This window comes from Arthrobacter sp. ov118 (genome assembly GCF_900116495.1).
Taxonomy (GTDB): Bacteria; Actinomycetota; Actinomycetes; order Actinomycetales; family Micrococcaceae; genus Arthrobacter.
The window spans coordinates 1-42,054 of record NZ_FPAY01000016.1; the positions used below are offsets into that span (position 1 = coordinate 1).

Annotated in this window: 39 protein-coding genes, 1 rRNA gene and 2 pseudogenes; 18 read left to right on the top strand and 24 right to left on the bottom strand. The window is 66.9% G+C overall.

Annotated features, from left to right (window positions below; translation table 11 throughout):
- The 4 genes from BM372_RS19785 to rpmB all read right to left on the bottom strand — a co-directional run.
- Positions 1-82, bottom strand: a 16S ribosomal RNA gene (locus BM372_RS19785); the annotation flags it as partial.
- 673 nt (positions 83-755) lie between these two features.
- Positions 756-1,061, bottom strand: a complete 306-nt coding sequence (gene rpsN / locus BM372_RS19790) for a 30S ribosomal protein S14 (protein WP_090957160.1) — start codon at positions 1,059-1,061, stop codon at positions 756-758.
- Positions 1,062-1,064: 3 nt separating this feature from the next.
- Complete coding sequence (gene rpmG / locus BM372_RS19795; protein ID WP_003798558.1) at positions 1,065-1,232, bottom strand: 50S ribosomal protein L33; 168 nt, start codon at positions 1,230-1,232, stop codon at positions 1,065-1,067.
- Positions 1,232-1,468 (bottom strand): 50S ribosomal protein L28, encoded by a 237-nt coding sequence (gene rpmB, locus BM372_RS19800; RefSeq protein ID WP_015938871.1) that lies wholly within the window; start codon positions 1,466-1,468, stop codon positions 1,232-1,234. The genes rpmG and rpmB overlap by 1 nt, the downstream gene beginning before the upstream one ends.
- Before the next feature lie 489 nt (positions 1,469-1,957).
- Here rpmB and BM372_RS19805 point away from each other — a divergent pair, with 489 nt between their 5' ends.
- From BM372_RS19805 to BM372_RS19815, 3 genes are read left to right on the top strand one after another with little or no spacing between them, the layout of a single operon-like run.
- Entirely contained in the window at positions 1,958-3,403 is a 1,446-nt protein-coding gene (locus BM372_RS19805; protein ID WP_090957161.1) for a ferredoxin reductase family protein, read from the top strand.
- Positions 3,400-3,942 (top strand): FMN-binding protein, encoded by a 543-nt coding sequence (locus tag BM372_RS19810; protein ID WP_090957162.1) that lies wholly within the window; start codon positions 3,400-3,402, stop codon positions 3,940-3,942. Before BM372_RS19805 ends, BM372_RS19810 begins: the two co-directional genes overlap by 4 nt.
- A 40-nt stretch (positions 3,943-3,982) precedes the next feature.
- Positions 3,983-4,753, top strand: coding sequence for an FAD:protein FMN transferase (locus BM372_RS19815; protein ID WP_090957163.1), 771 nt, complete (start codon positions 3,983-3,985; stop codon positions 4,751-4,753).
- A 7-nt stretch (positions 4,754-4,760) separates the two neighbouring features.
- Here BM372_RS19815 and BM372_RS19820 read toward each other — a convergent pair whose 3' ends face one another.
- Positions 4,761-5,531: an SGNH/GDSL hydrolase family protein gene (locus BM372_RS19820; protein ID WP_090957164.1), complete on the bottom strand. Its 771-nt coding sequence runs from the start codon at positions 5,529-5,531 to the stop codon at positions 4,761-4,763.
- A gap of 81 nt (positions 5,532-5,612) precedes the next feature.
- On the bottom strand, positions 5,613-6,092 hold the full coding sequence (locus BM372_RS19825; RefSeq protein ID WP_090957165.1) for a MarR family winged helix-turn-helix transcriptional regulator: 480 nt from the start codon (positions 6,090-6,092) through the stop codon (positions 5,613-5,615).
- A 103-nt stretch (positions 6,093-6,195) separates the two neighbouring features.
- On the opposite strand from BM372_RS19825, the gene BM372_RS19830 reads away from it, so the two are divergent.
- The gene (locus BM372_RS19830; RefSeq protein WP_090957166.1) at positions 6,196-6,483 is read left to right on the top strand and encodes a YciI family protein; all 288 of its coding nucleotides are present in this window, start codon (positions 6,196-6,198) and stop codon (positions 6,481-6,483) included.
- Between the two features lie 202 nt (positions 6,484-6,685).
- Here BM372_RS19830 and BM372_RS19835 read toward each other — a convergent pair whose 3' ends face one another.
- The 9 genes from BM372_RS19835 to BM372_RS19875 all read right to left on the bottom strand — a co-directional run bounded on the left by BM372_RS19835 (position 6,686) and on the right by BM372_RS19875 (position 18,766).
- Positions 6,686-7,774: a siderophore-interacting protein gene (locus tag BM372_RS19835; protein WP_090957167.1), complete on the bottom strand. Its 1,089-nt coding sequence runs from the start codon at positions 7,772-7,774 to the stop codon at positions 6,686-6,688.
- The gene (locus tag BM372_RS19840; RefSeq protein ID WP_090957168.1) at positions 7,771-8,598 is read right to left on the bottom strand and encodes an ABC transporter ATP-binding protein; all 828 of its coding nucleotides are present in this window, start codon (positions 8,596-8,598) and stop codon (positions 7,771-7,773) included. Before BM372_RS19840 ends, BM372_RS19835 begins: the two co-directional genes overlap by 4 nt.
- A gap of 1 nt (position 8,599) precedes the next feature.
- Complete coding sequence (locus BM372_RS19845) at positions 8,600-9,631, bottom strand: FecCD family ABC transporter permease (protein ID WP_256214468.1); 1,032 nt, start codon at positions 9,629-9,631, stop codon at positions 8,600-8,602.
- Positions 9,632-9,753: 122 nt separating this feature from the next.
- A complete protein-coding gene (locus BM372_RS19850) occupies positions 9,754-10,833 on the bottom strand; it encodes a FecCD family ABC transporter permease (RefSeq protein WP_090957169.1) in 1,080 nt (359 codons plus the stop codon).
- A gap of 9 nt (positions 10,834-10,842) precedes the next feature.
- Positions 10,843-11,904, bottom strand: coding sequence for an iron-siderophore ABC transporter substrate-binding protein (locus BM372_RS19855; RefSeq protein ID WP_090957170.1), 1,062 nt, complete (start codon positions 11,902-11,904; stop codon positions 10,843-10,845).
- Between the two features lie 108 nt (positions 11,905-12,012).
- A complete protein-coding gene (locus BM372_RS19860; RefSeq protein WP_090957171.1) occupies positions 12,013-12,723 on the bottom strand; it encodes a hypothetical protein in 711 nt (236 codons plus the stop codon).
- A gap of 236 nt (positions 12,724-12,959) precedes the next feature.
- Positions 12,960-16,439, bottom strand: a complete 3,480-nt coding sequence (locus BM372_RS19865) for an ATP-binding protein (RefSeq protein ID WP_090957172.1) — start codon at positions 16,437-16,439, stop codon at positions 12,960-12,962.
- A complete protein-coding gene (locus tag BM372_RS19870) occupies positions 16,436-17,290 on the bottom strand; it encodes a DUF4194 domain-containing protein (protein ID WP_090957173.1) in 855 nt (284 codons plus the stop codon). Before BM372_RS19870 ends, BM372_RS19865 begins: the two co-directional genes overlap by 4 nt.
- Positions 17,291-17,293: 3 nt before the next feature.
- Positions 17,294-18,766: a DUF3375 family protein gene (locus BM372_RS19875; protein ID WP_090957174.1), complete on the bottom strand. Its 1,473-nt coding sequence runs from the start codon at positions 18,764-18,766 to the stop codon at positions 17,294-17,296.
- A gap of 157 nt (positions 18,767-18,923) precedes the next feature.
- On the opposite strand from BM372_RS19875, the gene BM372_RS19880 reads away from it, so the two are divergent.
- The 4 genes from BM372_RS19880 (at position 18,924) to BM372_RS19895 (ending at position 22,909) form a co-directional block, all read left to right on the top strand.
- Positions 18,924-19,313, top strand: coding sequence for a PepSY domain-containing protein (locus BM372_RS19880; RefSeq protein ID WP_090957175.1), 390 nt, complete (start codon positions 18,924-18,926; stop codon positions 19,311-19,313).
- A gap of 195 nt (positions 19,314-19,508) precedes the next feature.
- The gene (locus BM372_RS20800; RefSeq protein ID WP_090957176.1) at positions 19,509-19,838 is read left to right on the top strand and encodes a hypothetical protein; all 330 of its coding nucleotides are present in this window, start codon (positions 19,509-19,511) and stop codon (positions 19,836-19,838) included.
- Between the two features lie 183 nt (positions 19,839-20,021).
- Positions 20,022-21,968 (top strand): acyl-CoA dehydrogenase family protein, encoded by a 1,947-nt coding sequence (locus BM372_RS19890; protein WP_256214469.1) that lies wholly within the window; start codon positions 20,022-20,024, stop codon positions 21,966-21,968.
- A 158-nt stretch (positions 21,969-22,126) separates the two neighbouring features.
- Positions 22,127-22,909, top strand: coding sequence for a hypothetical protein (locus BM372_RS19895; RefSeq protein ID WP_090957177.1), 783 nt, complete (start codon positions 22,127-22,129; stop codon positions 22,907-22,909).
- Positions 22,910-22,952: 43 nt separating this feature from the next.
- Here BM372_RS19895 and BM372_RS19900 read toward each other — a convergent pair whose 3' ends face one another.
- A complete protein-coding gene (locus BM372_RS19900) occupies positions 22,953-23,345 on the bottom strand; it encodes a YchJ family protein (protein ID WP_177236088.1) in 393 nt (130 codons plus the stop codon).
- A 231-nt stretch (positions 23,346-23,576) separates the two neighbouring features.
- Here BM372_RS19900 and BM372_RS19905 point away from each other — a divergent pair, with 231 nt between their 5' ends.
- The 4 genes from BM372_RS19905 to BM372_RS19920 all read left to right on the top strand — a co-directional run bounded on the left by BM372_RS19905 (position 23,577) and on the right by BM372_RS19920 (position 27,387).
- Positions 23,577-24,212: a hypothetical protein gene (locus tag BM372_RS19905; protein WP_090957179.1), complete on the top strand. Its 636-nt coding sequence runs from the start codon at positions 23,577-23,579 to the stop codon at positions 24,210-24,212.
- Positions 24,213-24,252: 40 nt separating this feature from the next.
- On the top strand, positions 24,253-25,257 hold the full coding sequence (locus tag BM372_RS19910) for an aldo/keto reductase family protein (protein ID WP_090957180.1): 1,005 nt from the start codon (positions 24,253-24,255) through the stop codon (positions 25,255-25,257).
- Positions 25,258-25,260: 3 nt separating this feature from the next.
- Positions 25,261-26,115, top strand: coding sequence for an SDR family oxidoreductase (locus BM372_RS19915; RefSeq protein WP_090957181.1), 855 nt, complete (start codon positions 25,261-25,263; stop codon positions 26,113-26,115).
- Positions 26,116-26,265: 150 nt separating this feature from the next.
- Positions 26,266-27,387 (top strand): sulfite oxidase, encoded by a 1,122-nt coding sequence (locus BM372_RS19920; protein WP_177236089.1) that lies wholly within the window; start codon positions 26,266-26,268, stop codon positions 27,385-27,387.
- Positions 27,388-27,460: 73 nt separating this feature from the next.
- On the opposite strand, the gene BM372_RS19925 is transcribed toward BM372_RS19920, so the two are convergent.
- Together BM372_RS19925 and BM372_RS19930 are read right to left on the bottom strand one after the other, a co-directional pair.
- Positions 27,461-28,234, bottom strand: coding sequence for an SDR family NAD(P)-dependent oxidoreductase (locus BM372_RS19925; protein ID WP_090957182.1), 774 nt, complete (start codon positions 28,232-28,234; stop codon positions 27,461-27,463).
- Between the two features lie 41 nt (positions 28,235-28,275).
- The gene (locus tag BM372_RS19930; protein WP_090957183.1) at positions 28,276-29,100 is read right to left on the bottom strand and encodes a sugar phosphate isomerase/epimerase family protein; all 825 of its coding nucleotides are present in this window, start codon (positions 29,098-29,100) and stop codon (positions 28,276-28,278) included.
- 190 nt (positions 29,101-29,290) lie between these two features.
- Here BM372_RS19930 and BM372_RS19935 point away from each other — a divergent pair, with 190 nt between their 5' ends.
- The 4 genes from BM372_RS19935 to BM372_RS19950 all read left to right on the top strand — a co-directional run bounded on the left by BM372_RS19935 (position 29,291) and on the right by BM372_RS19950 (position 33,376).
- The gene (locus tag BM372_RS19935) at positions 29,291-30,628 is read left to right on the top strand and encodes an MFS transporter (protein ID WP_090957184.1); all 1,338 of its coding nucleotides are present in this window, start codon (positions 29,291-29,293) and stop codon (positions 30,626-30,628) included.
- Between the two features lie 35 nt (positions 30,629-30,663).
- The gene (locus BM372_RS19940) at positions 30,664-31,560 is read left to right on the top strand and encodes a transketolase (protein ID WP_090957195.1); all 897 of its coding nucleotides are present in this window, start codon (positions 30,664-30,666) and stop codon (positions 31,558-31,560) included.
- Positions 31,557-32,576, top strand: a complete 1,020-nt coding sequence (locus BM372_RS19945; protein WP_090957185.1) for a transketolase family protein — start codon at positions 31,557-31,559, stop codon at positions 32,574-32,576. Before BM372_RS19940 ends, BM372_RS19945 begins: the two co-directional genes overlap by 4 nt.
- Before the next feature lie 143 nt (positions 32,577-32,719).
- Positions 32,720-33,376, top strand: a complete 657-nt coding sequence (locus tag BM372_RS19950) for a GntR family transcriptional regulator (protein ID WP_090957186.1) — start codon at positions 32,720-32,722, stop codon at positions 33,374-33,376.
- 6 nt (positions 33,377-33,382) lie between these two features.
- Here BM372_RS19950 and BM372_RS19955 read toward each other — a convergent pair whose 3' ends face one another.
- The 4 genes from BM372_RS19955 to BM372_RS19970 form a co-directional block, all read right to left on the bottom strand.
- Positions 33,383-34,162 (bottom strand): SDR family NAD(P)-dependent oxidoreductase, encoded by a 780-nt coding sequence (locus BM372_RS19955; RefSeq protein ID WP_090957187.1) that lies wholly within the window; start codon positions 34,160-34,162, stop codon positions 33,383-33,385.
- Between the two features lie 111 nt (positions 34,163-34,273).
- The gene (locus BM372_RS19960) at positions 34,274-35,800 is read right to left on the bottom strand and encodes a DUF4389 domain-containing protein (protein ID WP_090957188.1); all 1,527 of its coding nucleotides are present in this window, start codon (positions 35,798-35,800) and stop codon (positions 34,274-34,276) included.
- 21 nt (positions 35,801-35,821) lie between these two features.
- Positions 35,822-36,877 (bottom strand): zinc-dependent alcohol dehydrogenase family protein, encoded by a 1,056-nt coding sequence (locus tag BM372_RS19965; protein ID WP_090957189.1) that lies wholly within the window; start codon positions 36,875-36,877, stop codon positions 35,822-35,824.
- Positions 36,874-37,113 carry a hypothetical protein gene (locus tag BM372_RS19970; RefSeq protein WP_090957190.1) on the bottom strand — a complete coding sequence of 80 codons (240 nt, stop codon included), beginning with the start codon at positions 37,111-37,113 and terminating at the stop codon, positions 36,874-36,876. Before BM372_RS19970 ends, BM372_RS19965 begins: the two co-directional genes overlap by 4 nt.
- Positions 37,114-37,545: 432 nt before the next feature.
- On the opposite strand from BM372_RS19970, the gene BM372_RS19975 reads away from it, so the two are divergent.
- Positions 37,546-39,117, top strand: coding sequence for an amidohydrolase (locus BM372_RS19975; RefSeq protein WP_090957191.1), 1,572 nt, complete (start codon positions 37,546-37,548; stop codon positions 39,115-39,117).
- 92 nt (positions 39,118-39,209) lie between these two features.
- Here BM372_RS19975 and BM372_RS19980 read toward each other — a convergent pair.
- Together BM372_RS19980 and BM372_RS19985 are read right to left on the bottom strand one after the other, a co-directional pair.
- Positions 39,210-39,710, bottom strand: a pseudogene (locus BM372_RS19980) (hypothetical protein); the annotation flags it as partial.
- Between the two features lie 81 nt (positions 39,711-39,791).
- Positions 39,792-41,498 carry a serine hydrolase gene (locus BM372_RS19985; RefSeq protein WP_090957196.1) on the bottom strand — a complete coding sequence of 569 codons (1,707 nt, stop codon included), beginning with the start codon at positions 41,496-41,498 and terminating at the stop codon, positions 39,792-39,794.
- A gap of 172 nt (positions 41,499-41,670) precedes the next feature.
- Here BM372_RS19985 and BM372_RS19990 point away from each other — a divergent pair.
- Positions 41,671-42,054 (top strand): annotated as a pseudogene (locus BM372_RS19990) (HNH endonuclease); the annotation flags it as partial.

The window sequence follows — 42,054 nt, forward strand, 5'->3', positions numbered from 1 at the left end:
AAGCACCGGATCATCGTTCGACTTGCATGTGTTAAGCACGCCGCCAGCGTTCATCCTGAGCCAGGATCAAACTCTCCGTTGAAGAAAAACAGACACAGCACGCACCCCCGGGAAAACGGGAACAACGCACTGCACAAAATTTGAAACCAGCTGAAAAACCAGACCCGACACGGGGTGACGGGCCCGGCAAAACAACCAATCCATAATAAATTGGTATCAACAAACTTGGCACACTATTGAGTTCTCAAACAACAGACACACCCGGCACCACCACAACCACCAAACGGTCGCGGATCGCTCCGGAGCAACTTTTCAAACTTACCCGAACCCGGACCACTTCGCAAATCCACATCCCTGCGAACCGCAAACCATCCGAACCCGCCCCCACCAAACCCGGAGCGCACGAAACGCCGACCAGATCAGGTCTTGAAATTTAGGGGAGTGGCCGCCTCCGGTTCCCAGCTTTCCGCTGGTCTCCCTCTCGGCGACTTAGAAAACAATACACCCACCACGCCCCCACCGCAACCCGCCCCGGAGCCACGCCAAAAACCCCGCCAGCGCGGGCCAAAAGCACCCGCCTGCACCCACGGAGGCGCTCCGCCGTCGTACGTCAGTGCTGTGTGGTGCGTCACCGCTGCCCGGGCCGGCAGCAGGCTAAGTATCCGGGCGTTTAACGCAGGAAGGGCCGGCAACCAAATGGTTGCCGGCCCTTCTTGAAGTCGTTGGCTCAGGCCACAGGCTTCAGGGGTGCTGAATTACCAAGAAGACTTCGTGATGCCCGGGAGCTCACCGCGGTGAGCCATGTCGCGGAAGCGAACACGGGAGATGCCGAACTTCTGGAAGGTACCGCGGGGACGGCCGTCGATGATGTCGCGGTTACGCAGACGGATCGGGGACGCGTTGCGGGGCAGTTTCTGCAGGCCGAGGCGTGCTTCTTCACGTGCTTCGTCGGTCGCGTTGACGTCAACCAGGGTCTTCTTCAGCTCGAGGCGCTTTGCAGCATAGCGCTCGACGATGACTTTACGCTGTTCGTTCTTAGCAATCTTGGACTTCTTAGCCATGTGTTAGCGCTCCTCTCGGAATTCGACGTGCTGGCGGATTTTGGGGTCGTACTTCTTCAGGACCAGGCGGTCCGGGTCGTTACGACGGTTCTTGCGCGTCACGTAGGTGTAACCCGTGCCCGCGGTCGACTTCAGCTTGATGATCGGACGTACGTCCTTGTCCTTTGCCACTAGAGCTTCACTCCTCGTGCCAGGATGCTGGCGACGACAGCGTCGATGCCGCGTACGTCGATGGTCTTGATGCCACGAGCAGAGACCTGCAGCGTGACGTTACGGCGCAGGGACGGAACCCAGTAGCGCTTCTTCTGGATGTTCGGGTCGAACCGACGCTTGTTGCGGCGGTGCGAGTGCGAAATGCTGTGTCCAAAGCCCGGCTCGGCTCCGGTCACCTGGCAGTGTGCTGCCATGACGACTCTCCTCAAAAAATAAATGAAACGGCTAACAGAATTCCGTTGACCGTGCGTTAAGCGGCGTCCGCATCCAGCTCCCCCCAATCTCCGGCTCCGCGGGATTCAAGCAGACGGTACAGACCGGCTGCTTCCTCAATGCGGCGAAGATTGTGGCACGGGCACCGGGCGTTGACGGTCCATTGGACAACCATTGCGAAGTGCCAGGATGCTGGGCGAATACAGGAATGCGCGCAACTTGAGCCCCTAACTACCGGCCGCCAAGACCGTCGATTTCTCGTCACGGGTCCTGCCAACCGGAGCAATTGCACACGCTCCGCGCCACCTAGCGCCTACCAAGTCTACGAGTTCGACGAATTAAAGACCAATCCGTCCCTGCACGGTGTATAGCGGGCTGCCCCGCCGCGCCGGCGGCATGCCTTCGCAGGTCATATGCCGGACGAAGCAGTTTCACAGCAAAATGATAGACATCAGGGCGAATCTGAAGACATGAACGCACAACTTCTTTCGACCCGTCCCGAGGTTCGCCGGGGCTCCTGTGGCGCCGCGGCGAACCCCTTCGAGGGGCAGCATCGACGGCGGTTGCTGAAAGCGGACCTGCTGACCGTCCTCTTCTGGGCGTCCTTGGCGGGCGCCGTAGCTTTGTGGCTGGCCGACGGCGGAGCAGCCGGCTTCTCGACTCCCGCCGGCGCCTTCACCGCCCTGGGCATTGTGGCCGGCCTCGCCGGCATGGACCTGGTCCTCCTGATGCTGCTCCTGGCCGCCCGCATTCCGCTCATCGACCGTACTGTCGGCCACGACCGTGCCCTTGAGTTCCACCGCAAGCTGGGCAAGCCGGCTCTTTACCTCCTCCTGGCGCACGGGATTCTCATCGCGATCGGCTACGGCATGGCGGAAGGGCTGGATCCCGTCAGTGAGTCGGCGGCGCTGTGGGTCCTGGTGCCCGACATGTGGCTGGCGTACATATCCATGCTCCTGTTCATCGCCGTCGTGGTCACCTCCCTTGTGGCCGTCCGACGTCGGTTCCCGCACGAATTCTGGTACGCGGTCCACCTCCTGACGTACGCGGCGGTCCTGACCGCACTCCCCCACCAGTTCAGTGTGGGCGGTCTCTTTGCCGAAGGCACCTGGCAGCGCTGGTACTGGCTGGCACTATGCATCGCGACCGGCGCCGCCCTGCTCTACTACCGCGTAGTCCAGCCCCTGGCGGCGACCTTCCGTCACCAACTGACGGTCAAGCGGGTGGTGCAGGTATCCCCCGGGGTGGTGAGCATTGAGATGTCCGGCCTGCGCCTTGACCTGCTGGCAGGCAGCGGCGGCCGGTTCTTTATCTGGCGTTTCCTGGCGCCCGGGCTGTGGTGGCACCCGCACCCGTTCAGCTTGTCCGCCGAACCTGTCCAGTTTGATGCCGCAGGCCAGGGCGTGTTGAGGATCACCGTCCGCAACCTCGGCAGGGGTTCGGCCCAGCTCGCATCCCTCAGGCCCGGAACCAAGGTGGCCGTGGAGGGTCCGTACGGGTTGTTCAGCAGCGCCGCGCGGAGCCGCAGGCACGTCGTGATGGTCGGTGCCGGGATCGGCATCACCCCGATCCGCGCGCTGCTGGAGAGCACGCCATTCCACCCGGGGAACGCCACAGTCATTCTCCGTGGCCATAGCGAATCCGAACTCTACCTGGGTGAGGAAATCCTCGAACTTTGCCGGCAGCGCGGCGCCACGCTTTTCCATCTCACAGGCTCCCGTCCGGCCGGCGTCCGGACCTGGCTGCCGGAGAACTCCGCACGCGCCGGCCACCGGCTGGCCAGCTTCGATCCGAAGATCGCCGAAGCGGACGTTTACGTCTGCGGCCCCGCCGCCTGGGCACAAAACGTGCTTGAGGACGCCCGCGCAGCCGGCGTTCGGGAAGACCAACTCCACTACGAAAGGTTCGACTGGTGAGAACTCGCGCAGCAGTTTCAGCAGCCCTCGCCTCCGCCGGCATCCTCATTGCAGGCTGGCAATCAGGCATCCACGTGGCCGACATCGGCAGCACCGTCGCGAGCGCGGCCGGCAGTACGGGGTCCACGGGCCCGAGCGGAACTTCCGGCTCAACGGGTTCGTCCGGCACTACGGGGTCCACGGGCTCGTCAGGAACGTCCGGCTCGACCGGTTCGTCCGGCTCGTCGAGCGCGGGCGGCGCCACGGGGGCCTCGGCCAAGGCCGTAGCGACCTACGACGGTTCCGTCGTCCAGACCCGGTTCGGCTCCGTCCAGGTGCAGATCACGGTACAGGCAGGAAAAATCACTGATGTCACGGCGCTGCGGCTGACCGACGCCGAACGCAAGTCCGAGCAGATCAGCAACCGGGCTGCCCCGCTCCTGCGGACCGAGGTCCTCAACGCCCAGTCCGCGGACGTGCAGACCATCAGCGGCGCCACGGTGACTTCCGCCGCGTACTTGAACTCCCTCCAGGCGGCACTCGATGCAGCCAACCTCTGAGCTGGGCAGTTCGGCCCTGAGGGCCAGGACTTTTGGCTCCATGGGCACCGTCGTCAGCCTCACCGTTCCTGCCGGCGCCGTCCCGGAAACGGCCGCCGGCGCGGACGGCGGGCTCGACGATGCCGCTGCCGCCGTCGAACTGGTATTTGCCCGGATGGATGAAGCCTTCAGCCTGTACCGCCCCGATTCGGAGGCCAGCAGGCTGGCGCGCGGGGAGCTTTCGCTCCGCGAAGCATCCGCCGGAATGCGGGACCGCTACGCGGACGCGCTCAACTGGCGGCTCACGACGGAAGGCGCGTTCTCCCCGGAACGACCCGACGGCGTGCTGGACCTCTCCGGGATCATCAAGGGCTATGCGATCGCGCAGGCAGGCGAGTCGCTGCGCTCCCGCGGGATCACCGAATGGTGCCTGAACGCCGGCGGCGACGTCCTGGTGATGGGCTCGCCCGTTCCGGGCAGCGCGATGTCGTGGACAGCCGGGGTGGTGGACCCGCAGGACCGCTCGGCGCTGCTGTCCGCATTCGAGTTGGGCGGCGGGCCCGGCGGCTGGGAAACAAGCACCCGGCGTGCCCTTGCGACGTCGGGCTCGGCGGAGCGGGGCGACCACATCTGGACGGCCGGCACCGGCGGCGCGGAATTCATCCAGGTTTCCGTGGCCGCGGCGGACATTGTCACGGCCGATGTGCTCGCGACGGCGATCGTCGCCGGCGGGGCCGCGATGCTGGACCGCGCCACGGACCATTGGGACATCGATGTACTCGCCGTCCGCCGCAACGGGCAGCTGCTCGCGACGCCGGGATTCCGCGCCTGACCGTCCGTTACCGGCCCTCCGGGCGGGTGAGCTGGCCATACTTTGGCCGCAGACCGTCTCCAGACGACTTCCCGGTGACGCGCCGGACAACCCACGGCCCGGCGAATTCGCGAACCCAGCGGGCGTTCGCCCGGATGGCCTCCGCCCGGCTCAGCTCCGGCACCGGCGTCATGGGCGGGACGTCAATCGAGTGCTCGTGTTCCAGGACAGTGAGGACGCGCTTGGCCATGTTCGCGTGGCCGGCGGCGGACATATGCATCCGGTCGGTGGCCCACATGCCCCAGTCGTAGTATTCGCTGAAGCGCCAGTAATCGACCAGCAGGGCACCGTGGTCGCCCGCGATTCCGCGCACTAGTTCGTTGTAGATAGCGGTGCGGCCGCGCATGGTGCCGAAAATCTTGGAGCCGCGCGCGTCGAAGCCCGTGAACATCACTACGGTGGCACCGGTGGCCGCGAGCTTGCGGATCCCGGCGTCGTATTCCACCAGAAGGTCATCAATATCGATCTTGGGCCGCAGGATGTCATTCGCGCCGGCGTAGATGGTCACCAGGGTGGGATTGAGTGCGACGGCGGCGTCCACCTGTTCAGCCATGATTTGGCGGAGCTTCCTGCCGCGGATGGCGAGGTTCGCGTAACCGAACCCCGGGTCTGCGGTGCCCAGTTGCTCTGCCACCCGGTCCGCCCAGCCCCGGACGCCGTTCGGGCGGCCGGGGTCGTCGTCACCGACGCCTTCCGTGAAGGAGTCTCCAAGGGCTACATAGCGGGACGTGAAATCCATGAACCAAGTCTGCCAGCAGTTGCCAGGAGCAACAAAGATGCCAACTGACTAGCAGCAGGGCGGGACCCGGGTAGATGGAAGCTAGCTTTGGCGCAGAATCCAGTGGTCATCGTCGAGGCGGCCCACGATCTTCTCGCCGATCTGGGCTAGGTTGGCCACGTCCTCCGGGCGCAAGGCGTCGAGGAACAGGGACCGGACAGCCTCGACGTGGCCCGGAGCGAGCTTCACGATGGTGTCCATGCCGGCGTCGGTCAGGTGCGCCGTGGTGACGCGGGCGTCGCCGGGGTGCGGCCGGCGCTCAAGCCAGCCCCGGTTCTGCAGCTTGGTGACCACATGGGAGAGCCTGGACAGGGAGGCGCTGGTGCGCGCGGCGAGCTCGCTCATGGGCAGGAAACGCCCCTCGGCCTCGGAGAGCATCGCCAGGACGTTGTAGTCGAACAGCGAAAGCTTGCCCGCGGCATGGAGCTGCGTGTCCAGGGCGGCCGGGAGCAGGGTGTTGATGCTCAGCAGGGCGAGCCAGGCCCGGCGTTCGTCGGCGTTGAGCCAGCGGGGATCGGTCATGGCTACATTGTAGGAGAAGTGAAGCTTGACGGTTCAACTTCGAGGTGGGCAATTCCGGAAAGTTCCTGCCTGCCCGGCGGCCGGCTACCGGTAGGCTGGCCGCATGTACGTAGTCTCCCTGACCTACAAGGTCCCCGACGACATCGTGGAGTTCCATCTCCCGGCACACGTGACGTGGCTGCAGGCCGCCTTCGATGCGGGCGTCTTCATGGTCGCGGGCCGCAAAATCCCCCGCACCGGCGGCCTGCTCCTCTCCAACGCCGACCGCGCCAGCCTGGACGCCGCCCTGGCCAAGGACCCGTTCTACGTCAACGGCGTGGCTGACTTCGAGGTCATGGAGTTCCACGCCAACCGGGTGGCCCCGGGCTACGAAAACCTGCTGGACGGCTGAATCCGGGCGGCTGCCGGACCCATGCCGGACACGGCCCTAGCCGCCGGCGCTTGATCTTGTGGGGCACGCCGAGGTGATCGAGCGCCTGCGAGGCACACCCTAACCTCGCAAAAACCCGGCAGGGAAAGTGCCAGTTAATAGGTGGGGAATCAACAGGTGAGGGGCGTCGACGCGGGAACCGCCACAACTGCGGGAGCGTCACTTACAGTTCGGCCTTCCCCTGCCGCCAGTAGCCCATGAACGCCACCTGCTTCCGGTCGATCCCCGCGTTCCGCACCAGGTAGCGCCGCAGCTCCTTGACCGAGCCCGCCTCGCCGGCGATCCAGGCGTAGAACGGCAGGGTACCCGCGGGTCTGTCAGGGTTCCTGCCGGCTCCGATCGCCTCGGCGTCCATCCGGGCGGGGGTCTCCCACAGGATGTCGCGGTCAATGTTGACGTCCTCTGGTTCGGGCCCGGCGGCGGGGTGTTCCGGCCCGGCAGCAGGGTTCGGGGACGTGACGCCCACCCAGCCTGGCGCCGGCACTGCCGCGCGGACCGCTTCCTGCAGCAGCTCACCATGAGGGCGGGGCCGGCCGCTGGCCGCGCCGCGGGCCAGCCAGGTAATGCCGATATCGGCGGCTGAGGTGAGGTCTTGGAAGTCAGCGGCGGTCGGGACCTCGAGGATGGCTTGGCCGCTCATATAGGGCGGAAGGCTGTCGAGGATGGAGCTGATCGCCGGGACGGCAGTCTCGTCCCCGGCCAGCAGAACCCGCTGGGCCAGGCCCGGCCGCCATTCGATGCCGGAGTAGCTTTCCGCCGTGACACAGTGGGCGGCCCGGTTGTTCGGCCCGATTAGGACCAGGCTGTCCCCGGGCTGGGCGCTCAAGGCCCAACTTGCTCCCGGGCCGGCGTTGCCGGCGGCGTCGAAGTGCAGCACGAAGTCGACGTCGATCTCCGGATAGACGGCGTCGAGGCGCTCTTGCCGCACGGTGTAGGTGCGCATGGAGCCGCGGGTGGCTGGGTCCATGGCCATCCATTCCTGGTACCAGCCCGGCTGCTCCGTCCGGAATGCCGGCAGGGGCACGGCCGTGCCATCCGCCGCTGTGGACGGAATCATCACCTTGATCCGCAGATCCAGGGGGTCGCCGTGGACGCCGAAGTCCCGGAGGCTGTAGCCCCCGAAGGTGATCCGGCGGAACGTTCGACTGAGCGTCCGGACCGCAGTGACCGTGACCTCGAAGGCACGGGTCATCGGTTCCGTCGGGACGTGGGACGCGAGGGTGACGGGTTTGGCACTGTTGGCGGTTCTCATGGGACCAGCTCCAGGATTTCAGCGGCGTACGGGGACCCGGCATGGTGCCTGCCGAGGGGGAGGACGAGGGGTTGTCCTGACACCGGATCGGGAACCACCACCGAGTCCAGGCCGAAGACGTCGCGGACGAGTTCTTGTGTCACGACGTCGGCCGCCGTGCCGACAGCCACGATCCGGCCGTCCTTGAGGGCGACGACGTGGTCTGCGTAGCGTGCAGCCAGGTTCAGGTCGTGGAGCACAATAGCGACAGTGGTGCCGCGTTGCCGGTTGAGATCCGTGACGAGGTCCAGGACCTCCACCTGGTGCGCGAGGTCCAGGTAGGTGGTGGGTTCATCCAGCAGCAGGACGTCAGTCTCCTGTGCCAGTGCCATCGCGATCCAAACCCGTTGGCGCTGGCCGCCGGAGAGCTCATCCACATTGCGGCCGGCGAGCTCCACTGTCCGGGTGGCCTCGAGCGCCCGCTGCACGGCGGACTCGTCCTGCTCCGACCAGTTCCGAAAGAAGCCCTGGTGCGGATAGCGGCCCCGGCCCACAAGGTCCCGGACAGTGATGCCGTCGGGGCCCACGGGGTGCTGCGGGAGCAGCCCCAGGGTCCGGGCGAGTTCGCGGGCGGGCCGTGCATGGATGTCCTTGCCGTCCAGCGTCACACTGCCCCCGACCGGCGTGAGCAGCCGGGTCAGGCCGCGCAGCAGGGTGGACTTACCGCAGGCGTTGGCCCCGACAATCATCGTGACCTTTCCTTCCGGGATCTCGGTAGTGAGGCCGTCGGTTACCCGGCGCTGCCCGTATTGCAGCGTCAGGTCACACGCTTTGAGTACTGCCATCTCAAGCATCCTTTCGGTTCGCGGTGACCAGCAGCCACAGCAGGAACGGGGCGCCGAGCGCGCCAGTGACAACACCGACCGGCAGGACGGTGCCGGCCAGCAGCAGCGGGGCGAGGTTCACGGCGAAAAAGTCCGCCGCAAGGACAATCAGGGCACCGAGCATGGCGGATGCCGGCAGGCTGGGCCCTCCAGCGAGGCGTCGGGCGATGGGTCCGGCCAGGAACGCCACGAACGCGACCGGCCCGGCGGCGGCCGTTGCGACGGCCGCCAGGGCGACGGCCGTCAGTACGACGGCGAGTCGGGTCAGGCCCACGCGCACGCCGAGGGCAGCCGCGGCATCATCGCCCAGTTCCAGAATGCGCAGCGGCCCGGCGAGTGCGGCCACCGCGGGCACCAGGACCAGCAGCGCAACGCCCAGGACCCCGGCTCGGTCCCAGCTCGCCGGGTTGAGGGAACCGTTGAGCCAGACCAAGGCTTCGGCGGCGGTACGAATGTCAGCCCGGGTCAGCAGGAAATTGACGACGGCGCCAAGCGCGGCCGCCATGCCGATGCCGGCCAGGATGAGCCGGTTGCCCGCGCCATGGGACAGGTTCCCGCCGCCACCAGACTGGCTGCGGGAAATCGCATAAATGAGAGCGGCGACTGCGAGCGCTCCGGCGAGTGCCGCACCGGACACCACAGCGCCCGAGGCGCCGAAGACGGTGATGGCAGTGACGGCCGCCGCACTCGCCCCCGAGCTGATGCCGATGACGTCGGGGCTGGCCAAGGGGTTCCGGAGCATCCGCTGGAAGAGCGCGCCGGACAAGCCGAAGGCCACTCCGATCATGGTGCCTAGGACGGCCCGGGGCAGCTTAGTTTCGAGAACGATGAAGCTTGCGCCGGGGATTCTCTTCCCGCCTGTCAGTTGCGCCATGACGATCCGGACGAAATCGGGGACGGTCACTGTGTAGCTGCCGAGCAGCACGCTGACGGCCAACAGGACGACGACGGCGAACGCCAGCCAGGCGGTGCGGCCCAGACGCGGCAGGCGCAGCCCTGACCGGTTGACGGAGCGCCGGTCCAAGGAACGCCGGTCAGGCGAGGTCCGGCCCTGCGGCGGCGTGGTTGGCGCGTTGTCACCGAGTTCGCGCGCCACGGAGAAGAGGTCGGGATTGCTCACAGTCCTGCCCCCTTGCTGCGGCGGACCAGCCATACGAAGACCGGGGCGCCCACGAGTGCGGTCACGATGCCGGCTGGCACTTCGCCGGGCAGCAGGACCACGCGGCCGATCACATCGGCGGCGATCAGCAGCGCGGGTGCCAGCACCAGTGAAAACGGCAGGATCCAGCGGTAGTCGGGGCCGGTCACAACCCGCACCGCGTGCGGAACCACCAGCCCCACGAAACCGATGGGACCCGCCAAGGCCGTGGCAGCGCCGCACAGCAGCACGACGCCCGCGGCGGCCAGGCCCCGGTTCAGTCCCACGTTCTGGCCCAGCCCGCGGGCCGTGTCATCACCGAGGGCCAGGCTGTTCAGGGCACGGCCGGAGGCAAGCACGATCAGGGCACCAACGGCCAGGAAGGGCACGCCGGGGAGGACCACCGCCCAGTCGCGGCCCGCGATGCCGCCGACCTGCCAGAAGCGGAAGCGGTCCAGGGTGTCCTGGCTGGAGACGAGGATGACGTTCATGAGGGAGAACAGCCCCGCGCTAAGTGCAGCGCCGGCGAGGGCGAGTTTCACCGGGGTGGCACCCTCCCGGCCGAGGGAAGCGATCAAATATACGACGGCGGCGGCCGCGGCGGCACCGATGAAGGCAAACCAGATGTAGCCGGTGAGTGAGGAGACTCCGAAGAGATAGATTCCGGTGACGACAGCCAAGGCCGCCCCGGCGTTGATGCCCATGATTCCCGGGTCCGCCAGCGGATTCCGGGCCAGGCCCTGCATCGCTGCCCCGGCGAGACCCAGGGCACCCCCGGCGAGGAGCCCCAGAACCGTCCGCGGAATCCTCGCGTGGACCACGGCGTGGTTTCCGTCGTCAGGGTTGAACTGGCTGAGCCCCTGCCAGACCGTGGTCAGGGACAGGTCCCGGGCCCCGATCGCCAGGGAGGCCGCGCAGGCCAGCACGAGGACGACGCCGGCAGCCAGCAACCCGGCGGCACGCGGAGCGGGCAGGCGCCAGACCGATGCGGTGACGGCTTTCCGTCCGGCGGGTGCGGTGACGGCTTCCGGGCCGGCCGCCGCCGTTCGCGATGTCATGGCCTGCGGCTACTTGGCGTCCGCTGCTGCGCCGAGCTGGGGCAGGAACGTGTCCAGTGACCACGGCAGGCTCAGCGGCGAGGATGCGGAGATGGAGAGCGTGAGCGTGTTGTTCGAGTCCGCGACGAGGGCGCCGTTCTTGATGGCAGGGATCTGGCCGAGGAGCGGGTCGGCCTTGATGCCGTCCGTGGTCTTGGCGTCCGGCACCCAAGTGACAAAGACGTCGGAGGCCAGCTCATTGGCCTTCTCCGCGGACCACGGAATGAAGAATTCCTTGGAACCGGCGGTGTTCTCCGCCACGACCGGGGCCAGCTTCATGCCGATGCTGGACAGGAAGCGCGGACGGTTGTCATTCGCGGTGTAGACGTTGATGCCATCGCTCTTGGCCGGCTCCAGATTGCCGTAGATGAAGGTTTTGTCCGCGAGTTGGGGGTACTGGGAGACCTTCTCCTTAATGGTGGCCTCCGTGTCGGAGATGAGCTTGCTGGCCTCGGCCTCCTTGCCGAGGGCCTTGCCGATGATGCTGGTGGACTCCTGCCATGGCGTTCCGTAGGCCACCTCCGGCTGGGCGATGACCGGAGCGATTTCACTGAGTTTCTTGTAGTCCTCCGCCGTCAGGCCGGAGTAGGCGCCGAGGATGACGTCCGGGTTCAGTTTGGCGATTTCGGTGAAGTTGATGCCGTCGGCCTCGGAGAACTGCGCTGGCGCCTTGCTTGTTCCGAATCCTGCCCCGAGCTTTTCCAGCGCGGCGTCCTTCCAGGGTGTGGACCCCTGGTCGTTGCCGCCCCACTCGTTCTTGGGCACGCCCACGGGGACCACGCCGAGGGCGAGTGCCACGTCGTCATTGACCCACGACACGGTAACCACGCGCGTAGGCTGCTCTTCGATGGTGGTTTCGCCGAAGACGTTCTTGATGGTGACGGGGAAGGCCGAGCTGGCCGGCTGGCTGGAGGCGCCGGCCGCCGTAGAGTTTGCCGGTCCTGTGGAGCAGGCGGTGAGGGCAAGCGCGACGGCGGCCACGACAGCTGCGGCGCGGGCGGTAAAGAAACGGGAACAGGCGGCGGAAGGCACGGAACTCCTTAGGTAGTGAAGCAAACCTAAGTAAGGCTAGCCTATCCTCAGATGAATTAAGAAAGGTTTGAGTAACGTAATTATTCCGTTGTCGTAGGCGCTCAGGAATCAGCGGTAGGAGATGCTCAGCAGCAGGGTCTTGAGCGCCTGCCCCTCCGCACCGGCCAGCCAGGTCTTGGCCGCGTCGTCGCCGGCGAAGGGTTTCTCGATAAACTCGACGTCGGCCACCAGGACCCCGGTCGCGGTCCGGATGATGCCGTCGAGGGCCATCTCCGCTCCGGCGATCGGCGCGCCGGCACACAGGTGCATGCGGTACTTCGCATTGTCGTTCACACGGTCCACGTAGAAGGCGTACTGGGCCTGGGGTGCGGGCTGCCCCTGCAGCCCGGGAACGGGGGCGGACTCGAAGACGGTCCTCGTCACGGGGTTCGTCACGCCATCGGCAATCTTCCCGGAGTAGATAGTGGCCTGCTTCACGCCGCCGGCGTCATAAACTGTGGCCGTCCCGACGAAGGGCGATTTTCCGGCCGTGAAGAGTTCGACCCGCCAACCGGCCGGATATTTGAAGGACACGTGGCCGTCCGGGAATGAATACGTCGCCAGGTCGGCCGCCGCGGGAGCAGAGGCCTGGACGGGGGAAGGGCCGGCCGTAGCCGGCGGGCCCGACGCTTCGGGGGCAGACGCGGCGCTTGCCGGAGCCGACGGGGCGGCAGCGGGCGAGGCGCTGCCGCCCGCGACTGCCGCACCGCAGCCGCTCAGGGCGAGTGCCGCGGCGGCCGCGAGGGCGGCTACGAAGGGTGCGCGATGCGGAGGGAGCATGGTGGTGCCTTTCCTGGGACGCCCAAGCTCGGCAGGGTCGAAGGCCCAGGCGCCTCGCGGCGTGTTCCGTGCGAACCCTGTGGAGCGCGGGAAGAAGGATGATGCTCCAAAGATTGGCACGCGCAGGAGGGCCGGAACAGAGCCCATACAATAAATCCATCGATTTGTTATACATCGGCCCTAAAAGCAGGTAACAGCCGTTCGCAGACGGCCGCCACCCCATTTCTTGCCCCGTCCTAGCGCAGGACGATGTCCACAGGGTTCGCCTCGGAGCGCCAGAGCCCTTCCGTGCCGGGCCGCGGGCGGATCACGGGCGCGGTCAGCACGCCGGAACGGTTGGTGCGCTTGTCCCGCAGGATCTCCGTCACCGAACCCAGGTGGCGGGAGAGGTCGATGACATTTTCCGGGGCGGCCAGGAGCAGCTGGAAGCCGAATTCGTGCAGCGCCTTGATGCCGGCCCCCGCGAACTCCTCCGACGCGAGGACAAAGGCCTCGTCCATCATCACGGTCCCGTACGTGGTGAAGCCCTGTTCGGCGATGCCCAACTGGTAGCTCAGCGCCGCCGCCATGATGAAGGCCGTGAAGCGCTGCCTCTCGCCGCCAGACATGGAGCCGGTGTCAGCATGCATGAAGACTTCGGACTTCGCGGAACTGCTCTTGCCGGCACCTGGCACTGTGCGGTGCTCCTTGCACTGGATGAACAGGTGACCGCGGACATCCAGCACCTCGGCACGCCAGCGCCGGTCCTCCGGGGTCTGCGACCCGAGCCGCTTCACCAGCGTTTCGAGGGACTTGTAGCGGTTGGTGAGCTCGGCGTCGTCGTCCGCCTCCCCAGCCCCAACGGTTGCCGCAGCGGACCGGCCCGGCCTGGCATGCCGAACCTTGAGCGCGTTCTGGACGGCGTCCTTGAACTGCTTCGCCGTCGCCGGGAGGGTCTGCTTGATGTCCAGTTCCAGGAAGCTGCCCTCATGGAAGTTGACCTCGGACAGGATGCCGTTCAACGGCAGGATGCGGCTGGTGATGGAGCGGCGTTCCTCATCCAGCAGGTGCAGCAGGGTGGAAAAGGATTCATGCGTGCGCTGGTTGAAGAACTGCCGGAATTCGGCCTCCTGCGCGGGCAGCCCGTCGCTGACGATCGCGTGGTAGCGGGATTCGAACTCCCCCGCCGCGCCGATCGATGTGCCGTGGTCCGCTGATATCGCGGTCCCCCATTCGCGCACGAAGCCCTCGAAAATGCGGGTGAGCCGCTCCGAGGTGGCCTGCCCACGGGACTCGGCGCCGTGCAGTTCCGCGAGGAGCCGGGTGCGGACCTGGTTGGCGAGGTTGTCGAGCTCGTGCATCTCCATGACGTCACCGAACCCGGTAAAGTACGGTTCCAGCGCGGCGACGGCGGCTTCCGACGGCGGCGACTGCGCCAGCCGGCTGCGCGCACCTTCGAGCAGCGCATCTGCGGCGGTCAACCGCGAATCGAGCGCCTTGTACTCGCTCTGCAGCACTGCCGCCGCCTCGGTGCTGGACTGGTGCTTGTGCCGAACGGCTTCGATGTTGGCGCGCAGCGGTTCCAGGTCGGCCTGCGCGGCGAGGGCGTCCTTGAGGCGCTGTTCGATCCGGGCGAGCTCCTCCGCGGCCACGGCCGCCGAAACCTGATCCCAGGGCCGGTGGTCCTCGGCCACGCGGCGCAGGGCGTCGAGCTGCCGGGTCATGCCCTGGTGTGACTCTTCCCGGCTTTGCGCCAGTTCGGCAGCCTTGGCCAACTCCTGCTGCAGGTCCTCGACTTGGGCGGCCACGAGCTCCAGCTTGGCGGCGTTGTCGAAACCAAGGACGTAATCCTGGCGGGACGTGAAGCGGTCGTCCTTTTCCACCGTGTGGCGGTTTCGTTTGACCACACCGCCCAAGCTCAAGCCCTTGTCGAGGGCGGCGAGCTCGTCCGGGTCTTCCACGCACGGGTACGCGAAATCGAGCGCAATCCGTTCGCGGAGCCAGGCGCTGGCCTCGGCCAGCCCCTCCTGGCGCGGGCCGGCGTCGGCGAGGAACCTGAGCTTGGTCACCAGGTCCCCGGCGGCCGCGTCCTCGAGGGCCAGCGCGCCGCCGGCAAGTGGCTTGGACACATCCACGGCGCGCAGGGCGCCGCGCACGGAATGGTCATTGAGGTACCGGGTCACGGCGCCGAAGTGCTCTCCCGGCACCAGCAGCGTGGTGGCCAGGCTCCGGAGCGCGCGCTCGGCCGCCGGCCGCCATTGCTCCTGGTCTTCCGCGAGGTCGATCAGTTCGCCGCCGAAGGGCATGTGCTCTTCCGGCACGCCGGTGGCCGCCGCGATGGCGCTGCGGTTCTCAATGCTTGCCGGCGGCAGCAGCGACTTGCGGGTCTTCAGTGACAAGAGTTCCTGCTGGGCGGCGGCGAGCTCCCGTTTCTTGGTTGCGTGGCCGTCGAACGCCTCGAAGCGCAGTTCCCGGAGCGCCTCGGAATCGTCCTGCAGTTCGGCAGAGCGCGCGGCGGCGTGCGCATGGGCCTGTTCCCAGCCGGCGGCCGACCACTGAAGGTCCAGGCCGGCGTCGGAGAGCGCCTTGCGGGTCGCCTCCTCGACTTCTTGGCGGAGCTTGAGCCCCACCCGGGCGTTCTCAAGCGACTGCTCAATCGCAGAAATCGCGTTGCCGCCCTGGTTGTTGTACTCGCCCTCCAGCTGGCGGAGCTCCTTGGCGAAGCCGTCACGGACGGCGCGTTCGGCCGCGAGGTCGCCGGCCCTGGCCTGGGCAAGCTCCTTCAACCGGGCCAGGGTCTTCCCGTGGACGGTAACAGCGAGTTGCAGCTTGTAGGCCTCGAATTCCTCGCCGGAAAGTTCCCGCAGCCGGTTCGCGTCGAGCAGCGCCTGCGCGTACTCCTTGTTCAGCCCGGGGACGGGAGCCAACTGGTCGCGCTGCTGCCGCACGTCCTCCAGTCGCTGCCGGATGGACATCAGGTTGCTGAATTCTTCGACGACGTCGTCCGCGGCGGCCAGCGTGGCCGGGGCATCGAGGACCTGGTCGCGGAAGAACGTGTTGACGCTGCCGCCGAGCCCCTTGCCGGCCTGGATGACGCGCAGCAGCGGCAGTGCCTGATCGGAGCTGATCCCCAAGAGGCGCCGGAAGCGTTCGGCGAAGGCCTTATGGACGTCAAAAATCTGGGCATCGGGGAAAATAACGTCCAGAGCAGATTTGGTGAACCGCTTGTCCGCGATGCCCTCGATCGCCGTGAGGTCCAGCGGCTTGTTGTCCATCACATAGAACCGGCCGACGCTGGATTCTGTGCCGTTCTTGGGCAGGTCGAACAGCGCCGAGACCGTGACCTGGGTGCCGGCCGCGTTGTCGAACGTCAGGGCGACGGCGGACCAAGTCGCGCCGGGGCGCTGGAACGCACTCGCCGAGCCCTCCCCGACTGCCTTGTCGCCGACCTTGCCGCGCATGTACGTGAACGTGGTGCGCTTGTCCTCCACCGCACCGCCGGCCCGCTGCGCCGCGGCTTCGTTGGAGCGGGGACGGGCATCAAAGACCCGAAGCATGGCGTCGAACAGCGTGGATTTTCCGACGCCGGAATTGCCGGTCAGCAGTGTGCCGTTGCGGTCCACGCGCATGGTGTGGGCGCCGTGGAAGGTGCCCCAGTTGACCACCTGGACAAGGGCGAGCCGCATCTGGCCGGGGTTCGTCACGTCCCCCATGGGCAGCATGCTGGCGATGCTCACTTGGCTGCCTCCTTGTTCGTGGTTGCGATAGTTGTGGTCGCCTTTGACTCCGCAGCCGATGCCGCCCCCGCCCCTTCGCCGTCGTCGTCACCGGCGGCGTCGTCCGTGTCCGCCGGGGCGGCGCCGTCGAGGTCTAGGAGGGGTTCGGTGCCGGAGGGGTCCGTGCTGGCGGCTACCAAGGCTTCGATTTGGGCTGGGATGTCCCCGATGTTGTCGAACGGCAGGGCCAGAGGGAGGGCGTTGGAGATGGTGTAGACCTCCTCCAGGCCTGTGGTGAGGAGGAGTTGGCGGGCCAGGAGTTTGGTGATGGCGCGGTTGACGACGTCGGAGTCGCGGAGGGCGTCCTGCTGGCCGGCGGGCTGGTAGTGGGCGACGAGTTCGGCGATTTCCTCGCGGGTGATGGTCGGGTCAGTCTGGGCGGTGATGTGGCGGTCCAGGAGCAGGCGCAGGCGGAGCAGGACGATGGTTTCGACCCGGGAAAGGGCCCGCTGCTGGCGCAGGATGCTGGAGCGGGTGCTGCCGCCGATCGCCTCAGGGTCCACGGGGCGCAGGACGGCGACCTTCCGCTCGTGGTCCAACTGCATGGTCAGGAACAGTTCGGAGAGGCGGCTGCGGAGGATGAGCTGGTTGTCCAGGAGCGTGGTCCACAGTTTTTCATCGCGGCCGCCGTCAATGTACGGGCCCTTGAGAAGCTTTACGAGCGCCTGCCGGACCTTCATCGGGAGCACGCCCGTGTCGCCCGGGAAGAGAGCGGCACCGTCGACGAAAGTGTCCCGCGGGGTGACGGTGAAGGGATGTTCAGCAGCATTTGCCGCCCCGGCACTCGTGGTGGTGTTAGAAAACTCAGTCAATGGTCAATCCTTTGTGAGCGTGACGACAGGCAGGTAGGCGGTGCGGGTGGTGCCGTCGATTTGCTCGAACTCAACGGGCCCCCAGGCTTCGCGGTCGAAGGTGGCGCCGTCGTGGAGGGTCTGCGAAAGCAGGGCCCTGATGGAGTTGATGTGGCGTTCCCCGGCCGGCAGCTGCTCCCAGGCCTCGGTGAGGGTAGAGGCGCCCGCGAGCGCAGTGCGGATGACTTCCGGCTTGGCCTTGCCGGTCCGGGGCGAGCGCGCGCGGTCAGCGTCCGAGAACGAGATGGGGTCTGCCAGCTTTGGGGGCGCCGCAAACTCGTCAGGATCGAAGAGCTTGACCATGGCCAGGGACTCGAACCCGGCGCCGAACAATACCGGTCCGCGCACCAGCCCCGGCCGTTCGCGCTCGTACGGCAGGGACCGGATCGCCTGCTCCGCCTCGCGCAGGACCGTGCGGAGCCGGACCGACTGGCGGAAGTCGTCGCTCTGGACGTACGTATTGAGGCTCTCGCTGAGCTTGCCGTAGATCCTCTGGATCTGGCTGTGCTGGCTGCGGAGCTCGGCCACGAGATTCTTGAGCGTCTCACGTTCATCGTGGCTGAGCTCATCCGCGAACTGTCGGCCCAGCACCTCGCCAATCGCGGACCGGAACCGCAGCTGCTGCTGCGGGTCGTCCAAGAACGCGGTGAAGGAGCGGAAGGTCCGGCCTTCGGGGCTTTCCCGGAGGCGTTTGTCGGCCTCGAGCACCTGGGCCATCGTGGCGCCCTTGCTCAGGGATTCCTCGATGATCTGGTTGCGCAGCTCCCCCACGAGCTCTTCGATCCGGTCACGCATTTTCTTGTAGTCCGCGGGCAGGCTGGCCGCGAGATCGAGGATGTTGCCGGCAGCCTCCACGGCCTCATCGTCATCGAGCAGCCCATCGAAGTCCCCGGAGCTGATGTCCTCGATCAGTTGGCGGCGTTCCTCAATCTCATCCTCGAGGGATTCGAGCCGTGCGCTCTGGTCCGGGTTGGTCTCATGCGCGAGCTTCTCGACGTCGCCGAGCAGCGTGCCGAGCCGGGAGCCGTTCAGCGTGGAGCGTTCGCTCGACAGGCTGTCCAGGAAAGCCAGGACGCGGGCCGCGGGCTCGGTGACCTCATAAACGATCGCACCGGACTGGTTCCGGCGGGTCAGGAAGTTCTTGCGGGTCCACTCGTCCGCATATTTCTTTCCGGTGGGCGCGCCGGGGCCCGCACCGCCCAGCTGCTCTCCCGTGCCGGGGGCCTGCCGCCGGAGCTGCTCAAGGAAGGCGTCGACGTCGGCGTGGAACTCTTCCAGCGGCAGCTGCGCGCGGGTGCGCGTGAAGGAGGCCTGGAGCACGGCGATCACCCAGGGCGCCGAACGCGTCAGCGCCCAGGCAGGACCCTTGGTGAGGAGCTCGAGATCCCGGAGGCGGGCGCTGATGGCGTCGGCTGACGTTCCGGCGGATCGGGACACACGCTCTCCTTCGATTGCCAGCGGATGGTCGGGGTGTTGGGGCAGCGGATTCGCAAAACTGCCAGCTACAAGGTTAACGCAGGCCCCCGACGGATTGATCATTGTCCCCTTCCCGCATCCGGAGCACACTGGAAGAACCAGCTACGAGGGGACGATCATGCGGAAGAAAACCATGTGGATCACTGGTGGGGCAACCGCGGCTGTGGTGCTAGGGGGAGCCTCGGTGGCGGTGGCGGCGACCCAACAGGCCAGGGACTTCCCGCCCTGGCACCCGGCCGCCTTGGTGCTCGGCGTTGGCAGCCTGGAATCCGACGACGACTTCGGCGAGTCGGATGGTCCTGCGCTCAGCGACGCCGACCGCGCGATGGCATCCAAGACTGCCTTGGCGAAGGTCGGCCAGGGCACCGTCACGGAGGTGGAACGCGACGACAACGGCGCAGCCTACGAGGTGGAAGTGCGCCTTAGTGATGGCACCCAGGTCGAAGTGGCACTTGGAACGGACTTCAAGGTCCTGAGCCAGAGCGCGCCGGAACATGACGACGACTAACTCCGCATTGCCTTCGGGCAGCTGCGACGGCTGGGACTGGTGAGGCTGCCGCAACCGCTCCGTGACCTACGCTTCGGTAGCATTTCGATCCCATATCAAGAGGCGCGCAACGGGCCAGAGGGCCTAGTTGCGCACGCCTCCGGCACCCTACGCTCGGGCTACTGGTTCAACCGACGCAATGGTGCAGGGGGAAGAATGCAGTTCGACCTTAGCGCAGTGGAAACGGGCACGATGGTGGTCACCGGCACCCTCGTGTTCGCCCTGATAATCGGCCTCTTCATGATGGTGTCCGCGTTCGCGGCCATGGTCTTGGTCGGTGTGGGTCGGCTCACCTGGTACCTCCTGGCCCGTGGGGTGACGGGCCTGGTCCACGGCATCAACCACGGCTGGGACCGGCTGGTCCGCCACGTCGAGCTGCCCGGCGACTTCCAGGTCGACTTCGGCACCGATTTCCTGGCTGACGGTCAAGGGCAGACAGCCCCTAGCACCGGCACTTACCCGCGAGTAGTATTGCGGGACAGCTGAAGGGTCCTCCACCCGCGGCGGATCCAGTGCTCAAGCCGGCCACCCGGTTAGAGGAGATGCCCAGTGAGCTCCGCCATTGAAGATCCTGCTGCCGCTGAAGGCACTCCGGTGCCAGAGACCCTTGTTTCGGAGACCCCCGCGCCAGAGACCCCAGTGCCGGAGACCCCGGCGCCAGAGACCCCCGTGCCGGCAGACCACCTCGGCCCCGAGGCGACTGCCGCCGACGCGCGGGCCATCGCCGAGGCCGCCCGTGAAACCAGCTGGACGCAGCCCAGCTTCGCGAAGGGCCTTTACCTTGGCAGCTTCGACCTGAGCCTGATCCATCCGTGGCCCGAGGCCCCGGCGGACGACGTCGAACGCGGCGAGGCGTTCATGGCCCGGCTGACCGAGTACTGCCGCACAATCTCCGGGCGCGCCATCGAACGCGACGCCAGGATTCCGGACGAATACCTCCACGGGCTTGCCGAGCTCGGCGCGTTCGGCATGAAGATCCCCCGCGAATATGGTGGGCTGGGCCTCACCCTGGTGTATTACGGCCGCGCCCTGGGCCTGCTGAGCTCGGTGCACCCCAGCCTCGGTGCCCTGCTGTCCGCGCACCAGTCGATCGGTGTCCCGGAACCGGTCAAGGTCTTCGGCACGCCGGCCCAGAAGGCGGAATACCTGCCCCGGTGCGCCGCCGGGTCCGTCACGGCTTTCCTGCTGACCGAGCCCGACGTCGGCAGCGACCCCGCCCGGATGGGCAGCACCGCCGTCCTCTCCGACGACGGCGGGTCGTACGTCCTGGACGGCGTCAAGCTGTGGACCACCAACGGCGTCATCGCCGAACTCGCAGTGGTCATGGCGGTCGTGCCGTCGCACACGGATGCGGACGGGACGGCCCACAAGGGCGGGATCAGCGCGTTCGTGGTGGAAATGGACTCGCCGGGCATCACCGTGGAAAACCGCAATGCCTTCATGGGGCTCCGCGGGATCGAAAACGGCGTCACCCGCTTCCATCAGGTCAGGGTCCCGGCGGCGAACCGGCTGGGCCGCGAAGGCCAGGGCCTGAAGATCGCCCTCACCACGTTGAACACCGGCAGGCTCTCGCTTCCCGCGTTGTGCGTCGCCTCGGGCCGGTGGAGCCTGAAGATTGCCCGCGAATGGTCCAACGCCCGCACCCAGTGGGGGCGGCCGATCGGCCAGCACGAGGCGGTGGGCAAGAAAATCGCCTTCATCGCGGCCAGCTCCTTCGCTTTGGACGCCGTATTCGAACTCTCCGCGGAAATGGCCGACGCCGGCCAAAAGGACGTCCGGATCGAGGCGGCTCTGGCCAAATTGTGGGCCACCGAGATCAGCTGCCTCATCGCCGACGAACTCGTGCAAATCCGGGGCGGCCGCGGCTTCGAAACGGCCGACTCCCTGGAAGCGCGAGGGGAGCGCGCCGTCGCCGCGGAACAACAGCTCCGCGACATGCGAATCAACCGGATCTTCGAGGGGTCATCGGAAATCATGAGGCTGCTGATCGCCCGCGAAGCCGTGGACGCGCACCTGGCCGCGGCTGGAGACCTCGCCTCGGAGGACGCCGGCCTGTCGGATAAGGCGAAGGCCGCCGTCGGCGCTTCCGGCTTCTACGCCAAATGGCTGCCCAAACTCGTGGCCGGCGCCGGCATGGACCCGAGGTCCTACAGCGACTTCGGCAGGCTCGCCAAACAACTGCGGTATGTGGAGCGGTCCTCCCGCCGGCTGGCACGGCAGACCTTCTACGGGATGGGCCGCTGGCAGGCAAAACTGGAACACAGGCAGGTGTTCCTGGGCCGGATCGTGGACATCGGCGCGGAGCTCTTTGCCATGGCGGCGTGCTGCTCCCGGGCCGAGATGCTTCTGCGCACGCAACCGGAACGTGGCGCCTCGGCGTACGAACTTGCCGAGGCCTACTGCGAGCAGGCCCGTGTCCGCGTGGACGAATACTTCGACCGGCTGTGGCGGAACACCGACGATGCCGACCGCATTCTGGCCCGCAAGGCCCTGGCCGGGGACTACACCTGGCTTGAAGCCGGGGTCCTTGACCAGTCAGAAGGAACCGGACCGTGGATCGCGGACGCCAATCCGGGCGCCTCAGCCCGGGAAGACCTGCACCGGAAATACCGCTGACGTGCGCCTATGGTCTGCTATGTGGGCCGGAACAAAATAGTAAGTACCCTTGCTACCTAGCTGCGCCCATGATTAGGTGGTCTGAGACCTCGATGGGGTCGAAGCATTGCGGCCCGGTTCAACCAGTTCCGGGTGAATCAATGAAAGCGAGCACCCACATGAGCAGCCCAGTAGGCCCCGAAGACCGCACGCCCCCTCAGAGGCACGCCGATGACGGAACACAGGCCCCAGATTCCCGCATCCACGATGCCCGGCAGGACGGCGCGCACGCCGAGCGCCCCGCACCAGCTGGCCCGGATACCGGGGTCCTGACGGCGACCCGGGAGGACCGGGTTGCGGGGCACCCCGTCGCTGACGAGGTTCCGACCCGCCAGAGCGTCGTCGCCCGCGAAAAGGAGCAGTTCGGGGGCATCCAGATCGGCGCAGCGTTCTTCGGCTGGCTCACTGCCACCGGCACGGCCGTCCTGCTGACCGCACTGGTAGCCGCAGCCGGCACGGCCGTCGGGCTCGCCACGAACAGCGATGTGAACGCCACGGTCAACCAGGCATCCAACAACCAGACCGTGGGGATCGTCGGGATCATCGTGCTACTAGTGATCCTGCTGGTCGCCTATTACTGCGGCGGGTACGTGGCCGGGCGGATGGCCCGGTTCAATGGCGCCAAGCAGGGCCTCATGGTCTGGATCTGGGCCCTGATTGCCGCCGTGGTCGTCGCCGCGCTGGGCTTCGTCGCCGGACAGCAGTTCAACATCCTGGCGAACCTGAACAGCTTTCCCCGCATCCCCATCAATGAGGGCCAGTTGAGCCTGATGAGCATCATCGCCGCTGTAGTGGTCGCGGTCGTGGCGCTGATCGGCGCAGTTCTGGGCGGCCTCGCGGGCATGCACTTCCACCGGAAAGTGGACCGCGCCGGCTTCACCCCGACCCAAGGTGAGCGGTGAAAGCCGCCGAGGCTGATCCCATTAGCTGAGCATCAACTGACCATTAACTGATGGCGTCGGCACCGAGGTAGTACCAGCGCCGGTGCTGGCGCACGAACCGGCTGGTTTCGTGCTGGACGCCGCGGTCGCCGTCGTGCCGGTAATGCGCAGCGAACTCAACCACCCCCTCGGTGTCCAACGGGCCGCCCCGGCTGGTGGAAAGGATATCCAGGCGCCGCCATTGCACGTGTGGATCCAGCTCCAGCCCGGCGGGCCGGGTGTCCGGATGCCAGGTCCGCAGCAGGTAATCCTCGTCCCGCACCACGAAAGCGCTGTACCGGGAACGCATGAGTTGCTCCGCCGTCGGCGCCTCGGCGTCCCCGCGGTGGAACCGTCCGCAGCAATCGGCGTACTGCTCGCCGGACAGGCAGGGGCAGGCTGCTGGCGCGTGCGTCACAAGATGTCCTTCCGGCTGGCCGGACGACGCCGGCAAGGGTGTCTTTGACTATAGCCGCCTGCCCCCAGGCCCGCTTCCCTGCTCGCGCATAACGGCTTTGACACATCTTCGCCAGGACCGTCGGGAGCGGCACGGAGCCGGCAAAAAGTACGTATTGTTAAGCGAGGCTCCTGCCCGCCACGTGCTTGCGGCAGGGGGCCGCGCTGCAGCAGGCTGGCTAGGAGAGGTGACATGGAAGATCCGACAACCATTGCGCTGAACCTAACTTTTTTCGGCACCCTTGGCGTGGCGTTCTTCATGTTCCTCGGACTCTTCGTGGTCTTCGCCGCCACGCTTGTGATCGCCGGAATCGGCCGGCTTGCGGCTGTTGTAATCATGGCCGTTGCGAGAGTCCCCGGCCGCGACCCGCAGCCGCGGAACCAGCGGGCAGACCAACCAGCAGGCCGTCCAGCCGGCCGACCGGCCGCGAAGCCTGCGGGGACGGCCGGGATGGTCAAGCCGGGCCGCCCCGCTCGGTTCGGTGCCAAGACGGAGCCCGCAATCTCGCCGGAGTGGGCGGCTGCCGTGGCCCGGGCGGATGCCCGTGCCGCCGCGAGGGCCAAGGCCGAGGCCGGCCCCGCCGTCCGGGTTTCGGTCCGCGACTTGCCCAGCCCCAAGGCGCCGGCGCGGGACATCACGAAAGTCTCGGCCCTCGTGGAGTCGGCCACGGACAGCAACGGAACACTCGGCGTAGTCCCCCGCGCGTTCAAGAAGCCGCCGATGCCCGTCCCGAAATCCCTGCTCGACACCGGCTCCCTGGTGTCGCTGCGCGGCATTCTCCAGGCCGGCAAAGCCAAACCACAGGCCCAGGAGCGCAAAGCCGGCTGAGGCCTTACCCCCGGCAAACAAGTCGGCTACGTTGGGACCCATGGAATTCAGATACCTTGGGAACAGCGGCTTCAAGATTTCGGAAATCACCTTCGGTAACTGGCTGACCCACGGCTCGCAGGTTGGGAACGACGTCGCCACCCAGTGCGTCCGGGCCGCGCTCGACGCCGGAATCAGCACCTTCGACACGGCAGACGTGTACGCCAACACGGCGGCGGAGACCGTCCTGGGCGAATCCCTGAAGGATGAACGCCGGGAGTCATTGGAAATCTTCACCAAAGTCTTCGGCCCCACCGGCCCCAAAGGCCACAACGATCTGGGCCTGTCCCGCAAGCACATCATGGAATCCATTAACGGCTCCCTCCGGCGGCTGCAAACCGACTACGTGGACCTGTACCAGGCCCACCGCTACGACTTCGAGACGCCGCTGGAAGAGACTATGCAGGCCTTCGCGGATATTGTGCGCCAGGGCAAGGCCCTGTACATCGGGGTCAGCGAGTGGACGGCCAACCAGATCCGCGACGGCCACGCCCTGGCCAAGGACCTGGGCTTCCAGCTGATCTCCAACCAGCCGCAATATTCCATGCTGTGGCGGGTAATCGAGGCCGAGGTGATTCCCACGTCGGAAGAACTGGGCTTGTCCCAGATCGTTTGGTCCCCGATGGCGCAGGGCGTGCTGAGCGGCAAGTACCACCCCGGCAAGCCCGCCCCCGCGGGCAGCCGGGCCACGGACGCGAAAGGCGGTTCGCGGATGATCGAACGCTGGATGTCCAACGAGGTTTTGAACAGCGTCCAGCAGCTCAAACCGATTGCGGATGAGACAGGGCTGACCATGGCCCAGCTCAGTATTGCCTGGGTGCTGCAGAACAGGAACGTGGCCTCAGCCATCATGGGCGCATCCCGGCCGGAGCAGATCGAGCGGAACGTGGCGGCCGCCGGAGTGAAGCTGGACCCGGTGATCATGGACAAGATCGATGCCGTCATCGGATCGCTCGCCGAACGCGATCCGGCGCAGACCAAATCGCCCGCCTCCCGCGAGGCCTAGTCCGTGACCGCCGCGCCCGATCTCGCCGTCACCGGCTCCACCGGCCAACTCGGCGCCCTGGTGGCCCGGCTGCTGGCGCAGGCCGGCAGCGCTCAGCGCCTTCTGGTACGGGACGCCGCCCGCGCTCCCGAACTCGACGGCGCTGTCCCCTTCGTGACCACCTACGCCGACGAGGAGCGGACGAAGGCAGCGCTGCTCGGTGCGAAAACGCTGTTCATGGTCTCCGCCGCCGAAGCCGAGGACCGCCTGCAGCAGCACTACGCCTTCGTTGACGCGGCCGCCGCAGCCGGGGTCCAGCACATTGTGTACACCTCGTTCTTCGGAGCAGCGCCGGATGCCACGTTCACCTTGGGCCGGGACCACTTCGCGACAGAGGAACGGATCAAGGCCTCCGGCATGGACTACACGTTCCTGCGGGACAACTTCTACCTGGACTTCCTGCCGCTGCTGGCCGGGGAGGACGGCGTCATCCGGGGGCCTGCCGGTGACGGCGTCATGGCGGCCGTGGCCCGGTCGGACGTTGCCCGCTCGGCCGTTGCCGTGCTGCGGGACCCGGCCCTGCATGTGGGACGGACCTACAATCTCACCGGCCCGGAAAACATCTCTTTGACCCGTGGCGCGTATATCCTCACGGCCAGAACCGGCCGGACCGTCAGCTTCCACAACGAAACCCTGGAGGAGGCCTACGCGTCACGCGCCTCCTATGGTGCACCGCCGTGGCAGGTGGATGCCTGGGTCAGCACTTACACGGCCATCGCGGCCGGCGAACTGGCCGGGCCGACGCCCGACGTGCATGAACTGACGGGCCGCGAGCCGCTGAGCCTCGAGCAGTTCCTGGCCGAGGCGCACACCCTGTAGCCGCCGGCGCCGCGTCCCTCCCGGCACTGGCCCGGCTGCCGCCTGACCGGTATTGACGGCTTCCGGGCGGCGGCGTAAACCTGAGTTCAGGTGGCACCGGCCAAAACCGGGCTGGTCCAACAGACGAATCGCAGCGCCATGCCAAAGCAAATGTCCCGACATTCCTCTGTCCTGAAGGCTCCGCGTCGCCAGGCAGGAAACCCGCGGCCGCATTCCGGCGAGCCGAGCCACGGCCCGCTGACGGCGGAAGAGCTCCAACTCGCGGTGCGCAACCATTCCATGCCGCTCGAGGCCCTGCGGAATGACACGACGCCGCCCGGGCTGCACTACGTGCTGACCCATTTCGACATCCCGTTCATCGACGCCGGGAACTGGCACCTGCGGATTGGCGGGGCCGTGCAGCGCTCCGTGGAATTGAGCCTGCGGGCCTTGCTCCGGGCGCCGAGCATCACCCTCCCGGTCACGCTGGAGTGCGCCGGCAACGGCCGGTCCCTCCTGCGGCCGCGCCCGCTGAGCCAGCCCTGGGTCTTGGAGGGTGTAGGCACCGCCGTATGGACCGGCGTCCCTCTGGCCTACCTTCTGGCCCGGGCGGGGGTGGAGGACGACGCCGTGGAAGTGCTCTTCAGCGGAGCGGACTCCGGCGTCCAGGGCGGTGTCCCCCAGCAGTACGCCCGAAGCCTGCCCATCGAGGAGGCCCTGCGGCCCGACGTGCTACTCGCCTACCGGATGAACGGGGCGGAACTGCCGCCGCAGCACGGCTACCCGCTGCGGCTGGTGGTCCCCGGCTGGTACGGCATGGCCAGCGTGAAGTGGCTGTCCTCGATCAAGGTTTTGACCAGGCCCTACGAGGGTTTCCAGCAGGCCGTGGCATACCGCTACCAGCACGACGCGGACGACGCCGGCACCCCGGTCACGTGGATGAAGGTCCGCTCGCTGATGGTTCCGCCGGGCGTGCCGGATTTCTTCACCCGGAGCCGGATCCTTCCCGCGGGGCCGGTAATGCTGACCGGCCGGGCGTGGTCCGGCCAGGGGGCCGTGCAGCGCGTCGACGTCGGGATCGACGGCAAGTGGGCGCCGGCCCAGCTGGAACACCCGGCTTCGCCGTTCGCATGGTGCGCGTGGTCGATGCCGTGGGTGGCCGACTCCGGCGAGCACGAGCTGGCCTGCCGCGCCGCCGATTCCAGCGGTGCCGTGCAGCCGCTGGAATCGGTGTGGAACTATCAGGGCATGGGCAACAACGTGGTGCAGCGGATCCAGGTCAGCGTGCAGTAGCCGGGCGCAGTGCCGTGCTCCTGCGGCTTGCGGCACGCCAGCGGGATGCGGACCGTCCTGTGCAAGGGGACGGCTAGTGGATGTGGCTTCCACCGTTGATGTCGATGGTGGTGCCGGTGAGGTACGCGGATTCCTCGGAGGACAGGAAGGTGATGACTGCCGCGATTTCCTCGGTGGTAGCGTTACGTCCCAACGGGATGCCGGCGTTGATCGCCGCTTCCTGCTCCTCGGTGCTGCCCACGCGGATGTTGGTGTCCACGGCGCCCGGCGTGATGGCGTTGACGGTGACGCCAGTGGGCCCGATTTCGCGGGCCAGGGCCTTGGTGAAGCCCAGGATGGCCGCCTTGGCCGCGGAGTAGGGGACCTTGCCGAACACGCCGCCGCCGCGCTGGGCCGAGACGGAGGACATATTCACGATCCGGCCCCACCCGCTGGCGATCATGTCCGGCAGGAACGCCTTGGTGACCAGGTAGGTGCCGGTGGAGTTCACGGCCATGATCTTGTTCCAGAGATCCAGGGTGGTCTCCAGGAACGGCACGGGCGAGGTGATGCCGGCGATGTTGGCCAGGGCGCCGACGGCCGGGAGCGTGCCGGAGGCGACCTCGGCCGCCACTGCCTTGTAGGCGGCGTTGACGGAGTCCTCGTTGGCCACGTCGATCTCGTGGCCGAATGCCGGGACGTTGAATTCGTTGCCGATTTCCGCTGCAACCTTGGCGGACTTCTCGCCGTCGAGGTCCAAGATCACCACGGCCCAGCCCTGGCTGGCATAGCGGCGTGCGGTGGTAATGCCGATGCCCCGATCCGAGGTTGCCCCGGTGAGGACGGCGGTGCGCTGGATGGTGGTCATGATGCTCCTTGGGTTGCTTTAGTTGCTTGCTTGTTTGGGGTTCAGATGAGGTCTGTGATGAAGGCGGCGGCCTTTGCGGCCGCGGCCGGGCGTTCGTCGTGGGTGAGGTCCCGGGTTTCCAGCTCCAGGGAGAAGTGGCCGGTGTAGCCGACGGCTGCGAGTGCAGCCAGGCCGGCGGCGAAATCGGCGTCGCCGTTGCCGATGCTGAGGTTGATGTTCCCCGGCACGGCGTCGCGCAGGTGGATGTGGGCGATCCGGCCCCGATGCCGCTTGAGGTAGTCCAGCGGGTTCTCGCCGGCCGCCACAATATGGCTGAAGTCCATGACGATTCCGACGCCGGAGCCGGCCAGGCGCCGGGCCAGCAGTTCTGCGCGCTCCAGGTTCCAGCAGAAGCGCAGGAAGTGCAGTGACTCTGTCCAGAGTTCGACGCCGAACTCCTCCGCCTTGCGCTGGGCCCGGATGAGCTGCGCGGCGATGGTCCCCAGGTCCTCGTCGAGGCTGCGGACCGGGTCGTGGCCGAGTGCACCGCAGGGCAGGACAAGGGCTTTGGCACCGGTGCCGGCCGCCAGGCCGAGGAGGGCAGCAAGGTGCCGGTCGCGGGCGGACTGCTCGGCGGCGTCGAGCAGGGCGTTCAGGTCGCCGATGTCCCCGTTCACCGAACGGACCCGCAGGCCGGAGGCCCGGACATCGGCCGTCACGGCGGCGACGGCACCGGCGTCCAGGTCATAGGGGACGTGGTCGCACACTCCGGGGAGGGCGCCTAGGTCTATTTCCTCGAAGCCGAGGTCCGCAATGGTGCGCAGGGCTGTGGGTAGGTCCTGGTGGCGGAAGCTGATGGACGAGCAGCCGAGCCGGGCATTGAACATCGTCGTTGATCCTCTGGTCGCGCTTGGGGAGGTGATGTGGACCACACTACTAAGGGCGACTGTCAACAGTCAACTCTGAAAGTTGACTGTTGACAATGACTTATGGCGTGGATCACACTGGCGTATCATCTGTTAACAGTCGACAGCGTTGGCGCTGAAGCGTCGGCCGCTCTCTTCGAAAGGGATTGACATGAGCAACGAAGCTCTCACCATGCGGGGCCCGGTGCACGGCACGAAAGAAGCCCGGCGCGTCGCAATCGGCTCCGGCGTTGGCGCGGTGATCGAAACATATGACTTCATTGGTTTCGGCACCGCCGCGGCCCTGTACTTCGGCACGGCCTTCTTCCCCACCGGCGACCCCGTGACGGGAACGCTGGCGGCGTTCGCCACTCTCGGCGTCGGGTTTGCGGCCCGTCCCATCGGCGGCATCATCGGCGGCCACCTCGGTGACAAGGTGGGCCGCAAGCCGGTCCTCGTGGCCTCCCTCATCCTGATGGGCCTCGCCACGTTCCTGATCGGGTTGCTGCCGACCTACAGCCAGGTGGGGCTGCTGGCCCCCGGCTTGCTCGTGTTCGTCCGCATTGTCCAGGGCCTGGCTTTCGGCGCGGAATGGGGCGGCGCGATCCTGATGAGCTACGAGCACGCCCCGTGGAAGTCCAAGGGCAAGTTCACCGGCATAGTCCAGGCCGGTTTCCCGGTGGGCCTGCTGCTGGCCAACCTCGTCTTCCTGGTCAGCGTCCAGCTCGGCGGCGAACTCGCCTGGCGTATCCCCTTCCTGGCCAGCATCGTGCTGGTTATCGTCGGCCTGATCATCCGCTCCAAGGTCCCCGAGTCCCCGGTCTTCGACGAGGTCAAGGACCACGGCGACATCGTCAAGTCCCCCATCGTCGAGGTCATCAAGACCGACTGGCGCAACATCGTCAAGGGCATCGGCCTGCGCATCGCCGAGACCGCCGGCTACGCCGTATCCATCACCTACATGATTTCCTACCTCAACAGCCAGCACCTGGCGGACAAGACCCAGACCCTCGTGGCCCTCTGCATCGCCTCGGCGATCGGCATCTTCGCCACCCAGGCCTGGGCCCGCCTGACCGACAAGATCGGCCGCCGCCCTGTCTACGTCTGGTCCTGCGCCTTCGCCGTCCTCTTCGCTGTACCGATGTTCCTGCTGGTCAACACCGGCTTGTTCATCTTCATTATCGCCACCCTCGTGATCTCCTACGCCGTCTGCCAGAACTCACTCGCCGGCGCCCAGGGTGCATGGTTCCCGGAGCTCTTCCAGGCCAAGACCCGCGCCTCCGGCGCCTCGCTGGCCTACCAGATCTCCGCCATGGTCTCCGGCTTCACCCCGTTCATCACCACGCTGCTGTTCGTGAGCCTGGGCTGGATGGGCCCGGCACTGCTCTTCGGCGCCTACGCGGCCATCGGCCTCTGGGCCGCCCTTGCCACCCGGGAGACCTGGGGCAAGCGTGAGCGCCAACTGGCTGACGAAGCCACCAAAAGCACCTCCAACACGGTGAGCATCTAATGACCCTCACGCACAACACGAACACGGAGCAAGCAATGCCAACACAGACCGTCCAGGCACAGCCCGGCCAAAACCAGGCGGACCAGGACCGCATCGCAAAAGTCGGCGACGCGGCCTACCGGATCCGGCACCACGCCCTGAACATGGGCGAGGTGCAGGGCCAGGGCTACGTGGGGCAGGCACTGGGTGCAGCCGACATGCTGGCTGTTGTCTACGCGGACCAGCTGCGGTTCCGTGCCGAGGACCCGCACTGGGAGGCCCGCGACCGGTTCCTGCTCTCCACCGGCCACTACGCGATCGGGCACTACGCGGCGCTGGCCGAGGCCGGCATCGTCCCGGTCGAGGAACTTCAGACCTACGGCTCCGACGACTCCCGGCTGCCGATGTCCGGGATGTCCACCTATACCCCCGGCATGGAAATCTCCGGCGGCTCGCTGGGCCACGGACTGACCATCGCCGTCGGCATGGCCCTGGGGCTGCGCCACCAGGGCTCGGACGCCAGAGTCTACAACTTCCTTTCCGACGGGGAACTGGACGAAGGCTCCACGTGGGAAGCCGCCATGGGCGCCCACCACCACCAGCTCGGCAACCTCACCGCCATGGTGGACATCAATGCCCTCCAGGCCGACGGCAAGACCGACACCGTGCTCCGCACCGAACCGATCACGGAAAAATGGGCGGCCGCCGGCTGGTACGCCCAGCGGGTGGACGGCAACGACGTCGGCGCGCTGCTCGCAGCGTTCGACAACGCCGCGGCCCAGGCCGCCGCCGTCGGACGTCCCTCCGTGATCCTCTGCGACACGAAGGTGGGCCGCGGCGTGCCGCTGCTGGAGGACCGCGAAAAGGCGCACTTCATGCGCATCGAAGAACACGAGTGGCAGACCTGCCGCGAGCAGCTCACCGCCGGATACGAAGGAAAGGCTTCAGCATGAGCACCACCACCGAGGCGCCCGACACTACAACAGCGGCCAAGCCGAAACTGAAGACCTCCGCCATGATCGCCTCCTTTGCCGACCCGGGCCAGAAGACCGCCTCCGCCCCGTTCGGGCATGCACTGGTCGAGGCCGCGCAGGAGAACGACAAGATCGTGGGACTGACTGCGGACCTGGGCAAGTACACCGACATGCACATCTTCGCCAAGGCGTTCCCGGAACGGTTCTTCCAGATGGGCATGGCCGAGCAGCTGCTCTTCGGCGCCGCAGCCGGGCTCGCCGAGACCGGCCTGGTCCCGTTCGCGTCCACGTACTCCGTGTTCGCGGCCCGCCGCGCCTACGACTTCCTCTGCCTCGACGCCGCCGAACCAAATTTGAACGTCAACATCGTGGGCGGCCTCCCGGGACTGACCACCGGCTATGGCCCCAGCCACCAGGCCACCGAGGACATGGCAATCTTCCGCGGCATGCCCAACCTGACCATCGTGGACCCCTGCGACTCCCTCGACATCGAACAGGCCGTCCCCCAACTCGCAGCCAGCGAAGGACCCACCTACCTGCGCCTGCTCCGGGGCAACGTCCCCACAGTCCTGGACGAGTACGACTACACCTTCGAACTCGGCAAGGCCAAGGTCTTGCGCGGCGGCAACGACGTCGTCTTCGTCTCCAGCGGCCTAATGACCATGCGGGCACTGCAGGCTGCCAAGGCGCTGGCGGCGCACAACGTGGACGTCGCCGTCGTTCACACGCCCACCATCAAACCGTTCGACGCCGCCACGGTCCTAGCCGAAATCAACACCGACCGCCTGGCGGTCACCCTGGAGAACCACAGCGTTATCGGCGGCCTGTTCGAAACCGTCGCCTCCGCAGTGGTCACCGCTGGCCTCGGCAAGCGCGTGGTGCCGGTGGCTCTGCCCGACGAGTTCCTCGACGCCGGGGCCCTGCCGACGCTGCACGAACGCTACGGCCTCTCGGTCCAGCGGATCGTGGCCAAGGTCCTCGCCGAGCTCGGCTAGGCCCGGCTCGGGCGCCGGCGCCAGCCCGGCGCAGGCCCACGGCAGGGTGCGCGGGGACGGCCGCCCGCCCCGCGCACCCTGCCGTGGCATCATTGTTAACACGGCAACTGTAAACAGTTGACCACTGACCTTGGGAGAAACCGATGGCCGCGACTGCAACCCTGCTGGGACTGGAAAAGAAGAGCCTCCGCGAGCAGGCGCTGGCCGCACTCCGGACAGCCATCACCAGCGGCGCACTGGAGCCGGGCCGCCATCTGGTGGAAACCGAGCTGTCCGAGATGCTGCAGATCAGCCGCGGCACGCTCCGGGAGGCTCTGCGGCAACTCGAGCAGGAAGGCCTCGTGTCCGCCGGTGCCCGCGGCAGGCTCTCTGTGCGGCACCTGGATGCCAAGGAAATCCGTGACATCTACTCCGTCCGGGCCGCCCTGGAGTCCCTGGCGGCACGCAGCCTGTGCGAACTGCCGGACCGCCAGCACGTCATCGGTTCGCTCCGCGCAGCCATCCAGACCATGGAGGCGGCCACCCACGGGACCCTTGAGGAGCGGGTCGAATCCGATCTCGACTTCCACCGCACCATGTGCCGGCTCACCGGCAATGAGACGCTTCTCCACTCATGGGAATCCCTGGAAGGGTCCATCCGGATGTCCATCATGTTCGCCGGACTCGAAAAGGGCGTCCGGAACATGCGCGTGGACCGGCACAACGACATCGTCGGCGCCATCGAAACCGGCGACGCCTCGCTAGCCGGCAAAACCATCCGCGAACACATGGACGTCGCCGCCGCCAACCTGGTGGGTTAGCCGGCCTTAGTAGTCCACGATCGCGCCGGCAGAGATGTTGACTGTCGCGTCTGTGATGGCGGCCGCCCGGTCCGAGACGATAAACGAGGCTACGTTACCGACGTCCGCCAGCGTCGCCGTGCGATTTAGGTGCGCCGCCCGGGCGATCTCCACCACGATCTCGTCCCTGCCTTCGGCCTGCCACGGGATGGTTTCGATGATGCCGCCGGTGACCATGGTCACCACCCGGATGCCGTGTTTTCCCAGTTCCAAGGCCCACTGCCGGCGCAGTCCTTCCATCGCGTCGAGCGCCACCTTGAAACCGCCGAGGCCCGGGATGGTCTGCGGCCCCGAACCGCCGAACATGAGCACCACGCCGGAGCGCTGCCTGACCATGTGGGCGGCGGCCGCCCGGGTGGTGAGAAAGTGCGTGCGCGCGGCGAGAGTGATGGGCCGGGTGAAGTCATCCACATTGATGTCCATGAGCGGCTGCTGGACGTCTCCGAACGAGATCACGTTGAAGGAGATGTCGATCCTTTTGCTTTTTTTCGCCACCCGGTCCACGAAGGCATCCACTTGCTCCTCGTCTAGGGCGTCGACGACGGCGGTCTCGGCGGTACCGCCGGCCTCGCGGATGTCGCGGGCCACCTTCTCCAGCCGGGATTCGGTCCTCCCGGCGACGTAGACCACGGCGCCTTCAGCCGCGAAAGCCCGGGCCACTGCTCCGCCGACGGCCCCGCCGCCGCCGTAGATCAGGGCGGTCTTGCCGTGCAGCAAACCGTGTTCCGGAATCGCGTAATTCAGCATGGTGGCCTGCCTAGTGCCGCGGAGTTCGTGAATTCCCTCAACTATGTTCTTGCGGGGTGTTCGTGGCAAGGGGGTCGGCGGCTAGAGGAGCTGAGGGTTCGGTGCGCGGCGCTAGGTTACGGGAGGCCCGACGGCGGGATCGGCCGGAGGCCCGGCGGCGGGTCCCGTGTGGACAGGTGCCGGCGCGCCGCCTGGATCAACAGGGCCCATATCGAGGTGGAACGGCGGGTATTCGTCCCGCAGAAGGCCAACGTACGTGATGACGCGATAGATCCAGCGGTTCAGGCCCAGCAAGAGTTCGAATAGCCCCGGCCAGTATCGGCCCGTGAACAGCAGGATGACTCCGGCAATGAAGACCAGCAGTGCCAGGAGCGAGATGCCCGCTCCTTGCTCCACCCAGCGGCCGTCCCGGAACTCCCAGGACCTCGCAGTCCCTGTGAGCACGCCGATGATCAGCAGGTGCGGGATGGCAAGCAGCCACGATTTCACCAGCACCAAGCCACGGGACAGCCGGTCGGGATAGTCGACGTCGAAGTCCGCCGGATAGTCGGTCCGGGCAAGCGTGAAGGGCGGGTAGACGTCCGTGCCAAGCGCACTGAAGGCGTAGAAGGCCACGCGCCAGTTCCAGCGGATAACACCGACATTGAAGTTGAACAGTGAACGCGGAAAGCGGCCCGTGAACAGGATCGCAAACCACGCCACGATGGTGACCACGCCGAAAGCGAACCAGAGGAAGAACAGCACGATGCAGTGCGGAATGGCCAGGAACCACTTCACGAGCCACATCCAGCGCGACAGGTTCGGGTCGAGGTAACCATTAAGGCGCGCCGGATACACGTACGGCACGGGGGCGCCCGGGGTCACCGGATACGCAGGCCCCGGCGGAGCCGGGTAGCCGGTCGGAACGCCGCTGCCCGCGCCGGCTGTAACCGGCCCGACCGGGGTCGGGTAGCCGGGGCCCGTTGCGCGGCCGAGTCCCACGGCGCCAAACACGATGAGTGGCACCCCGATCAGTAGCATCACGACGCCGCCGATCAGCAGACCGATGAAGATCGGCCAAAGCAGATCGGAGCGCGCCCCTGCCTGCAGATTCACCGCCACCGGACCGGTGGCGTCGGCATTCATGACAACCACAGCCCACGCTCCGGAGCGCAGGTCCCACTTGAGCTCCTGTTCCCCGGGGCCCGTGGCAGTCGCGGCCCAGAAGGTCTGCTGCGCCGGGCTGGAGGGCGCTTTCGCGCCGGCCACGTCGCGGTAGAGGGCGCGGAAGGGGTCGAACCTGACGTCCACGATCTCGGTGTGCGGAACCGTTGCCAGGTAGGTCGCGACGTCGGAGCGCGGGGCAACGCCGATGAAAATATTCTTGCCGGGGTTCGTAGTGGAGCCACGGAGCAGCACGCTGCCTGGGAGATCCACGGGGACGCCGTCGGGCATGGCGTCTTCGGTCATGATGTCCAGGCGGGGGGTCGTCAGCGCGTAAGAATTGCCCGCGAACGTCTCAAACGGCGTCGTGAAGTACCCGCCGTCGCGCTGCTGGTAGTTGGCCCAGCCGGTGACGCCGGCACCGGCCAGCAACCCTAATCCGATCAAGGCGCACAGCGCACCGAGCACCAGCATGACAATCCGGCCTGCTTTCATGGCCGACGTCCTTTCAGAGGATCAAGCCGTGATCACCACTTTGAGGGCCTTCGTCTCTGCCGCGCGGGCGAAGGTGTCGTAGGCCTCGATGAATTCGTCGAAGGTGAAGTGGTGGGTGGCGAAGCTGTCCGCCGGGATTTTCTGCTGGGCCACGAGTTTGAGCAACATGGGGGTGGTGTTGGTGTTGACCAGGCCCATGCTGATGTTGATGTTGCGGATCCAGAGTTCCTCGACGTGCAGTTCCACGGCCTTGCCGTGCACGCCGACATTGGCCACGTTGCCGCCGGGCCGCACGATGTCTGTGCACATGGTGAAAGTAGCCGGCACACCGACGGCCTCGATCGCTACATCGACGCCCTGCCCGTCGGTCAGCAGCATCACCTGTTCCTTCCAGTCGGCGTCGCTGGAGAGGACCACATCGGTGGCACCGAATTCGCGGGATTTCTCCAGGCGGTTGGCGTCGAGATCGACGGCGATGATCGTCGCTGCGCCGTAGAGGCCGGCGGTGGCGATCGCGGCCAGTCCCACAGGGCCGGCCCCAACCACGGCCACCGTGTCCCCGGGCTTGACCCGGCCGTACTGCACGCCGATCTCAAAGCCGGTGGGCAGGATGTCGGAGAGCATGACCGCCTGCTGGTCGCTGACTCCCTCCGGCAGCAGGTGCAGGGAGTTTTCGGCGTACGGAACGCGGACGAATTCGGCCTGGGTGCCGTCTATCAGGTGCCCGAAGACCCAGCCGATGCCGGAGGTGCCTTCCTCTCCCAGACAGTGGGAGTACAGGCCGGTCTTGCAGTTCGCGCAGTGCCCGCAGGACTTGATGCAGGAGATGATCACCCGGTCCCCGGCTCTGAGGCTGGTCACGGAGGCACCGACCTCCGTGATGGTACCAACGCCTTCGTGGCCCAGTATCCGGCCCTTGGCCACTGCAGGGACGTCGCCTTTGAGGATGTGCAGATCCGTACCGCAGATGGTGGTGGTGTCCACTTTGACGATCACGTCGCTGGGGCTCTGGATCGTGGGATCGGGGACGTCGGTCCAGGACTTCTCTCCGGGACCGCCATAGACGAGCGCTTTCATGCGTGTTCCTTGCTTTTGAGGATGACCAACGGGTCCACGAGGCGGAGGCGGCAGGGAGTCTCCGAGGCGTCTATCCCGGAATACAGGGACGAAAGGCGGGCACGTTCACGCAGCTCGTCGATCGCGGGAGCGGAAACGCGGGCGTGCGCAAGGTCGAGCACGAGTTCGAACCCGGGGAGCTTGCTGGTGACCCGGCGGCACACAACGTAGAGCGCCCGCACGTTGGCTGCCGTCACAACTCCGTGTACCTCGATGCGGGCGCATTCAGCCTCGGCATCGAGTCGTATCAGAACTTTGAGTTTAGGGTCCCCACCATGGTGGTGCATGAAGCGTCAGAGCTCCCTGACGGTTCCGGGCTGGGCGGGCAACCGCGCAGGTGCACTGTATTTGTTCATTAAGCTGTACTTGTTCATTAAGCTGTACTTGTTCATTAAGCTGCGGTCTCCCGTCATTTCCGGCTGCTGCCGGAAAGCAAGAGCCCTTTCCTTCCCCCAATTCGCGGCGAGACCAGTGCCGCAGTCGGACAAGCCGTTCTGCCGCGATGCGCCCCCAGGCCGCGCCGAACCGCCGTAGGTCTCAGCTTGGCGGCCGCGCAATGCGGGCGTAAGGGGCCAAAGTCCCTTACGGCCTACTTAGGTCCTCCGGCGTTCCACACCTAATGTGTTGCTATGCCTGAACAGCGCCATTCCCGCAGCATTTATCCCGGCAGCGTCTATCAGAGCGGCGTGCCGGAGCTCGTGTTGGCGTCCATACGGCAGCCCGGGGACGAAATATGCTCCGACGTTTATATACGCGATGGGGTGGTCGCCGCGATCATCCCGTCGCAGCAGCGGCCGACCAGTGGCGGCCGCGAGGCCGCCCGGGTGGTGGACCTCGACGGCCGTTACGTCATCCCGGGCCTGTGGGATGAGCATGTGCACATGACGCAGTGGGCACTTGCCTCCAACCGGATTGACCTCGCAGGTGCCAATTCGGCTCGCGAGGCGGCCGCCGTCGTCGGGTCCCACCTCGCCGGGGCGGGCGCCCCGGATGCCGCCGGCAGCGGCGCGCATGCAGCGCTTGGAGCAGCGCCGACGCTGGTCGGAGTCGGTTTCCGCGATGTAGTCTGGCCGGACCTGCCCAGCTTGGACCTCCTCGACGGAGCGACGCAGGGCCGCCCTACGGCCCTGCTGAGCCATGACCTCCACTGCGTCTGGCTGAACTCCGCGGCGGCCGAACGATACGGGGTGTCGGTGGACCGCAGCGGGCTGCTTCGTGAGGAACCGGCGTTTGAGCTGACCCGGGAACTGGGCCGGCTTCCTGACACACTGGTGGATCCGTGGGTGCAGAAGGCGGGCAAGGCCGCCGCCGGGCGGGGCGTAGTGGGCATCGTGGACTTCGAGATGACGTGGAACCGTGACGAGTGGCTGCGCAGGATTGCCGGCGGCTTCGATGCGCTCCGGATCGAAGCCGGGGTCTATCCGCAGGATCTGGACCGGGCCGTGGCCGAGGGGATGCGGACAGGCTTGCCGGTGGATGGCGGCGGCGGGCTCCTGACCGTGGGCCCGTTGAAGGTGCTGATCGACGGCTCGCTCAATACTCGCACGGCACACTGCGTTGACCCGTACCCGGACGGCAGCCACGGCCTGCTGACGGTGAGCGCACCGGAGCTGCTCGCCCTGCTGGTCCGGGCGCGGCAGGCAGGCTTTGTGCCTGCGGTCCACGCGATTGGCGATGCGGCCAACCGCGTGGCGTTGGACGCCTTCGAGGCGGCCGGCATTGGCGGACGAGTGGAGCATGCCCAGTTTGTCCGGAATGAGGATTTCGCCCGCTTCGGCCGGCTGGGTGTCACGGCGAGCGTCCAGCCGGCGCATGCCCTCGATGACCGGGACGCGGCCGAGGCCAACTGGGCGGGCCGGACAGACCGGTCCTTCCCGCTGCGTTCCTTGGTGGCTGCCGGTGCGAAGCTCGCCTTGGGCTCCGACGCTCCGGTAGCTCGGCTGGACCCGTGGACGGCCATGTCCGCCGCCACGGCGCGGGCCCGGCAGGATGGCCGGGGACCCTGGCACGCGGAACAGGCTTTGACGCGGCGGGAGGCACTCACGGCGTCAACCCGGGGCAGCGGCCGGCTCCGGGTTGGGGACCATGCCGACATTGCGGTGCTCGACGGCGACCCGCTGACGGTTTCCGACGCGGACTTTGCCGCGATGCCGGTGGCCGCGACACTGGTGGCGGGGCGGTTCACCCACGGTGGCGCCTAACCGGCGTCGTCTATCTGCTTTTGGCCCGCTCTGGGTCTGCCCGTGCCTTTGACCGGCACCCCTTTGAGCGGCGTCCCTTTGACCGGCGTTCCTTTGACCCGGGCCTGGACGAGGTTGGCGAACGGCAGCCGGCCGTGGTCCTCCCGGAACCGGGCGTGGTATCCGGCCTCGGCCGCATTCACCGCCTCCGCCGGGAGCTCCTTCCAGGCGATCAGAAGGGATCCGGGGTCCGCGAGCTGCCAGATGAGCCGCCCGTCCCAGTGGCCCGGCGGCTTGCCCCTGCCGAAGTCGATGAACTCCTGGATTTGCCGGCGAAGCCCACGGTTGCCCTTGCTGCCGGCGCCGGCCTTCCCGAGATAGACGACGTCCGCGTCCTCGATCCACTCGGTGGTCAATGCCGCTTCGGATAAGGAAGGATCCTTTTTCTTGAAGATGCCCGCCGTGCTTTTGGGCAGGAACCGCGGCTGGTATCCCGCCGGCTGCAAGACGGCGAAGATCCCGGTGCGCTGTGGGATCCGGTTGATCTCCAGAGCTGCGAGGGTCCTGAACCCGGCGAACCCGTCTTCCCGGAGCGAGTATCTGTTGATCGGCATGGGTTCCTTGCTTCGGGTCGACTTAGGTCTCTTGAAGCATACGGAAGGAGCTTGCGGGAGTGCGCCCGCGGAAGACTGGCCTCAGCTGCGGGTGAAGGTGCCGAGTCCAGTTTCATCGTAGAAATCGAGCCTGACGCTCGACGCCTGGCCGCCGGCGGCAGCACCGGCGTGGGCGGCGAAGATTGCCCCGGCGAGGCCGTTGCCGTTCTCCCCGATGGATTCAAAGCTGAAGGTATCGCCGTCGAAGTGGGTGAGGGGGAACTTCGTGGTCCTGCCGGCGGGGCCAAGCTCCAGGGACAGCGCGCCGTTCTCCACCGCGACGTGGAGCGGACCGTAGTAGGAGTTGGCGTAGCTGCCGGCGTAAAACCCGTTGCCGCGCGCAGGTTTGGGTCCCGCCGGCGCCGGGGAGTAGTCGACTTTAGGCTTCTCCGCTTCATCGATCTTTTGGAAGGCCGTCGCCGTGAAGCCGAACCAGTCCACGGTCGGGGCACCGTTCTGGGCTGTGTCAAAGAATGTGGCACAGATGGCCTCGGGAATGCCCTGCGGCCGGCCGTTCGTCAGGACCACGATGCCCAACTGTTCGCCCGGGAGCATGGAGACGGCGGTCGCTGCCCCCAGGTTGAAAGCTCCAGAGTGGCCAAGCACGAGCCGGGCGTGATCGTCGTACGAGACATTCCAGCCCAGCCCATAGAAGCGGGCGCGGGCGGCCGGCGTCGCGGGCGGACCGTTCACGACGTGTGGCGCATGGGTGATGCCAAGGGCATCGGGGCTGATGACCTCCTTGCCGTCAAAGCTGCCGTTGGCGAGCTGGAGGCGGATCCAGAGGGCGAGATCCCGCGCGGAGGAACTGGCGCCGCCGGCGGGCGCCTCGGCATCGGCGTCGCGGCTGTACCTGGCGACCCAGGTCTTGTTGCCGGCTGGCACATGGATCAGGGCCCTGTTCGGGGCCTTTTGGTAATCGGCGTGGCGGTAACTGGTGGAGCTCATGCCCAGCGGCTTGAACAAAACCTCGTCCGCCAGCTCGGCCCAGGGCATTTTCATGGCGTCGGCGGCCGCCATGGCTCCGGCCGTGTAGCCGAAGTTGCTGTAGTTGTAGCTTGCCCGGAAGGAGTCGAGCGGCTGCTGGTTGAGGTGGCTGAGAATGTAGGACTGGTCGAATCCGAGATCCTCCAGCAGGTCGCCCGCTCCAGTATGCAGCCCGCCCTGGTGGGACAAGAGGTCAGCAACTGTGGCGTTGGCGGTCACGAAGGGGTCCTTCAGGGCGAAATCCGGGCTGTGCTTGATCACTGGATCTGTCCACGTCAGGGCCTTGCGGCCCACGGCGATGGCCGCCACCGTGGAGGCCAGCGGTTTGGACACCGAGGCCAGCTGAAAAACCGTGGCTGCGTCCACCGTCTCCGGCTTGCCCGCCTCCCGCACGCCGAAGCCTTTGGCGTACACCACCCGGTCCTTGTAGACCACCGCGACGGCGATGCCGGGGACTCCCGTACTGTCCATCGCGCCCTCAACTGTGCCGTCCAGCTTGTCGACGGCGTCGTTGACCTTCTGTTCATCCAGAAGCGGCTTGACCTGTGGTTCCGGTGCCGGAAGGAGGGAAGCAGAGGGCGTACTGGAGGCGGTGGACGTGGCGGAGGCGGAGTCACCTGCACGCTTGCTTTGGTCAGTGCAGGCGGTCAGAAGAGGCGCCGCTGCCAGGCCCGCGGCCCCAATGCCGGCCGCTTTCAGCAGCGAGCGGCGGTCAGAAGACGCGAAGCTACCCCGCAGCACGAATGATTCCCTTTGCTTCATGGTCAACACCCGCCCGATACCGGCTGGGACGCCTAACTGACACCTTCTACCATGATGGACCCGCACCGGCGTTTGAGACAGTGGCGATAGTTCCCGACGACGGCCCCGATCTCATTTCCTGCCCTCGCGTGTACATCCTTATTTTGTCGTAGGTCGCATCGACACTTGATTCATGGACGGCAAGCAGGGGCCCGGCGTGGTTCCGACGGGAAACAGCGGCACGGACGTCGCTGCGGGCCGGCTCCGCGGCGGGTCTTTCGGGGCTGTCACCGCACTGCTGGCGGCCGTTCCGCTGGCCACCGGCTGCGCCGGGATGATTGATGAGATCCGGGAGCTGGAAAACCTGAAATCCGCCGCCGCGGCCCGCCAGGCCCGGATCGCGGTGGCCTTCGACCTCTCCCAGCGCCGGGCCCAGGCCAACGCCGGGGTACCGCCGGAACGGCTCGGCACCGGCACCGGCGCGCAGATCGCCCTGGCCCGGCGCGAATCCCCCGCCAAAGGCGGCCGCCTCCTCGGACTGGCCAAGGCCCTGGTCACCGAAATGCCGCACACCCTC

Coding starts and splice junctions, on each gene's coding strand:
- rpsN (WP_090957160.1), bottom strand. CDS start 1,061: ATGGCTAAGAAGTCCAAGATTGCTAAGAACGAACAGCGTAAAGTCATC.
- rpmB (WP_015938871.1), bottom strand. CDS start 1,468: ATGGCAGCACACTGCCAGGTGACCGGAGCCGAGCCGGGCTTTGGACAC.
- BM372_RS19805 (WP_090957161.1), top strand. CDS start 1,958: ATGAACGCACAACTTCTTTCGACCCGTCCCGAGGTTCGCCGGGGCTCC.
- BM372_RS19815 (WP_090957163.1), top strand. CDS start 3,983: ATGGGCACCGTCGTCAGCCTCACCGTTCCTGCCGGCGCCGTCCCGGAA.
- BM372_RS19820 (WP_090957164.1), bottom strand. CDS start 5,531: ATGGATTTCACGTCCCGCTATGTAGCCCTTGGAGACTCCTTCACGGAA.
- BM372_RS19825 (WP_090957165.1), bottom strand. CDS start 6,092: ATGACCGATCCCCGCTGGCTCAACGCCGACGAACGCCGGGCCTGGCTC.
- BM372_RS19830 (WP_090957166.1), top strand. CDS start 6,196: ATGTACGTAGTCTCCCTGACCTACAAGGTCCCCGACGACATCGTGGAG.
- BM372_RS19835 (WP_090957167.1), bottom strand. CDS start 7,774: ATGAGAACCGCCAACAGTGCCAAACCCGTCACCCTCGCGTCCCACGTC.
- BM372_RS19840 (WP_090957168.1), bottom strand. CDS start 8,598: ATGGCAGTACTCAAAGCGTGTGACCTGACGCTGCAATACGGGCAGCGC.
- BM372_RS19850 (WP_090957169.1), bottom strand. CDS start 10,833: ATGACATCGCGAACGGCGGCGGCCGGCCCGGAAGCCGTCACCGCACCC.
- BM372_RS19860 (WP_090957171.1), bottom strand. CDS start 12,723: ATGCTCCCTCCGCATCGCGCACCCTTCGTAGCCGCCCTCGCGGCCGCC.
- BM372_RS19880 (WP_090957175.1), top strand. CDS start 18,924: ATGCGGAAGAAAACCATGTGGATCACTGGTGGGGCAACCGCGGCTGTG.
- BM372_RS20800 (WP_090957176.1), top strand. CDS start 19,509: ATGCAGTTCGACCTTAGCGCAGTGGAAACGGGCACGATGGTGGTCACC.
- BM372_RS19895 (WP_090957177.1), top strand. CDS start 22,127: ATGAGCAGCCCAGTAGGCCCCGAAGACCGCACGCCCCCTCAGAGGCAC.
- BM372_RS19905 (WP_090957179.1), top strand. CDS start 23,577: ATGGAAGATCCGACAACCATTGCGCTGAACCTAACTTTTTTCGGCACC.
- BM372_RS19910 (WP_090957180.1), top strand. CDS start 24,253: ATGGAATTCAGATACCTTGGGAACAGCGGCTTCAAGATTTCGGAAATC.
- BM372_RS19920 (WP_177236089.1), top strand. CDS start 26,266: ATGTCCCGACATTCCTCTGTCCTGAAGGCTCCGCGTCGCCAGGCAGGA.
- BM372_RS19925 (WP_090957182.1), bottom strand. CDS start 28,234: ATGACCACCATCCAGCGCACCGCCGTCCTCACCGGGGCAACCTCGGAT.
- BM372_RS19930 (WP_090957183.1), bottom strand. CDS start 29,100: ATGTTCAATGCCCGGCTCGGCTGCTCGTCCATCAGCTTCCGCCACCAG.
- BM372_RS19935 (WP_090957184.1), top strand. CDS start 29,291: ATGAGCAACGAAGCTCTCACCATGCGGGGCCCGGTGCACGGCACGAAA.
- BM372_RS19940 (WP_090957195.1), top strand. CDS start 30,664: ATGCCAACACAGACCGTCCAGGCACAGCCCGGCCAAAACCAGGCGGAC.
- BM372_RS19945 (WP_090957185.1), top strand. CDS start 31,557: ATGAGCACCACCACCGAGGCGCCCGACACTACAACAGCGGCCAAGCCG.
- BM372_RS19950 (WP_090957186.1), top strand. CDS start 32,720: ATGGCCGCGACTGCAACCCTGCTGGGACTGGAAAAGAAGAGCCTCCGC.
- BM372_RS19955 (WP_090957187.1), bottom strand. CDS start 34,162: ATGCTGAATTACGCGATTCCGGAACACGGTTTGCTGCACGGCAAGACC.
- BM372_RS19960 (WP_090957188.1), bottom strand. CDS start 35,800: ATGAAAGCAGGCCGGATTGTCATGCTGGTGCTCGGTGCGCTGTGCGCC.
- BM372_RS19965 (WP_090957189.1), bottom strand. CDS start 36,877: ATGAAAGCGCTCGTCTATGGCGGTCCCGGAGAGAAGTCCTGGACCGAC.
- BM372_RS19975 (WP_090957191.1), top strand. CDS start 37,546: ATGCCTGAACAGCGCCATTCCCGCAGCATTTATCCCGGCAGCGTCTAT.
- BM372_RS19985 (WP_090957196.1), bottom strand. CDS start 41,498: ATGAAGCAAAGGGAATCATTCGTGCTGCGGGGTAGCTTCGCGTCTTCT.